This window comes from Marinibaculum pumilum (assembly GCF_042646425.1).
GTDB classification, from domain to species: domain Bacteria; phylum Pseudomonadota; class Alphaproteobacteria; order Ferrovibrionales; family Ferrovibrionaceae; genus Marinibaculum; species Marinibaculum pumilum.
Window position 1 is genome coordinate 98468 of record NZ_JBHRTR010000027.1, and the last position, 57161, is coordinate 155628.

Annotated in this window: 47 protein-coding genes and 1 tRNA gene (1 of these 48 cut by a window edge); 18 read left to right on the plus strand and 30 right to left on the minus strand. The window is 71.7% G+C overall.

Annotated elements, in window-relative coordinates; genetic code table 11:
* Positions 1-175 precede the first annotated feature (175 nt).
* The 9 genes from ACFOGJ_RS12440 (at position 176) to ACFOGJ_RS12480 (ending at position 17322) form a co-directional block, all read left to right on the plus strand.
* Complete coding sequence (locus tag ACFOGJ_RS12440; protein ID WP_379900784.1) at positions 176-2692, plus strand: PAS domain-containing sensor histidine kinase; 2517 nt, start codon at positions 176-178, stop codon at positions 2690-2692.
* Between the two features lie 59 nt (positions 2693-2751).
* Complete coding sequence (tsaE, locus tag ACFOGJ_RS12445) at positions 2752-3393, plus strand: tRNA (adenosine(37)-N6)-threonylcarbamoyltransferase complex ATPase subunit type 1 TsaE (RefSeq protein WP_379900786.1); 642 nt, start codon at positions 2752-2754, stop codon at positions 3391-3393.
* Positions 3386-4459, plus strand: a complete 1074-nt coding sequence (locus ACFOGJ_RS12450) for an aminoglycoside phosphotransferase family protein (protein ID WP_379900788.1) — start codon at positions 3386-3388, stop codon at positions 4457-4459. Before tsaE ends, ACFOGJ_RS12450 begins: the two co-directional genes overlap by 8 nt.
* A complete protein-coding gene (locus ACFOGJ_RS12455) occupies positions 4456-5274 on the plus strand; it encodes a nucleotidyltransferase family protein (protein ID WP_379900790.1) in 819 nt (272 codons plus the stop codon). Before ACFOGJ_RS12450 ends, ACFOGJ_RS12455 begins: the two co-directional genes overlap by 4 nt.
* Positions 5275-5284: 10 nt before the next feature.
* Complete coding sequence (gene addB / locus ACFOGJ_RS12460) at positions 5285-8317, plus strand: double-strand break repair protein AddB (RefSeq protein ID WP_379900792.1); 3033 nt, start codon at positions 5285-5287, stop codon at positions 8315-8317.
* The gene (addA, locus tag ACFOGJ_RS12465; protein ID WP_379900794.1) at positions 8314-11823 is read left to right on the plus strand and encodes a double-strand break repair helicase AddA; all 3510 of its coding nucleotides are present in this window, start codon (positions 8314-8316) and stop codon (positions 11821-11823) included. Before addB ends, addA begins: the two co-directional genes overlap by 4 nt.
* 247 nt (positions 11824-12070) lie before the next feature.
* Complete coding sequence (gene trxA, locus ACFOGJ_RS12470) at positions 12071-12418, plus strand: thioredoxin TrxA (RefSeq protein WP_379900796.1); 348 nt, start codon at positions 12071-12073, stop codon at positions 12416-12418.
* Between the two features lie 130 nt (positions 12419-12548).
* Positions 12549-14204: a helix-turn-helix domain-containing protein gene (locus ACFOGJ_RS12475; protein ID WP_379900798.1), complete on the plus strand. Its 1656-nt coding sequence runs from the start codon at positions 12549-12551 to the stop codon at positions 14202-14204.
* A 172-nt stretch (positions 14205-14376) separates the two neighbouring features.
* Entirely contained in the window at positions 14377-17322 is a 2946-nt protein-coding gene (locus ACFOGJ_RS12480) for a tetratricopeptide repeat protein (RefSeq protein ID WP_379900800.1), read from the plus strand.
* On the opposite strand, the gene ACFOGJ_RS12485 is transcribed toward ACFOGJ_RS12480, so the two are convergent.
* The 14 genes from ACFOGJ_RS12485 to ACFOGJ_RS12550 form a co-directional block, all read right to left on the minus strand.
* Complete coding sequence (locus ACFOGJ_RS12485; protein WP_379900802.1) at positions 17247-18617, minus strand: bifunctional folylpolyglutamate synthase/dihydrofolate synthase; 1371 nt, start codon at positions 18615-18617, stop codon at positions 17247-17249. The genes ACFOGJ_RS12480 and ACFOGJ_RS12485 overlap by 76 nt on opposite strands.
* On the minus strand, positions 18614-19819 hold the full coding sequence (accD, locus tag ACFOGJ_RS12490; RefSeq protein WP_379900804.1) for an acetyl-CoA carboxylase, carboxyltransferase subunit beta: 1206 nt from the start codon (positions 19817-19819) through the stop codon (positions 18614-18616). Before accD ends, ACFOGJ_RS12485 begins: the two co-directional genes overlap by 4 nt.
* The gene (trpA, locus tag ACFOGJ_RS12495; protein WP_379900806.1) at positions 19816-20676 is read right to left on the minus strand and encodes a tryptophan synthase subunit alpha; all 861 of its coding nucleotides are present in this window, start codon (positions 20674-20676) and stop codon (positions 19816-19818) included. The genes accD and trpA overlap by 4 nt, the downstream gene beginning before the upstream one ends.
* Entirely contained in the window at positions 20673-21923 is a 1251-nt protein-coding gene (trpB, locus tag ACFOGJ_RS12500; RefSeq protein ID WP_379900808.1) for a tryptophan synthase subunit beta, read from the minus strand. The genes trpA and trpB overlap by 4 nt, the downstream gene beginning before the upstream one ends.
* Positions 21924-22047: 124 nt before the next feature.
* Complete coding sequence (locus ACFOGJ_RS12505; RefSeq protein ID WP_379900810.1) at positions 22048-22692, minus strand: phosphoribosylanthranilate isomerase; 645 nt, start codon at positions 22690-22692, stop codon at positions 22048-22050.
* A complete protein-coding gene (gene pyrF / locus ACFOGJ_RS12510; protein ID WP_379900812.1) occupies positions 22689-23390 on the minus strand; it encodes an orotidine-5'-phosphate decarboxylase in 702 nt (233 codons plus the stop codon). Before pyrF ends, ACFOGJ_RS12505 begins: the two co-directional genes overlap by 4 nt.
* A 76-nt stretch (positions 23391-23466) precedes the next feature.
* Positions 23467-24789 carry an HlyD family type I secretion periplasmic adaptor subunit gene (locus tag ACFOGJ_RS12515; protein WP_379900814.1) on the minus strand — a complete coding sequence of 441 codons (1323 nt, stop codon included), beginning with the start codon at positions 24787-24789 and terminating at the stop codon, positions 23467-23469.
* Positions 24786-26540 carry an ATP-binding cassette domain-containing protein gene (locus ACFOGJ_RS12520; RefSeq protein ID WP_379900816.1) on the minus strand — a complete coding sequence of 585 codons (1755 nt, stop codon included), beginning with the start codon at positions 26538-26540 and terminating at the stop codon, positions 24786-24788. The genes ACFOGJ_RS12515 and ACFOGJ_RS12520 overlap by 4 nt, the downstream gene beginning before the upstream one ends.
* 24 nt (positions 26541-26564) lie before the next feature.
* Entirely contained in the window at positions 26565-30182 is a 3618-nt protein-coding gene (locus ACFOGJ_RS12525) for a hypothetical protein (protein ID WP_379900818.1), read from the minus strand.
* A 184-nt stretch (positions 30183-30366) separates the two neighbouring features.
* On the minus strand, positions 30367-31380 hold the full coding sequence (locus tag ACFOGJ_RS12530; protein ID WP_379900820.1) for an ornithine cyclodeaminase family protein: 1014 nt from the start codon (positions 31378-31380) through the stop codon (positions 30367-30369).
* A 132-nt stretch (positions 31381-31512) separates the two neighbouring features.
* Positions 31513-31926 carry a lipopolysaccharide assembly protein LapA domain-containing protein gene (locus ACFOGJ_RS12535; RefSeq protein WP_379900822.1) on the minus strand — a complete coding sequence of 138 codons (414 nt, stop codon included), beginning with the start codon at positions 31924-31926 and terminating at the stop codon, positions 31513-31515.
* Positions 31927-32052: 126 nt separating this feature from the next.
* On the minus strand, positions 32053-32373 hold the full coding sequence (locus ACFOGJ_RS12540) for an integration host factor subunit beta (protein ID WP_379900824.1): 321 nt from the start codon (positions 32371-32373) through the stop codon (positions 32053-32055).
* 240 nt (positions 32374-32613) lie between these two features.
* Positions 32614-33579 (minus strand): signal peptide peptidase SppA, encoded by a 966-nt coding sequence (gene sppA / locus ACFOGJ_RS12545; RefSeq protein WP_379900826.1) that lies wholly within the window; start codon positions 33577-33579, stop codon positions 32614-32616.
* A gap of 30 nt (positions 33580-33609) precedes the next feature.
* Positions 33610-33813: a zinc-finger domain-containing protein gene (locus tag ACFOGJ_RS12550; RefSeq protein WP_379900828.1), complete on the minus strand. Its 204-nt coding sequence runs from the start codon at positions 33811-33813 to the stop codon at positions 33610-33612.
* A gap of 161 nt (positions 33814-33974) precedes the next feature.
* Between ACFOGJ_RS12550 and ACFOGJ_RS12555 the strand changes: the two genes are divergently transcribed.
* Complete coding sequence (locus tag ACFOGJ_RS12555) at positions 33975-35003, plus strand: ABC transporter ATP-binding protein (RefSeq protein ID WP_379900830.1); 1029 nt, start codon at positions 33975-33977, stop codon at positions 35001-35003.
* Between the two features lie 424 nt (positions 35004-35427).
* On the opposite strand, the gene ACFOGJ_RS12560 is transcribed toward ACFOGJ_RS12555, so the two are convergent.
* From ACFOGJ_RS12560 to ACFOGJ_RS12585, 6 genes are all read right to left on the minus strand, one after another.
* Positions 35428-35775 carry a hypothetical protein gene (locus tag ACFOGJ_RS12560; protein WP_379900832.1) on the minus strand — a complete coding sequence of 116 codons (348 nt, stop codon included), beginning with the start codon at positions 35773-35775 and terminating at the stop codon, positions 35428-35430.
* A gap of 35 nt (positions 35776-35810) precedes the next feature.
* Positions 35811-36665, minus strand: a complete 855-nt coding sequence (locus tag ACFOGJ_RS12565; RefSeq protein ID WP_379900834.1) for an ABC transporter permease — start codon at positions 36663-36665, stop codon at positions 35811-35813.
* A gap of 10 nt (positions 36666-36675) precedes the next feature.
* Entirely contained in the window at positions 36676-37953 is a 1278-nt protein-coding gene (locus ACFOGJ_RS12570; RefSeq protein WP_379900836.1) for an ABC transporter permease, read from the minus strand.
* A gap of 86 nt (positions 37954-38039) precedes the next feature.
* The gene (locus ACFOGJ_RS12575; RefSeq protein ID WP_379900838.1) at positions 38040-39158 is read right to left on the minus strand and encodes an ABC transporter substrate-binding protein; all 1119 of its coding nucleotides are present in this window, start codon (positions 39156-39158) and stop codon (positions 38040-38042) included.
* 119 nt (positions 39159-39277) lie between these two features.
* On the minus strand, positions 39278-40387 hold the full coding sequence (locus ACFOGJ_RS12580) for an ABC transporter ATP-binding protein (protein ID WP_379900840.1): 1110 nt from the start codon (positions 40385-40387) through the stop codon (positions 39278-39280).
* 148 nt (positions 40388-40535) lie between these two features.
* Positions 40536-41261: an alpha/beta hydrolase gene (locus ACFOGJ_RS12585; RefSeq protein ID WP_379900842.1), complete on the minus strand. Its 726-nt coding sequence runs from the start codon at positions 41259-41261 to the stop codon at positions 40536-40538.
* 163 nt (positions 41262-41424) lie between these two features.
* Between ACFOGJ_RS12585 and ACFOGJ_RS12590 the strand changes: the two genes are divergently transcribed.
* Together ACFOGJ_RS12590 and ACFOGJ_RS12595 are read left to right on the plus strand one after the other, a co-directional pair.
* The gene (locus tag ACFOGJ_RS12590) at positions 41425-42450 is read left to right on the plus strand and encodes a helix-turn-helix domain-containing protein (RefSeq protein ID WP_379900844.1); all 1026 of its coding nucleotides are present in this window, start codon (positions 41425-41427) and stop codon (positions 42448-42450) included.
* A gap of 102 nt (positions 42451-42552) precedes the next feature.
* A tRNA-Arg gene (locus tag ACFOGJ_RS12595) sits at positions 42553-42629 on the plus strand.
* Between the two features lie 83 nt (positions 42630-42712).
* Here the strand turns inward: ACFOGJ_RS12595 and ACFOGJ_RS12600 are convergent.
* On the minus strand, positions 42713-43639 hold the full coding sequence (locus ACFOGJ_RS12600; protein WP_379900846.1) for an AraC family transcriptional regulator: 927 nt from the start codon (positions 43637-43639) through the stop codon (positions 42713-42715).
* A gap of 123 nt (positions 43640-43762) precedes the next feature.
* On the opposite strand from ACFOGJ_RS12600, the gene ACFOGJ_RS12605 reads away from it, so the two are divergent.
* Positions 43763-44713, plus strand: a complete 951-nt coding sequence (locus ACFOGJ_RS12605; RefSeq protein ID WP_379900848.1) for a zinc-binding alcohol dehydrogenase family protein — start codon at positions 43763-43765, stop codon at positions 44711-44713.
* Between the two features lie 222 nt (positions 44714-44935).
* Here ACFOGJ_RS12605 and ACFOGJ_RS12610 read toward each other — a convergent pair whose 3' ends face one another.
* The 4 genes from ACFOGJ_RS12610 to ACFOGJ_RS12625 all read right to left on the minus strand — a co-directional run bounded on the left by ACFOGJ_RS12610 (position 44936) and on the right by ACFOGJ_RS12625 (position 48626).
* Entirely contained in the window at positions 44936-46444 is a 1509-nt protein-coding gene (locus ACFOGJ_RS12610; protein ID WP_379900850.1) for a GMC family oxidoreductase, read from the minus strand.
* 234 nt (positions 46445-46678) lie between these two features.
* Positions 46679-47476 carry an alpha/beta fold hydrolase gene (locus ACFOGJ_RS12615; RefSeq protein ID WP_379900852.1) on the minus strand — a complete coding sequence of 266 codons (798 nt, stop codon included), beginning with the start codon at positions 47474-47476 and terminating at the stop codon, positions 46679-46681.
* A 56-nt stretch (positions 47477-47532) separates the two neighbouring features.
* A complete protein-coding gene (locus tag ACFOGJ_RS12620; RefSeq protein ID WP_379900854.1) occupies positions 47533-48312 on the minus strand; it encodes an SDR family oxidoreductase in 780 nt (259 codons plus the stop codon).
* Entirely contained in the window at positions 48309-48626 is a 318-nt protein-coding gene (locus ACFOGJ_RS12625; protein ID WP_379900856.1) for a nuclear transport factor 2 family protein, read from the minus strand. Before ACFOGJ_RS12625 ends, ACFOGJ_RS12620 begins: the two co-directional genes overlap by 4 nt.
* A 119-nt stretch (positions 48627-48745) precedes the next feature.
* On the opposite strand from ACFOGJ_RS12625, the gene ACFOGJ_RS12630 reads away from it, so the two are divergent.
* From ACFOGJ_RS12630 to ACFOGJ_RS12640, 3 genes are all read left to right on the plus strand, one after another.
* Positions 48746-49651 carry a LysR family transcriptional regulator gene (locus ACFOGJ_RS12630; protein WP_379900858.1) on the plus strand — a complete coding sequence of 302 codons (906 nt, stop codon included), beginning with the start codon at positions 48746-48748 and terminating at the stop codon, positions 49649-49651.
* Between the two features lie 109 nt (positions 49652-49760).
* On the plus strand, positions 49761-50153 hold the full coding sequence (locus ACFOGJ_RS12635; RefSeq protein WP_379900860.1) for a dihydrofolate reductase family protein: 393 nt from the start codon (positions 49761-49763) through the stop codon (positions 50151-50153).
* 70 nt (positions 50154-50223) lie between these two features.
* Positions 50224-51039 (plus strand): alpha/beta fold hydrolase, encoded by an 816-nt coding sequence (locus tag ACFOGJ_RS12640; protein ID WP_379900862.1) that lies wholly within the window; start codon positions 50224-50226, stop codon positions 51037-51039.
* A 91-nt stretch (positions 51040-51130) separates the two neighbouring features.
* On the opposite strand, the gene ACFOGJ_RS12645 is transcribed toward ACFOGJ_RS12640, so the two are convergent.
* Both ACFOGJ_RS12645 and ACFOGJ_RS12650 read right to left on the minus strand, forming a co-directional pair.
* On the minus strand, positions 51131-51514 hold the full coding sequence (locus ACFOGJ_RS12645; protein WP_379900863.1) for a hypothetical protein: 384 nt from the start codon (positions 51512-51514) through the stop codon (positions 51131-51133).
* 103 nt (positions 51515-51617) lie between these two features.
* On the minus strand, positions 51618-52316 hold the full coding sequence (locus ACFOGJ_RS12650) for a pirin family protein (protein WP_379900866.1): 699 nt from the start codon (positions 52314-52316) through the stop codon (positions 51618-51620).
* Positions 52317-52436: 120 nt separating this feature from the next.
* Between ACFOGJ_RS12650 and ACFOGJ_RS12655 the strand changes: the two genes are divergently transcribed.
* Positions 52437-53366, plus strand: a complete 930-nt coding sequence (locus ACFOGJ_RS12655; protein WP_379900868.1) for a LysR family transcriptional regulator — start codon at positions 52437-52439, stop codon at positions 53364-53366.
* Positions 53367-53555: 189 nt separating this feature from the next.
* Positions 53556-53774: a hypothetical protein gene (locus ACFOGJ_RS12660; protein WP_379900871.1), complete on the plus strand. Its 219-nt coding sequence runs from the start codon at positions 53556-53558 to the stop codon at positions 53772-53774.
* A 98-nt stretch (positions 53775-53872) separates the two neighbouring features.
* Here the strand turns inward: ACFOGJ_RS12660 and ACFOGJ_RS12665 are convergent, their stop codons facing one another.
* The 3 genes from ACFOGJ_RS12665 to ACFOGJ_RS12675 all read right to left on the minus strand — a co-directional run.
* Positions 53873-54382: a DUF1801 domain-containing protein gene (locus ACFOGJ_RS12665; protein WP_379900874.1), complete on the minus strand. Its 510-nt coding sequence runs from the start codon at positions 54380-54382 to the stop codon at positions 53873-53875.
* 158 nt (positions 54383-54540) lie between these two features.
* Positions 54541-57000: an ATP-binding protein gene (locus ACFOGJ_RS12670; protein ID WP_379900877.1), complete on the minus strand. Its 2460-nt coding sequence runs from the start codon at positions 56998-57000 to the stop codon at positions 54541-54543.
* A 33-nt stretch (positions 57001-57033) separates the two neighbouring features.
* Positions 57034-57161 carry the end of a response regulator transcription factor gene (locus ACFOGJ_RS12675; protein WP_379900879.1) on the minus strand. It continues 586 nt past the right edge of the window, so 128 of the gene's 714 nt are visible here — the last part of the coding sequence; its start codon lies beyond the right edge, outside the window; it ends in the stop codon at positions 57034-57036.

Consider the following 57161-nt stretch of genomic DNA (forward strand, 5'->3'; position numbering starts at 1 on the left):
TTCGTTTGCCGGCCCTTTTCGTTTGACTGCCGCCGTACGTTTCGCCGCCGCGGCGCTTCGCGCTATCCTGTCGGCGGCAGAGGCAGGGGCAAGCGACCGGAATGCGGCAGGGCCAGTGCAGTACGTGAACGCCAGTGAGTCCCGCCGGCGACCGCCCGTCCGGGCCGGCCGGAACATGGCCTGCCTGACCCTGTGCGGCGCGCTGTTCGCGCTGCCGGGTCGCGCGGTCGCCCAGACCGCCCAGCAGAACGCCATCGGCGGGGGCCCCGAACTGCCCGACCTGATCGGCTGGATGCCCGTGGCCGGCTGGGCCGCCGCGGTGCTGGCCCTTGGCGCCGCGCTGGTCCTGGCGCTGCAGCTGGCCCGCAGCCGCGCGACCGAGGCGGCGCTGACCATCGCCGCCGACCAGGAGGCCGAAGCCGCGGACCGCCTGCGGGCGATCCTGGCAAGCTGCGCTCAGGGCTGGCTGACCCTGTCGAAGGGGCGGATGGCCGCCGCACCCGGCACCGCTGCGATGTTCGACCTGTCGGAAATCTCCGCTCTCGACGACATTGCCACGGCGCTCACGCCGGCAGGCGCGAAGCGGTTCCTGGAGGCGGTCGAGGCGCTGGCCGGCGAGGGCAAGCCCTTCGACCTCACCCTCGCCCATGCCGGCGGCGAGCGGCTGATCGCCGCCGCCGGCCGGGCCTTGCCGGCATCCTCCGCGCCTGCATCTTCCAGCTCGGGCGGCAGCCTGGTGATCTGGTTCGACGATGTCACCGGGCAGCGGGCCGAGCGGCGGGAGCTGCAGGCACAGACCCGGCGCGCGGAGGCGGAGATCGCCCGCCTGAAGGGGCTGCTGGATGCCGCGCCGACCCCGGTCTGGAGCCGCGACGCCACCGGCCGCCTGGCCTGGTGCAACCGGCGCTATGCGGAGATCGTGGAGCGGGATGCCGCGGAGGTCATCGCCGCCGGGACGGAGCTGGCTTCCGCCCTGGATCCCGAGCAGCCCCGCCGCCTGGCGGCAAGGGCGCGCGAGACCGGCCTGCGGCAGGAGGAAGAGCGCCGTTTCGTGGTCCAGGGCGAGCGTCGCAGCTTCCGGATCGTGGAACAGCCGCCCGGCAATGCCGGGATGCAGGTCGGCCACGCCCTGGACATCACCGCGGAGGCCGAGGCCCGCAACGAGCTGGAGCGGCACATCACGGCCCATGCCTCGGTGCTGGAGATGATGTCCGACGGCATCGCCATCATGGGCCCGGACACCCACCTGACCTTCTACAACCACGCCTTCCGCAGCCTGTGGAGCCTGGACGACGCGTTCCTGGCCGCCGGCCCCACCCTGAACGAGATCCTCGACGAGCTGCGGGCGCATCGCCGCCTGCCGGAGCAGTACGACTGGTCCCGCTATCGCGAGCATATGACCGCGATGTTCACCAACCTGCTGGAGCCGGAGGAGGAGATGCTGTTCCTGCCGGACGGCCGCACCTTCCGCAGGGTGACCTCGCCGCATCCGTTCGGCGGCCTGCTGCTGCTCTACACCGACGTCACCGACCGCATGATGCTGGAGCGCGATCGCAACACCCTGCTGGCCGTGCAGTCCGCCAGCCTGGACAGCCTGTACGAGGGGATCGTCGTGTTCGGTGCCGACGGCCGCGTGAACCTGCACAACGAGGCTTTCGCGCGGATGTGGCAGATCCCCGGCGCGCTGCTGGAGCAGCGGCCGCATTTCAACGACGTGCTGGACGCGATGCAGCTGATGCTGCCCGACCGGCCCGACGGCGCCGACAGCGCGGAAGCGCTGCGGCAGGACCTGCTGGGCTCGTTCAACGACCATTCCGGCCGCCAGGGACAGAGCGTGCGCGAGGATGGCAGCGTGATGGACTATGCCACCGTGCCGCTGCCCGACGGCGCCATGCTGGTGTCCTGCCTGGACGTCACCGCGGCCAAGCGCATCGAGCAGGCGCTGCAGGAACGCAACGCGGCGCTGGAGGAGGCCGACCTGCTGAAGTCGGAATTCGTCGCCAACGTGTCCTACGAGCTGCGCACGCCTCTGAACGCGATCATCGGCTTCAACCAGCTCCTGCAGCAGGAATATTTCGGCCCGATCAACGACAAGCAGCGGGAATATGTCGAGGGCGCGCTGGAGGCCTCACAGACCCTGCTGCAGCTGATCAACGACCTGCTGGACCTGGCAACGATCGAGGCGGGGCAGATGGTGCTGGAGCCGGGCGGCTTCGACATCTGCCGGATGATCGCCGGCATCCACAGCCTGGTGCAGGAAAGACTGCGCCGGCAGTCGCTGCAGATGACCCTGGACACGCCGGACCCGCCCTGCATGGTGGTCGCCGACGAGAAGCGGATGAAACAGGTCCTGTTCAACCTGGTCGGCAATGCCATCAAGTTCACGCCGCCCGGCGGTCATATCGAGATCGGCCTGCGGCGCGAGGGCAACGACATCCGGCTCTGGGTCGGCGATGACGGGATCGGCATCCCGATCGAGGCGCAGGACCGCATCTTCGAGAAGTTCCAGCGCGCCGAAGGCGGCGGCCGCAGTTCCGGCGCCGGCCTCGGCCTGGCCCTGGTACGGTCCTTCGTCGAACTGCATGGCGGCAGCGTCGTCCTGGAGTCGAGCCCCAGCGAGGGCACCCGGGTGACCTGCCGCATCCCCGGCGTCGCGCAGCAGAGCCTGCCGGGCCCGGCAGCGGCCGGGTGACGCCCGGCAGGGCATCGCGACCGTTGCCGGGCCGCGGCCCATTGGCTAGAACCGCCGCCATGACCGCACCCGGACGATCCCTGCCCCCGGACCGCCAGCCCGCTGACCGCCAGCCCACTGACCGGCAGGCCGCTGGCCGCCGGCCCGGCGACCTGGCCGGCGCCCCGGCCCTGCTGGAACGGCATGTCCGCACGCCGGCAGAGACGGCCGCCTTGGGCGCGGCCCTGGCCGCCATTGCCCGGCCGGGCGACCTGTTCTGCCTGCAGGGCGGGCTGGGCAGCGGCAAGACCGTCCTGGCCCGCGGCTTCGTCCGGGCGCTGGCCGGCGCGGGCATCGAGGTGCCGAGCCCGACCTTCAACATCGTCCTGACCTATCCGGCCGCGGCGGCGACACTGTGGCATTTCGACCTGTACCGGGTGGCCGATGCGGACGAGCTGTGGGAACTGGGCCTGGAGGAGGCCTTCGCCGACGGCATCAGCCTGGTGGAATGGCCGGAGCGCCTGGGCGATGCCGCACCGGCACAGGCCTTGTGGCTGGAGCTGCGGCCGGTGACCGGGGCCGCCGGACCGCCGGTCGTCGCGCCGGACAGCATGGATGGGGGCAACACGGGCGGCGACGGCATGGCGGCGGAGCTGAGACAGATCATCGTTCGCGGCGGGGCCGCCTGGGCCGCACGCCTGCGCGAGGCCGGCCTTGTCTGAGGCAATGCCGGCACCGCCGCTGTCGGCGCCCGACCGCATTGCCGCGCGCAACGCGTTCCTGGAACGCGCCGGCTGGGGCGCGGCGGAGATCCGGCCGCTTGCCGGCGATGCGTCCTTCCGCCGCTATGACCGTGTCCGGCAGGGGACCTCCGGTGCGGTGCTGATGGATGCCCCGCCGGATCGCGAGGATATCGCCCCCTTCCTGACCGTGGACAGCCTGCTGCGCAGTGTCGGCCTGTCGGCGCCGGCGGTGCTGGCGGCCGATGCGGAACTGGGTTTCATCCTGCTGGAGGATCTGGGCGATTCGCTTTTCACCCCGCTGGCGCAGGACCGCGAGCGGGAGGCGGAGATCTATGCGGCGGCGGTGGACCTGCTTGCCGCCCTGCACCGCCATACCGCCGCCGGCATGCCCGCCCTGGCGGCGCTGCCGCCGCAGGATCATGCCCTGCTGACCGCAGGCCTGGACACCTTCCTGGACTGGTACTGGCCGGCGGCCTTCGGCCGGGCGGCTTCGGCGGATCTGCGTCGCGACTTCCTGGACCGCTGGGCCCCCCTGCTGGAAACGGTGCGGCCGGGCGACCGGCCGGATCCCGGGCGGGACGTTCTGGTGATGCGCGACTTCCATGCCGACAACCTGATCTGGCTGCCCGAGCGGCCGGGGGTCGCCCGGGTCGGCCTGCTGGATTTCCAGGATGCGGTCCTGGGCCATCCGGCCTATGACCTCGTCTCGCTGCTGGACGATGTGCGGCGGGACGTGACGGCCGACCTGGCGGCGCGGCTGTGCGACCGCTACCTGGCGGCCGCAGGACTTCATGCGCAGGGTCCGGAACGGTCGCGCTTCGAGACCGGATATGCGATCTTCGGCGCGCAGCGGAACATCAGGATCCTGGGGGTCTTCGTGCGGCTCTGGCAACGGGACGGCAAGGCACGCTACCTGGACTATCTGCCGCGCACCTGGGCGATGCTCGATCGCTCCCTGCGGCAGCCCGCCCTGACGCCGGTCGCGGAATGGTTCGCCGCGCATCTGCCGCCCGCGGCGCGGCGCCTGGAAGGCGGCGCATCGTGAGCGGCGGGCCGTGGGAAGCGGCACCGGAGCCGCGGGTCGCGGTGCCGCGGACGGCGATGGTCCTGGCCGCCGGGCTGGGCACCCGGCTGCGACCGCTGACCGATACCTGCCCCAAGCCGCTGATCGAGGTCGGCGACCGCACCCTGCTGGACCGCACCATCGACCGGCTGGCGGAGGCCGGGGTGACCCGCTTCGTCATCAACCTGCACCATCTGGCGGACCAGCTGGAAAGCCATGTCCGCCGCCGCGCCGCAGCCGAGACCGGGCTGGAGTTCCTGCTCTCCGACGAACGCGACCGGCTGCTGGATACCGGCGGCGGAATCCTGCAGGCCCTGCCGCTGCTGGGCGATGCGCCGTTCCTTGCCACCAATGCCGACATGCTCTGGCTGGATGCCAACGGCAATTCGCTGCAGGCCATGGCCGCCTGCTGGGCCATCATCGCCGGCGCGGCCGGTGAAGGCGAGGGACCGGAGGCGCTGCTGTTGCTGCACCCGACCGTCTCCGCCCGCGGCTATACCGGCATGGGCGATTTCACGATGGACGGCGACGGCCGCCTGACCCGGCGCGAGGAACGGGTGGTGGCCCCCTTCCTCTATACCGGCGTCCAGATGCTGGCGCCGCGGCTGTTCGCCGATTGCGCCCCCGGCCCGTTCTCCCTGAACCGCCTATACGACCGGGCGATCGAGCGCGGCAGCCTGTACGGCCTCCGCCACGAGGGGGCCTGGGTCGATGCCGGCCATCCCGACGGCCTGGCCGCCGCGCGGCGCCTGGCCGCCCGCCTGGACCGGCGGGATACCCGCTCCGCCGCGGCCTGACCGGGCCCGGATGACAGAAGGGCCGCAACCCGCCGTCCATTCCTTCCCCCCGGGAGCGCCGTTCGCCGACTGGCTGGCCGCCTTCATCCTGGAGCGCCAGGGCCACGACCCCCTGGCGCTGTCGGACGCGCTGGTCCTGCTGCCCACCCGCCGGGCGGTGCGGGCCCTGCAGGACGCCTTCCTGCGCGCCGCGGACGGCCGCCCGACCCTGCTGCCGCAGATGCGCCCGCTGGGCGACCTGGACGACGACGATCCGGGGCTGACGCCGATCTGGCCGGCGCTGGATGCCGCCCTGCCGCCAGCGATCCCGGCGCTGGACCGCAAGCTGCTGCTGGCCCGCCTGGTGCGGGCGCGTGACGCGGCCGAGGGCAGGGCCCTGCCGGCGGGAACCGCCCTGCGCCTGGCCGATGCCCTGGCGCTGCTGCTGGACGAGGCGGCGATCGAGGAACGCGACCTGGCCGGGCTGGAGGCCCTGGTGCCGGATGCCCTGGCCGGCCACTGGCAGGAGGTCCTGGCCTTCCTGGATATCCTGCGGTCGGCCTGGCCGGCCCTCCTGGAGGAGCGGGGTCAGCTGGACCCGGCCGCACGGCGCAGCGCCGCGCTGCACCGCCTGGCCGCGATCTGGCGCGCCACGCCGCCGCAGCGCCCTGTCTATGCCGCCGGCTCCACGGGCAGCATCCGGGCGACAGCCGACCTGCTGGCCTGCATCGCCCGCCTGCCGCAGGGCGCGGTGATCCTGCCCGGCCTGGACCTGGAAAGCCCCGATGCGGACTGGGAGTCGGTCGGAACGGCACCGACCCATCCGCAGTTCATGCTGCACACCCTGCTGCAGCGGCTCGAGGTGACGCGGGACGCTGTCCGCGAATGGCGGCCGGCCGGTGGCACGGACGTCCATCCCGCCGCCGCGGCGCGTGCGGCGCTGGCGCGGACCGCACTGGCGCCGGCGGACCGCACCGACCTCTGGTCGACGGCCGGCGAGCCGCAGGCTGCCGCCTTCGCCGGTCTGCAGCGCCTGCAGGCCGGCACCGCCGCCGAGGAGGCCGGCGCGATCGCCCTCATGATGCGCGAGGCACTGGAACGTCCGGGCCGCACCGTGGCCCTGGTGACCCCGGATCGGACCCTCGCGCGGCGGGTCGCCGCGGCGCTGGAGCGCTGGGACCTTGCGGTAGACGATTCCGCCGGCGTGCCGCTGGCAGCGACCCCGCCGGCGGTCTTCCTGCGCCTGGTCGCGGCGACCATGGCAGCCGACCTGACCCCTGTGACCCTGCTGTCGGTGCTGAAACATCCCCTCGCCCGGCTGGGACGGGAGCGGCAGGAGCATCTGCGCCTGACCCGCCTGCTGGAACGCCGCGTGCTGCGCGGCGGCCGCCCTTCGCCCGGCCTTGCCGGCCTGCTGGAGGCGGCCGCCCCTGCCGCATCGGCGGATGGCGAGCTCGCCGCCTGGCTGGAGGACCTGGCCGCAGCTGTCCGGACCGGGACCGCCCTGCAGCGCGGCCCCGGCCGCGGCCTGATCACCCCAGCGCTGCTGCTCGACGCCCATCTCGCGCTTGCCGAGGCGCTGGCGGCGGAGGATGGCGCCGCCCTGCGGGAGGCGCTCGCCCCCGAGCCGCAGCCGGCCGGCGCGCAGGCACCCGCGTCGCGGATCTGGGCCGGCGAGGCGGGCAATGCGCTGGCGGCGCTGCTCGCCCAGCTGCGTGCGGGCCTGACGGTGCTGGACGCGATCGCCCCCGGCGACTGGCCGGACCTGCTGGATGCGGTGCTGCAGGGGGAGGTGATCCGCCCCGCCTATGGCCGGCATCCGCGGCTCTTCATCTGGGGGCCGCTGGAGGCGCGCCTGCAATCCGCCGACCTGATGATCCTGGGCGGCCTGAACGAGGGCAGCTGGCCGGCCGCCGCGCAGGAGGATCCCTGGATGAGCCGGCCGATGCGCACCGCCTTCGGCCTGCCGGAACCGGAGCGGCGCATCGGCCAGGCGGCGCACGACTTCCTGCAGGCCTTCGCCAGCGCCGAGGTGGTGCTGAGCCGGGCGGAGAAGGTCGACGGCACCCCCACCGTGCCGTCCCGCTGGCTGCTGCGGCTCTCCGCCCTGCTGGACAGGGTGCCGGCCTGGACGGCCGCCGCGGCGGGTCCCGTGCCGCACTGGCTGCAGGCGCTGGATGCGCCCCGGGCGGTGACCCCCGCCCGGCCGCCGCGTCCCTGCCCGCCGGTGGCGGCCCGGCCGCGGAAGCTCTCCGCCACCCGGGTGGAGACCTGGATCCGCGACCCCTACGCCACCTACGCCCGCTACGTGCTGGGCCTGAAGCCGCTGGACCCCCTGGACCTGGATCCCAGTGCCGCCGACAGGGGCATGGTGATCCACGACGCGATGGAACGGTTCGTCAAGGAGACGATGGACGCCTGGCCGCCCGATCCGGCCGCCCTGCTGGAACGGATCGGCCGGGAGAGCTTCGGCAGCCTTCTCGTGGTGCCGCATGTCGCGGCCTTCTGGTGGCCGCGGTTCCGGCGGCTCGCCGCCTGGTTCCTGGACTTCGAGGCGGAGCGGCGGGCGGCGGGGATCGGCCCGGCGCTGGTGGAGGCGGAGGGCCGCATGCTGATCGACGGGCCGGCCGGGCCGTTCGAGCTGACGGCGCGCGCCGACCGGATCGACGCCGGGCCCGCCGGGACCGACGTGCTGGACTACAAGACCGGGCGGCCGCCCTCGGCGAAGCAGGTGGCCTCCGGCCTCAGCCCGCAGCTGCCGCTGGAAGGGGCGATCCTCGCCGCCGGCGGCTTCCCGGGCCTGCCGGCGGCACCGCCGGTCGCCTATACCTATGTCCGCCTGAGCGGCGGGCGCGAGGCGGGCGCCCGGATCGAGGTCGGCCAGGGAGAGGCGCCGGCGCTGGCCGAGGCGGCGGTGCAGGGCCTGCGCCGGCGCATCGCCGCCTATGACCGGCCGGAGACGCCCTACCTGTCCCGTCCGCGCCCGCAATGGCGGCGGGAACCCGGCGACTACGACCATCTGGCGCGAGCCGCGGAATGGCAGGCGGAGGAGGACGGCGAATGACCGCCCCCCGGACCGGTGCCGTGCGCACCGGTGCGGCGGAGGCCGCCCGGGCCGGCATCGCCGCGCAGCGCAGCGCCGCCGACCCCGCGGCCAGCGCCTGGGTCGCCGCGAATGCCGGTGCCGGCAAGACCCGGGTGCTGACCGACCGGGTGCTGCGCCTGCTCCTGGCCGGGGCGCCGCCCGCGTCGATCCTCTGCCTGACGTTCACCAAGGCGGCGGCGGCGGAGATGGCGAACCGCCTGCACGGCCGGCTGAGCGGCTGGACGATGCTGCCGGAGCCGGCGCTGCAGGCGCAGCTGCGCGACCTGCTGGGCCGGGATCCCGACCCGCAGACCTGCCGCGACGCGCGGCGGCTGTTCGCCGGCACCCTGGACGCGCCGGGCGGCCTGCGCATCCAGACCATCCACGCCTTCTGCGAATCCGTCCTGAAGCGGTTCCCGGTGGAGGCCGGCGTGCCGCCGCATTTCGCCATCGCCGACGACCCGACCGCGCGGGAGATGCTGGCCGCCGCCACCGCCCGGGTACTGGCAGCCGCGCCCGACGACCCGGAACTGGCGCAGGCGCTGGACCTGCTGGCCGACCGGGTCGACGAGGGCGGCTTCGACCGCGCGATCCAGGAGCTGATCGGCAATCGCCGGCTGCTGCGCCGGGTCCTGCACCCCGCCGGCCCGGACGGTGCACAGGCGGCGCTGGACGGCTTCCTCGGCATCACGCGCGCGATCACCGCCGACGCCCTGCGGCAGCAGTTCCTGGACGAGCTGCCGGCGGCGGCGATGCGGGAGGCGGCGGCGGTTCTGGCGCAATGCGGCAAGCGCGACGGCGAGCGTGCCGCGGCGATGCAGGCCTTCCTGTCCCTGCAGGAGGACGAGCGTCCGGCGCAGCTGGAGGCGCTCTGGCTGCAGGTCTTCCTGACCAAGACCCTGACGCCGCGGGCGGAGAGCCATCTGGCGAGCAAGAAGGCGCAGGACCTGTCGCCCGACCTGCTGGACGGGATGCTGGCGGAGCAGGCGCGCTGCACCGCCCTGCTCGACCGGCAGCGGGCGATGGCGGTGGCGGAGGCAAGCGCGGCGATGCTGCATCTCGGCGCTGAGATCCTGGCCCATTACGAGTTGGAGAAGAGCCGCCGCGCCGCCCTGGATTATGACGACCTGATCCTGACCGTGCGCGACCTGCTCGCCGCTCCGGGCCGCGCGCCCTGGGTGCTGTTCAAGCTGGACGGCGGGATCGACCATGTGCTGGTGGACGAGGCACAGGACACCTCGCTGGAGCAGTGGGAGATCGTCACCGCGCTGACCGCCGAGTTCTTCGCCGGCGAAGGCCGCCGGTCGGGCACCGAGCCGCCCCGCACTCTGTTCGCCGTCGGCGACGAAAAGCAGTCGATCTTCGGCTTCCAGGGCGCGGCACCGGCCGCCTTCCAGCACATGCGCCGGCGGCTTGCCGCGCAGGCCGGCGACGGCCAGCGCCCCTGGCGCGATGTCGACCTGGCGCTGTCCTTCCGGACGGTGCCGCTGATCCTGGAGGCGGTCGACGCCGTCTTCGGGCAGGACGCGGCGCGCGAGGGGGTGGCGGAGGGCGATGTCCGCCATGCGCCGTTCCGCATCGGCGAGGGCGGGGTGGTCGAGATCTGGCCGATGACCCGGCCAGCGGCCGGCGATACCGGCGCGTCGGCGGAGGCGGGACCGTCGGAGGAAGAGACACCCTGGGACGCGCCGCTCGATTATGTCCCGGCCGACAGCCCGCCCGCCGTCCTGGCGGGCCATATCGCCGCCACGATCCGCGGCTGGATCGACGGGCAGGAGCTGCTGGAATCGCGTGGCCGGCCGATCGCCGCCGGCGACATCATGATCCTGGTCCGCCGCCGCGACACCCTGTTCCGCGAGATCGTCGCCGCCTGCAAGGCGGAGGGCCTGCCGGTGGCGGGCGAGGACCGGCTGAAGCTGGGCGACAGCCTGGCGGTGCAGGACCTGCTGGCGGTGGCGCGCTTCTGCCTGATGCCGGAGGACGACCTGACCCTGGCCACGGTGCTGCGCGGCCCGCTCTGTGACGTCGACGAGGACAGCCTGATGGCGCTCTGCCTGCCCTGCGAGGGGCGGCCGTGGAACGGCCGGCTGTGGCGGCGGCTGCGGGCGGCGGCGGCGGAACGGCCGGAATGGCAGGCCGCGGTCGACATGCTGACGGCGGCGCTGGCGATCGCCGACTATGTCACGCCGCATGCCTTCTTCGCCCGCCTGCTGGAGCGCGGCGGGCTGGCCCGCCTGCAGGCACGGCTGGGCGCGCAGGCGCGCGAGCCGGTTGAGGAACTCGCCAACCTGGCCCTGGCCTATGGCCGCGCCAATGCGGAGAACCTGCAGGGCTTCCTGGCCTGGTTCGAGGCCGGCGCCGCGGAGATCAAGCGCGACTTGGAGCAGGCCGGCGACGAGATCCGGGTGCTGACCGTCCATGCCGCAAAGGGGCTGGAGGCGCCGATCGTCTTCCTGCCTGACACCGCCGGCCGGCCCGACGGCCGCTTCGACCCGCCGGTGCTCTGGCCCGAAGGGCCGCCGCCGGCCCTGCTCTGGGCGCCGCGGGCGGCCGACGATGACGGTGCCACGGCACAGGAACGGGACCGCCACCGGCAGGGTCAGCTGGCGGAGTATCGCCGCCTTCTTTATGTCGCCATGACCCGGGCGCGCGACCGGCTCTATGTCTGCGGCTGGACCAACCGGCAGGCGCCGGCCGGCTGCTGGTACGACCTGATCGCCGCGGGACTGGAGGCGCTGGACGGCGCCGGGGAGGCGGCGCTGCCCTGGGGGGAGACCGCGCGCCGCTGGCGCAGCCGCCAGGTCGAACCCGCGGCCGGCGAGGCACCGACCGGCGACCGCCGGCCGGAGATGCCCCGCCTGCCGGACTGGGCCCGCCGGCCCGCGCCGGAGGAGCCGGAGCCGCCGCGGCCGCTGGCGCCGTCGCGTCCGGCCGAGCCGCCGGCGGCGATCTCGCCGCGCACCGCACCGGGACGCGAAGCACTGGCGCGTGGCCGGCTGATCCACAGCCTGCTGCAGCTGCTCCCCGACCTGGACCCGGACGACCGCGCCCCTGCCGGCGCCGGCCTTCTGCGGCGGAGCGTTCCCGACATCGATCCGGACCAAGCGCAGGCCCTGCTGGACGAGGTGCTTCGGGTCCTCGACGAGCCACGCTTCGCGCCCGCCTTCGGCCCCGGCAGCCGCGCCGAGGTGGCGCTGGCCGGCCGCACCGGCCGGGCCATCGTCTCCGGACGGATCGATCGCCTGGCGGTCGCCGCCGACCGGGTCCTGGTGATCGACTACAAGACCCAGGAGGTGCCGCCGGACCGGGCTGCGGCGACGCCGGCGCAGCATCTGCGTCAGCTGGCGCTGTACCGCGACCTGCTGCGGCAGATCTACCCCGACCGACCGGTGCACTGCGCGATTCTCTGGACCGCACGGCCGGAGCTGATGGCCCTGCCGGACGGGCTGCTGGATGCCGCCCTGGCGCCCGAGGCGGACGGATAGCGGCCCTGCGCCCCCGGCCCTGCACCCCCCGTCCCTGCACCCCTGGGGCGGGCGCTTGACCGGCGCGCCGGCGGTTCATACATCTGGACGTCATGGCGGCATGCGCAGCGGCATGTCCCACCCATATGCCACCGGCGGCCTTTCCGCCGGCTGTGATCCACACCGCCGGCCGCCCGTCGCCCGCCATCGATCGGGCCGGCGGCGAGCCGGGGCAGTGGGGATCGGGACGGCAGGGGCGGACGCATCGATGACCGCCCGAGACAGCGAGGACCAGATGGCGACGACCAAGATCACCGACGACAGTTTCGAGTCCGACGTCCTGAACGCACCCGGCCCCGTGCTGGTCGACTTCTGGGCGGAATGGTGCGGCCCGTGCAAGCAGATCGGCCCCAGCCTGGAGGAGATCTCCAAGGAGATGGAAGGCCGCCTGACGGTGGCGAAGATCAACATCGACGACAATCCCCGGACGCCGACCCAGTACGGCGTGCGCGGCATTCCCACGATGATGATCTTCAAGGACGGCAAGCCGGCGGCGACCAAGGTGGGCGCCGTGCCGAAGAGCCAGATCGTCAACTGGATCGAAAGCGCGATCTGACCCGCCTGCGGCAGCCCGGCGACACGATGCGCGGCGGCATCCCCCCGGCTTTCGGCCTGGCGGGGATGCCGCCGCAGTCGTTTCCGGTCGCGCCCGGCCGGTCCTGCAGCCGCCCCTCGGATCATCGCCGGTGAAGCTCGACGCCTTCCTGCGGGCAAGCGGGCTCAGCCTGTCCGCCTTCGCGCAGCAGGTCGGCCTCAGCGAGGCCGCCATCAGCCGCTACCTGTCGGGCAAGCGGACGCCGCGCGCGGACGCCATCCGCCGCATCGTGCGGGCGACCCGCGGCCGGGTGCAGCCGGAGGACCTGCTGCCGGTCCTGTCGGCGCAGGATGCCGCCCCGCCCGCCCCGAACCTGCATGACCCGGATCCGCCTGCGGGACCGGCCCCAGCCGGAACAGCGCACACCGGTAGGTCGCGCGCCGACGGCGCCGGGCTGGACGGCATCGACCTGATCCTGCCGGATCTGATGGCGGTGGAGCGCGGCAAGCGGGTCCCCGCCCGGGACCTGCCCGGCATCCGCGCCCGCGGCATCCGACTGCCGGAATCCATGTTCTCCCTCGATGCGATGGGGCGGAACGTGTTCGGCACCGGCATCGTGATGGAGCGCGGCGACGAGGACCGGCCGGTGGTGCCGGTGGACGGCCAGCTGATCCCGGCCCCGTGGAGCGACGGCCGGCGCGCCGTGATGCTGATGACCATGCGGCAGGAGGATGGCAGCCCGCATTTCGCCGATCCCCGCACTGCCCTCACCCGGGTGGCCGACCGGCTGGCCGCCGACGGGCTGGCCGCCAGCTGCGCGGTGGAACTGGAGTTCTACCTGCTGTCGACGGACCGCGACGGCGCGGGCAGGCCGCGACCCGCCGGCCTGCCACGGGCCGTGGCCGAAAGCGCGGCCGGCGAGGAGGCGCTGTCGACCCAGATCCAGGTGGCGGCCCTGCAGCGGCTCGACGCCTTCGATCCGGTGCTGTCGGAGATCGCACGCGGCTGCGATGCGATGGACATGGTGGTGGAATCGCTCTGCGCCGAATACGCGCCCGGACAGTTCGAGGTGAACCTGCGCTATGTCACCGACCCGCTGCGGGCGGCGGACGAGGCGGTGCTGTTCCGTCACCTGGTGCGGCAGACCGCGCGCCGCCACGGCCTGCAGGCCACCTTCATGTCGAAACCCTTCGCCGCGCTGTCGGGCAGCGGTATGCATGTCCATGCCAATCTGGTGGACGGCAGGGGCCGGAACCTCTTCGCCCGCGGCGATGCCGGCGCCAACCGGCCGCTGCTGCAGGCGATCGCCGGCGCGGCGGAGACCATGGCCGAGGGCATGGCCATCTTCGCCGCCACCGCCAATGCCTTCCGCCGCTTCGGCCCGGGTTCCTATGCGCCGGTTTCGCCCAGTTGGGGCATCGACAACCGCACCGTTGCGCTGCGCATCCCCGGCGGGCCGGCGCGGTCCCGACGCATCGAGCACCGGGTCGCCGGCGCGGAAGCCAATCCCTACCTGGTCATCGCCGCGGTCCTGGCGGGCATCCATCACGGCATCGAGGCCCGCCTGGAGCCGCCACCGCAGTCCCGCGGCGACGTCGCCGACGGGCGCCTGGGGCAGGACGGCGCCCCCCTCCTGCCGACGGACTGGCCCTCCGCCCTTGCCGCGCATGACGCGGCGCGGATCCTGCCCGACTATCTGGGCCGCGACTTCTGGCGCCTGTACGGCCATGTCCGCCGGGCGGAGATGATCCGCGCGCAGGCGATGATCCCGGATACCGACTACCAGCTCTATCTCGACGGCATGTGATACCACCGGGGGGCGGGGCCGTACGGCGGGCAGCGCCGATCCGTGACTTCGATGTCACGCCCCCTGCGAAACAGCAACACACGCCGCCGCCGGCCCCGATCTTCCGTCGCCGGAGCGAACCGGGGCCGTATAATCCTGTGATTCGGTTGAGGGTTCGGTTTCGGAATCGATGATGGCAGCGCCAGCCAGCAGGGTCGGGACGGTCAACGTCACGGTTCTGGCCTGTCTCCTGGCTGGCGGTCTGGGCCTGACAGCCGGCGCCCGCGCCCAGGACCCGCCCGAACGGTCGGTCGCCGCGAAAACCTGCCTGGATGCCGATCTTTCCCGCGCCGCACGGCTGTCTGCCTGCGACCGCGCGATCTCCGACGCACCCGCCCCCGATACCAGCGCCGTCGCCCTGTACATGGAGCGGGCCGCCCTGCACCTGTCGGAGCAGGACGTGGCCGCCGCGCTGACGGACTATGACCGGGTGATCGCGGCCCTGCCCGGTTTCGCCCAGGCCTACAACAACCGCGCCCTTGCTCTCGGCATGACCGGCCGCGACCGTGACGCCCTGGCCGATCTGGACCGCGCGGTGGAGCTGGCGCCACGCAATGCCGACTACCTGTTCAATCGCGGCCAGGTACTGCGCCGGCTGGGCGAGCCGGAGCGGGCGATCGCCGATTTCGATGCCGCCCTGGACCTCGCCCCTGACGATGCGTCGATCATGCTGCAGCGGGGCAATGCGCGGCGCGATGCCGGGGCGCTGGACGCGGCCCTCGCCGATTATGCGCGGGCGGAGCAGGCCGGCGCGGATGCGGCACGCATCGCCTACAACCGCGGCCTCGCCTTGGCCCTGACCGGCGCCTATGACGCCGCCTGGCGTTCGCTGACCGCGGCCCTGGAACTGCGGCCGGACCATCCCCGCGCGGCCTACAATCGCGGCATCGTGGAAAGCTATCGCGGCAATCATGCGGAGGCGGTGACCGACCTGACCCGGCACCTGCGCATCCGGCCGGGCAGCGTCGATGCCCTCTATGCCCGCGGCCTGGCCCAGGCCGCGCTGGGCCGCGACGAGGCGGCGGAAGAGGATTTCGACACCGTCATCGCGATCCGCCCGGAGCGGACCGAGGCCTTCTTCCAGCGCGGCCTGGCCCGCCTGCGCCAGGACAAGGCGGATGCCGCCATCGTCGATTTCTACACTGTCCTGCAGCGTCAGCCCGACGATCCGGAAGCCTATCTGCATCGCGGCCTGGCACAGGCCTCCCGCGGGGCACATGAACTGGCGATCGCCGACTACAGCGCGGCCCTGGAACGCCGGCCGGAGATGCACCGCGCGCTGTCCGCACGCGGCGACAGCCTGGCGGCCCGCGGCGAATGGCCGAAGGCGCTGGCCGACTACCGCAAGGCGGTGGCGCTGTCGCCGGCGAACCTGGCGACGGTGCGCCGGCTTGCCCTGGCCGAACTGGAGACCGGCGACCCGCAGCGTGCGCTGGCCCTGCTGCAGCCGGCACTGGCGGACGCGCCCGACAATCCGGACCTGCAGCTGACCCGCGCCACGGCGCGCCTGCGCACTGGCGATGTCGAGGGCGCGCTGGCCGATGCCGAGGCGGTGCTGGCGGCACGCCCGCTGAACCTTCAGGCCCTGCGCCTGCGGGGCGCCGCGCGCAAGCTGCTGGGCGAGCCGGCGGCGGCGGTCGAGGACCTGACCGCCGTCCTCGAGCGCCTGCCCGACGACAGCGATTCCCGCCAGCAGCGAGCCCGCGCCCTGGTGGAGCTGGGCCGCCACGGCGCCGCGGTCGCGGATTATGACAGGCTGCTGAGCGGCCGGCCGGGCGACGCAGAGCTCTACAATGCCCGCGGCCTGGCCCTGGCCGCGGCCGGCGAGCATGCCCGCGCGATCGCGGATTTCGATCAGGCGCTGCAGCTGGATCCCAGCCATGCCGGCGCCTTCAACAACCGGGCCCTGTCGCACTTGCGCACCGGCCAGCTGGACCTGGCGCTGGCCGACTATGACCGCGCGCTCGGGATCGCGCCGGAGGAAACCGGCATCCGCCGCAACCGGGCCCTGGCGCTGGCGGCCCGCGGCGACTACGAGGCCGCCATCGCCGACCTCGACCAGGTAGTTGCCGCCAACCCCGACAACGCCCAGGCCTATCTGAGCCGGGGCGCGATCGCCGCCCGGCTGAACCGGCGGGACGCGGCGATGCGCGACCTCGATCGCGCCATCGCCCTGGCTCCGGACGATGCCCGCGGCTTTGCGGAGCGCGGCCGGCTGCACCTGGCACGGGGCAATGTCGCCGCCGCCCTGTCGGACTTCGACGCCGCCCTGGCCCGAGCCCCGGGCGATGTCGCATTGCGCACCGAGCGGGCGGCCCTGCGCCTTGCCGACCGCGATGCGGCAGGCGCGATCGACGATTACTCGGCGCTGGTCGACGCCGCCCCGACCGATGCCGGCGCGCTGAAACGCCGGGCGCTGGCCCATGCCATGCTCGGGGCCTACGGCGCCGCGGCCCGGGATGCCGGCCGCGCCCTGGACCTCGACCCGATCGACCGCGAGACGCTGATCCAGCGGGCGATCTACCTGTCTGCGCAGGGCGATCACGAGGCGGCGATCGCGGCCCTGGACCGGGCGGTGGCGCTGGACCCGGACGACCCGGTGGCCCTGCTGCGCCGCGGCCAGGCGAAGTTCCTGGCCGGCCGCATGGATCCCGCCGCCACCGACCTGTACCGCGCGCACGAGAAGGCGCCGGAGATCCCGGAAGCGGCGATCTGGCACTATCTGGCCACGGCGCGGGCGGGGCGCTCCGACGGCCGGGTGCTGCTGCAGCGGATCGATGCGCCGGCGGACAGCTGGCAGGCCCCGATCGTCGAGATGCTGCTGGGCCGGCGCACGCCGGGCAGCCTCTACGAGGCCGACGGCCCCACGCCGCCGTCGCCCAACCGGTGGGCCTGCGACCGGGCGTTCTTCGTCGGCCAGCATTTCCTCGCCGAAGGCCAGCCTGACGATGCGCGGCCCTACCTGCAGGATGCGGAAGCCGCCTGCGGCCGGGAGAGCCTGCCCTACCTGGCGGCCGCCGCCGACCTGGAACGGATCGGCACGACCACCGATTCCGCCAGCACCGCGCCGACCAGGTAGAGCGAACCGCAGATCACCACCCTGGCGTCCGGTGTGGTGGCGGCAAGCCGCGTCAGCGCCCCGGCCACCCCGTCGACCGGCTGCGCCGCGGCAAAGCCCTGGGTCAGGGCCGTCCCGGCCAGGTCCTGCGGCGGCCAGCAGCTTTCGCCCGGGATCGGCACGGCCAGAAGGCCGGCGGCCCGGGCGGCAAGCGGCGCCAGATAGGCACCGGCATCCTTGTTCGGCTTCATCCCGACGACCAGCCAGAGCGGCCTGTCGTCGGCCGGCAGTGCCGCCAGCGCCTCCGCCAGCACGACACCGGCTGCCGGATTGTGGCCGCCGTCCAGCCAGACCTCTGCCGCCGGCAGGGCCGGGCAGTCCACCCGCTGCATGCGGCCGGGCCAGACCGCCGCGGCGAGCCCCGCGGCGATCGCCGCGGGCGCGAAACGGGGCAGGTCGCGCGGCACCGCCACCGGGTCGCGCCCGGTATTGTCCAGCCGTCGCGGCCCGCGGCCGAAGGCACGGGCGGCCGCGACGGCGACACCGGCATTGACCGCCTGGTGCGGCCCGGTCAGCGCGGGGAGCGGCAGGGCCAGGCGCGTGCCGTCCACCAGGTCCCGCCAGACCAGACCGTCCGCCTGCCGCGCCACATCCCAGTCGCGCCCGCCGCATTCCGCCTGGATGCCCAGCGCATCCGCCCGGGCGTCGATCACCGTCTGCACTTCCGGCACCTGCGGCGCGCAGACCGCGGCGGCGCCGGGCTTCAGGATCGCCGCCTTCTCCGCCGCGATCCCGGCCAGGTCGCTGCCCAGGAAGTCCTGATGGTCGAGGGAGATCGAGGTCAGCACGGTGACCGTCGGGTCCGGCACGACATTGGTCGCGTCCAGCCGGCCGCCCAGGCCGGTCTCCAGGATCAGCAGGTCGGCCGGCACCTCCGAAAAGGCCAGGAAGGCGGAAGCGGTGGTGGCCTCGAAGAAGGTGATCGGCGCGCCGTCATTGGCCGCTTCCGTCCGCTGCAGCACATCCAGCAGGGCCGCATCGTCGATCGGGGTGCCACGCAGCACGATGCGCTCGTTGAAGCGGACGAGGTGCGGCGAGACATAGGCATGGGCCGCCAGGCCCTGTGCCGCCGCCATCGCGGACAGATTGGCCAGGACCGAGCCCTTGCCGTTGGTGCCGGCGATGTGGATCACGGGCGGCAGCGCCAGATGCGGACGGCCCAGGGCGTCCAGCAGGCGCTCCATGCGCCCCAGCGACAGGTCGATCAGCTTCGGGTGCAGCCGGGTGAAGGCCGCGAGCATCCGGTCGATGCTCACCCCTTGCGGTCTTCCTTCCCGGCGGCCCGGCCGCCATTGGCCTTCGGCGCCTCGCCGCCTTCCGGCGGCCCGCCTTCGGCCGGCCCGTCCTTCGGCGCCGCCTTCTTGGCCCCCGCTGCGGCATCTGCACCGGCCGGCGCCGCGCCGCCCTCTGCCGGCAGCGCCGGGATGTCGAGTTCCGCATCGGCGGGCTGCTTGCGCTCCCCGGCCAGCCCGACCACGGTCATGGCCTCGTCGGCCTCGACCGTCTGCAGGCCGGCCTTCTCCTTCTTGCCCGGTCCGGCGGCCGCCTTGCCTTTCGGCGCGGGCGCCTTGCCGGCCTTTGCCGGTGCGGCTGCATCCTCCGCCGGCCGCTCCGGCTGGCACAGATGGTCGAGCAGCAGCGCCAGCCGCTCCTTCAGGGCGTGGCGATGCACAACCATGTCGACCATGCCGTGGTCCAGCAGGAACTCCGCGCGCTGGAAGCCTTCCGGCAGGTCCTCGCGGATGGTCTGCTGGATCACCCGTGCGCCGGCAAAGCCGATCAGGGCGCCGGGCTCGGCGATGTTCACATCGCCCAGCATCGCGAAAGAGGCGGTGACCCCGCCGGTCGTCGGGTCGGTCAGGACCACCAGATAGGGCAGGCCCGCCTCCCGCACCTGCTGCACGGCCAGCACCGTGCGCGGCATCTGGATCAGCGACAGGATGCTTTCCTGCATGCGGGCGCCGCCCGCCGCCGGAAACACGATCAGCGGCGCGCGGATCGCCACCGCCCGGTCGGCTGCGGTCAGCAGGGCCTGGCCGACGGCCCGGCCCATGGAGCCGGCCATGAAGGCGAAGTTCTGCACCGCCACGATGCAGGTGCGGCCGCCGATCCGGCCCTCCGCCACCACCATCGCCTCCGGCTCGCCGGTATTGTTCCGGGCGTCGCGGATCCGGTCGACATAGCGGCGGGTATCGCGCCACCGCAGGGGATCCTCGGAGAAGGCCGGCAGGTCAAGCTTCCGCCAGCCGCCGTCGTCGAACAGCCCCGCGAACCGCTGCTGCGGTGCCAGCCGCAGATGGTGGCCGCAATTGCCGCAGACGTACTGCTGCTCCTCCAGGTCGTTGTTGTAGAGCAGCGCACCGCAGGAGGTGCATTTCTGCCAGAGATTCTCCGTCGATTCCCGCTTGATCCCCAGGGAGCGGATCTTCGGCAGGACGCTGCGTGTCCACCAGCTCATTCCGCTGCACCCTGCGCCGCTGCGCCCTCGGCCCGTGCGGAGCGCACCGCGCCCGCCAGCTCCCGCACCTTGTCGAGGACCGGGGCGACCGGGTCGCTGCCGGCCTCGAGTGCCTGGCGCACGGCGTCGACCAGCGCGGAGCCCACCACCGCGGCATCGGCGGCCCGGGCCACCGCGGCGGCCTGCGCCGGCTCGCGGATGCCGAAGCCGACCGCGATCGGCAGCTCGGTATGCTGCCGCAGGCGCCGCACGGCGGCCGCCACGGCGCCGTGGTCCGGCGCCCGCGTGCCGGTGATGCCGGCGATCGAGACATAGTAGAGGAAGCCGCTGGTGCGCTGCAGGATCGCCGGCAGCCGCGCCTCGTCGGTGGTCGGCGTGGCCAGGCGGATCGGGTCGATGCCCGCTTCGAAGGCCGGGATGTTGATCATCGCGTCCTCTTCCGTGGGGGTGTCGACGATGATCAGCCCGTCCACCCCGGCCGCGCTGGCATCCCGGACGAAGGCCGGCACGCCATAGCTGAACACGGGATTGGCATAGCCCATCAGGACGATCGGCGTGTCGCCGTCGCCCTCCCGGAAGCGGGCGACCATCTCCAGGGTGCGCTTCAGGCTGGCGCCGGCGGCCAGGGCCCGCAGGTTGGCCGCCTGCACCGCCGGCCCGTCGGCCATCGGATCGGTGAAGGGCATGCCCAGCTCGATGATGTCGGCGCCGGCGCCGGGCAGGCCGCGCAGGATTTCCGCTGAGCGGTCGAGATCGGGATCGCCGGCCGTGACATAGGCGACGAAGCCGGCACGGCCCTCCGCCTTCAGGGCGGCAAAGCGGCGGGCGATCCGGCGGCTGTCGGGAGCGGCGCTCACAGCGCCACCCCCAGGCGCTCCGCCACCGCGAACACGTCCTTGTCGCCGCGGCCGCACATGTTCATCACGATGATCTTCTCGCGGTCCCAGTTCGGCGCCTCGCGCAGCACATGGGCCAGGGCATGGGCCGGCTCCAGGGCCGGGATGATGCCTTCCAGCCGGCTGCAGACCTGGAAGGCGTCCAGGGCCTCCTGGTCGGTGGCCGAGACATACTTCACCCGGCCGATATCGTGCAGCCAGGAATGCTCCGGACCGATCCCGGGATAGTCCAGGCCGGCGGAGATCGAATGCGCCTCCTCGATCTGGCCGTCCTCGTCCTGCAGCAGGTAGGTGATATTGCCGTGCAGGATGCCCGGCCGCCCAGCGGTCAGGGAGGCGGCATGGCGCCCGGTCTCGATCCCCTCGCCCGCCGCCTCGACGGCATGCATCGCGACGGATTCGTCATCCAGGAAGGGATGGAACAGCCCCAGCGCATTCGAGCCGCCGCCGATGCAGGCCACCAGCAGGTCCGGCAGACGGCCCTCGCGCTCCTGCAGCTGGGCCTTCGCCTCCTGCCCGATGATCGACTGGAAGTCGCGCACCAGCTCCGGATAGGGATGCGGCCCGGCGGCAGTGCCGATGATGTAGAAGGTGTCCTCGACATTGGCGACCCAGTCGCGCAACGCCTCGTTCATCGCGTCCTTCAGGGTCTGCGAGCCGGAGGTGACGCCCCGCACCTCTGCACCCAGCAGCCGCATCCGGAACACGTTGGGCTTCTGCCGTTCGATATCCGTGGCGCCCATATAGACCGTGCAGGGCAGGCCGAAGCGTGCCGCCACCGTGGCCGCCGCCACCCCGTGCTGGCCGGCGCCGGTCTCGGCGATGATGCGGGTCTTGCCCATCCGCTTCGCCAGCAGGATCTGGCCCAGGCAGTTGTTGATCTTGTGCGAGCCGGTGTGGTTCAGCTCGTCGCGCTTGAAGAAGATCCGCGGGCCGCGGCCCGGCCCGGCCTGCTCCCGGATATGGTCGGTCAGCCGCTCCGCATAATAGAGCGGGCTGGGCCGGCCGACATAGTCGCGCTGGAAGGCCTCGATCTCCGCCGCGAAGGCGGGGTCGGCCTTTGCCGCCCGGTAGGCCGTCTCCAGCTCCAGGATCAGCGGCATCAGGGTTTCTGCCACGAAACGGCCGCCATAATCGCCGAAGCGGCCGCGTTCGTCCGGTCCCCCGCGAAAGGTGTTCAGGCCTGTGGATGCACTCTGTGCTGTCATGTCCGCCATGCGTTTCGCTTGCCGATGCGGGGTGTATCTCGCATCTCCGGGGCCGAAAGGCAACGGTCCGCCCCTGCCCCCGCCCCTTCCCGGGGCCCGGCCGGTCCGGCCGCGGCGGCCATGCTCAAAGCGCGGCGCAGGCGTCCAGAAAGGCGGCGATCCGGGCTGGATCCTTCACCCCGGGGCTGCGCTCGACGCCTGAGGAGACATCAACCCCGGCCGCGCCGCTGGCTGCGACGGCCGAAGCGACATTTTCCGCCGTCAGGCCGCCGGACAGCAGCCAGGGGCGCCCGAACCGCCGCCCTGCCAGCAGCGGCCAGTCGAACGGTTCCCCGTTACCGCCGGGCAACGCGCCGTCGCGGCTGGGCGGCCAAGCGTCGAACAGCAGATGGTCCACCACCGGCTCGTAGACGGCCGCGCCGTCCAGGTCGGCGGCGTCCTTCACCTTCACCGCCTTCATCACCCTGCGCCCGGTCCGCGCGGCGATCGCTGCCGCCCGTTCCGGGCTTTCCCGGCCGTGCAGCTGCAGGATCTCCACCGGTGTCCGGGCGACCAGCTCGTCCAGCAGCGCATCGTCGGGATCGACCAGGACGGCGACCCGGTCGACCCCGGCCGGCACCCGCGCCATCAGCGCCGCCGCCTTCCCCGCCGGCAGGGAGCGCGGGCTGGGGGGGAAGAAGACGAAGCCGACCATGCCGGCGCCGCCGGCCAGCGCCGCATCCAGCGATGCCGCATCCTTCAGGCCGCAGATCTTCGCCGTCACCTTCATGCGGCCGCGCCGACCTCCGCCAGGATCGCCCGGGCGGTGGCTTCCGGATCCGCGGCCTGGGTGATCGGCCGGCCGATGACCAGGTCGTCGGCGCCGGCGGCGATCGCCCGCGCCGGCGTCATCACCCGCTTCTGGTCGTCCGCAGGGCTGTCCGACAGCCTTATGCCCGGCACCACCAGCCGCGCCCTGGGCGCGGCGGAGCGCAGCTCCGCCACCTCGTGCGGGGCGCAGACGATGCCGCCGCAGCCCGACGCCAGGGCCAGGTCGGCGAGCCGCCGCACCTGCGGCCCGACCTCGCCCACCACGCCGATCTGCAGCAGGTCGCCGGCATCGAGGGAGGTCAGCACCGTCACCGCCAGGATCGTGGCGTCGCCGGGGGATTCGGCAGCGGCGGAGGCGGCCGCCTCCAGCATCGCGCCGCCGCCCGCGGCATGCACCGTCATCACCCGCGGCCGCATCGACCGGCAGGCCGCCCGCACCGCCTGCGCCACGGTGTTGGGGATGTCGTGGTACTTCATGTCCAGGAACAGCGGCACATCGTCGGGGCAGAGCTTCCGCACCGCTGCCGGGCCGTGGGCCGAAAGGAAGGCCGAGCCCAGCTTCACGCCGCAGCCCGCCCGCGCCAGGGCGCCCGCCAGCCGCTCGCCCTCTTCCAGGTCGAGGGTGTCGATGGCGCCATAAATGATGTGCTCGCTCATGGGCGCGGTTATAGCACCCCGTCGCAGGCGAGAAAGGCCCGGCACCGAAAAATCCCGGGCCCGGCCGGACGCCCCCTCAGCCCTCCGTCATGCCGCGCCGCAGGGCGGACCGGAACGGGTCCAGCAGGTAGTCCAGCATGGTGCGCGGCCGGGTGATGATGGCCGCTTCCACCGGCATGCCGGCGCGCAGTTCGGCCTCCGGCCCCAGCGCGGCGGCGGCATCGCCGATGTCGATCTGCACCGTATAGAAGGCGGCGCCGCTCTCCGGGTCGGTCGACCGGTCGGCGCCGACCTCCGTCACCCGGCCGGTCAGCCGGTGCTGCGCCCGCTGCGAGAAGGCGAGCATCTGAAGCTCCGCCTCGGCACCGCCGCGGATCTCGTCGATGTCGGTGGTGGCCACCCGGGCGCGGGCCACCAGGGCCTCGTTCTCCGGCACCACCTGCATCAGGGCATCGCCCGGCGCCACGGTGCCGCCGACGGTATGCACCTGCCGGTCCAGCACATGGCCGGCCACCGGCGCCCGCACCACCAGCCGCTCCATTGCGTCGCTGCGGGCCGCCAGCCGGTGCGCGGTACGGCCCAGGTCGCGCAGCGCCTGCAGCAGGTCGCGTTGCACCGCCTCGGTCCATTCCTGCTCCAGCCGGTCGCGCTCGGCCTCGATCTCCTCGCCTTCCACCCGGGCCTGGGCGATCTGCGCCTCCGCACCGTCCCGTTCCGCCATCAGGTCCAGCACCGTGCGCTCGATCTCCCAGCCGCGCTGCTTCGGCGCGACGCTGCGCTTCACCAGGGCGCGCACGCTGTCGGCCTCCTTCTCCAGGCTGGCGATCTGGCGGTCCAGATAGTCGCGCTGCCGCTCGCTGCCGGCGATCCGGGCGGAAACCGCGTCGACGCGGGCCCGCAGCACCGCCCGCTGGCTGTCGCGCACCGCCCGCCGGCGGTCCAGCGCGGCCAGCTCCGCCGCCCAGAACTGGTCCGCCACCGGGTCGCTGCCGGCGGCGGGAAAGCCCGCCGGCCGCGCCGGTGCGGGGGCATCGTCGCGTGCCGCCTGCAGATGGGCGATGCGGGCGTGCAGGGCCAGACTGTCCTCCTGCAGTTCGCGGTACTCCGCCTCGATATCCGGCGCCCGCAGGGTGACCAGCGGCGCGCCGGCCTCCACCCGGTCGCCGTCGGCAACATGCAGGACCGCCACGATGCCGCCCTCGCGATGCTGCACCGTCCGGCGCTGGCCTGCCGGCGCAAGCTCGCCGCTCGCCACCACCGCGCCGGTCAGCGGCACGCTGGCCAGCAGGCCGACCAGGCCGGCCGCCGCCACCGCCACCGCCAGACCCAGCCGCGCCGCGCGCCGGCGCAGGCCATGCTCCAGCCCCGCCAGGGGCGCCTCTCCGTCCCGTCCGCTCATTCCGCCGCAATCCTCGTCGCCGCCACCTCCGGTGGCGCCAGCTTCGCCCGGCCCGGCTTTGCGGGAACAGCCTTCGGCACGCCTGCCGCCGGCCCCCGGTCCGCGATCCGGCTGGCGCCCCGCATCTCGATCTGCGCGCGGTCGCGCAGCAGCCGGATCTCCGCGCTGGCCTCCAGCGGCACCGAAGCCGGGTCGGCCGCGGCGAACACCAGCACATGGCTGCCCGCCTGCGGCCGCAGCAGCGCCGCCACCCTTGCGGCGGTGCCGGGATCCAGCGCCGCGCAGGGCTCGTCCACAATCAGCAGCACCGGCTGCGCGGCCACCGCACGCACCAGCCCGGCCAGCCGGGCGATGCCGTCCGGCAGGGGGCCGCCCTGGCTGTCGATCTCCGTCTCCCAGCCCTGCGGCAGGCAGCGCACATACTCGGCCAGGCCGATCTGCTGCGCCGCCGCCTCCGCCAGGCCGCGGGCCTCGACATCCTCGCCCGCCAGCGACCAGAGCAGCGGTCCGGGCAGGAACTGCGGCCGCTGGGGTGCGAAGGCGATGCCGCCCGCCGGCAGGCGCGCGGCGGCCTCCGCGGTCAGGCCGCCCAGGCGCACGGCGCCGCCATCGGGCTTCTGCAGGCCGGCCAGGATCCGGCAGACCGCGCTCTTGCCGGATCCGACCGGCCCGCCGACATGGACGATCGCCCCCATCGGCAGGCTGGCATGCAGGCGCAGGGTCCGCCCGCGGGCGGCGAGCGGGTCGCGCAGCACCGCATTGTCCAGGGTCAGGGCGGCAAAGCGGTCCATCGGCGGCAGCGCCGCCGCAGCAGTGCCGGCGGCCTCCGTATCCAGCGACCGGATCTCCGGCTGCCGCAGGCGGCGGACCTCCGGTGCCGCGGCCCGCAGGGTCAGGGCCGCGCGCAGGCCCTGCTCGGTCAGCGACAGGCAGCGCCCCATCAGGATGGTGGCGGCGATGATCGCCCCGGCCGTGACCTGGTCCTGGATCGTCAGCCAGGCAGCGAGGCCGAGGCTGCCGCTCTGCGCCAGCATGCGCACCATGGTGGCACCGCCGCGCAGCGACTGGCCGAGCGCCAGGCGCCCGGTTCCGCCCTCGACCTCCTCCGCCCGCAGGCGGCCATAGCGGGCCAGGGCACGGACCGCCATCGCCCCCTGGCCGGCAAGCGCGGGCATCGCCTGCAGGGCGGACAGCAGGCCCTCCGACCCACGGCCTTCCAGCCGGCCGCTGCCGGTTCGCCCCTCCAGAACGATCAGGCCGGCCAGCAGGACGACGGTGCAGAGGGCCAGCAGGGCCAGCAGCGGGTGAATCGCCCAGAGCGCAATCAGGAACACCAGTAGCCAGGGCGCATCGGCCAGCCGGGTCAGGGTGGTCGGCGCAAGGGCTGCCCGCACCGCCGGCCATCCCGCCGCCGCTGTACCGTCCGGGGCGCCGCCGGCCCCGCCCTGCCGCAGGCGTGCCGCCCCCAGCAGGCTCTCGCAGAGATGGCCCAGCCGCGCCGCCTGCCCGCCGCGCAGGGCATCGAGCAGGGCATAGGCCGCCAGCGCCGCCGCCAGGATCAGGCTGAGCAGCAGCAGGGTCTCGCCATGGCCGGTGCGCAGCACACGGTCGAAGACCTGCATCGAGTAGATCGGTGCCGCCAGCGCCAGCAGGTTGATGCCGGCGCTGACCAGCAGCAGGGCGGCCAGCGGCATCGCCAGCCGGGCCCTGCTGCCGGTCGCACCGGCTGCGCGGGGTTGGTCGGGCACCATGGAACCTGTCCCGCGCATCCCGGGTCAGGCCGCCATGTCGTCCGACTGGTCGCTGCCGGGATCGTCGGCACCGTCCGCCGCATCCCCGGCCGCGTCCGGCCCGGCCTCCGCGAAGGCGAGGCCGGCATCGGCATCCGCCTCCAGGGCGGCGACAGTCAGGGCCGCCTCCGCCTCCGGCGCGTCGAACTCCACGCCGGCATAGTAGATCCAGTGGTAGGGCGAGGTGCTGTCCACATAGCCCTGCACCAGGTCCTCTGCCGGCGGATGCTCGTAGCCGCCATAGACCGACATGTACTGCCGCAGGCTGGTACCGTACTCGTCGGCGCTCTCGATGCCGTTCAGCAGGAACGATGCGGTCGACCAGGCGCCGACCAGGTGCGAGGCGGCCAGCAGGCCGGTGATCGTCACCACGTCGGTATTGGCGTCCGGCCAGGTCACGTTCGGGATCTCCTGGCCCAGCACATCGTCCAGCGAGCTGCCGGCGGCCTGCAGCAGGCCGTCCATCACCTTCAGGTTCATGCCGAAGGCTTCCTGGATCACCGTCTCCTGGATGTCGCTCTTGAAATCCTCGTAGGAGGTGACGCCGTTCTTGCCCGTCCAGGTCCCCAGCCATTCGTTGGTGGAGGCGCCGTTCAGGTAGTAGCTGTCCGCCTCGTAGTAGCCGAGGTCGATCAGCAGCGCCTCGCCGAACTGGTAGCGTCCGGTGAAGCCGTACGAGTTCACGGAGTGGTAGGACATGTCCCGCCAGCCGATCTCGCCCGCCACCCAGGCATGCCAGACATCGTCGCCCACCCAGCCGCGGATCTGCGCCTCGGTGATGTCGCCGGACAGGTAGCGGTCATAGTCGACGCCGGACTCGTAGTTGCCCAGCTCCGTCAGGAAGGCGGCGAAGCTGTTGGCGCCGTCGCTGCCCCCATCGCTGCCCCCGTCGCTGCCGCTGCCCGGGCCCTCGCCGCCTGTATCGGGATCGGGATCCGGCGTGGGTTCCGGGTCGGGTTCGCCGCCGGTGCCGGGCTCCGCCGCCGCCAGGATATCGGCCGCCTTTGCCGCCGAAGCCGGGTCCAGGAAGCTGAAGTTCGACATCGCCAGCTCGTCCAGCCCGACCCCCGCCAGGGTCACCGACTGCTGGTTCGACGGGATCGCGAAGACCGTGCTGCCGCCGCTCTCGCTCAGGGTGAAATGGTCGGGCGCGAACCAGCCGATCGCCAGGCGGTCCGTGGCCGGATCGAAATCGTCGATCACCCGCTGCTCGCCCCAGGCCCAGGTGACGTTGTGCACCTGCGCCTCGCCGGAGCCGGTGTCCGGATTGGGCTCGGGGTCGGGCTCCGGATCGGGCTGGGGATCCGGGTCGGGCTGGGGATCGGGCTGCGCCGCGCCATCCGCTTCATCCAGCACATCGGCCAGATAGGTGCCGGCGCTGGCCGCCTTCCAGGTGAAATTGGCCAGGCCGAGGCTGGCCAGGGACACGCCGAGCAGGGTGTAGCTCTGCTGCATGCCGGGGATCCGCAGTACGGCGTTGCCGTTCTCCTCGGTCAGCTGCAGGTCCTCGCCGTTGAACCAGTCCAGCGCCAGCACGTCGGTCGCCGGGTCGAAGTCGGAGAACGTCCGGTTCTCTGCCCAGGTCCAGGTGATGGCGATGACATTGCCGGCGGGCACGGGCTCGCCGTCGCCGCCGCCATCGCCACCGGTATCGCCGCCGCTGTCGCCACCATCGCCCATGCCGCCGTCATCGCCCATACCGCCATCGTCGCCCATGCCGCCATCGCCATGGTCGCCATGGTCGTGGCCGTTCTCGCTGCCGGGGCTGGTCTGGTGGCCGTCCGTGATCTCGCCCGCCGGCGCTTCCGGGGTCAGCAGCTCCGACCGGCTGACCATGGTCACCTGCTCGACCGTGAAACCGAACACCGTCTCCAGCTGGTCCTCCACGATCTGGTCGTGGTGGAACTCCAGGTTCGCCGGCACCAGGTCCGCCTTCGCGACTCCCGCCAGCAGCAGGCTCTGCCCGGACGGCTGCACCGATAGCAGCAGGCCGTCGTCGGTATCCTCCGCCGTCAGCCGCTCGCGGGTGCCGAAATACAGAAAGCTCAGCTTCATCGTGGCGGGGTCGAAATCCTCCACCACCTCGTGCACGCCGTATTCGTGGCTGCGCACATAGACGGTATCCGCCTCGCGCGGGCCGACACCCAGCTCCCACGACATCACGCCGCCGGCATCCTGGCGCAGATGCTCGTTCTGCACGATGCCCAGATTCTCGATGCTCAGCATGTCGAAGGTGATGCCCTGCAGCACCTGGACCTCCGGTGTCCAGGCCCAGACATTGACGATCGCCACCTCGCCCGACGCGGTCTTGCCCAGGATCGTGTTGTGGACGGAGACGGCGCCGAAATCGATCGTGTCGGTCGCCGGGTCGAAGCCGGTGATGTCGGGACTGCCCGGGTCGACGGCATAGACCGTGCCGGTGCCGATCGCGCCGCCATCGTTTCCGCCGGTATCGCCGCCACCGGTGTCGCCGCCATCGCCCATGCCACCATCACCGCCCATGCCGCCATCGCCATGGTCGCCGTGATCGCCGTGGTCATGACCGTTCTCGCTGCCGGGGCTGGTCTGGTGGCCGTCGGTGATCTCGCCCGCAGGCGCTTCCGGGGTCAGCAGCTCCGACCGGCTGACCATCGTCACCTGCTCGACGGTGAAGCCGAACACGACCTCCAGCTGGTCCTCCACGATCTGGTCGTGATGGAACTCCAGGTTCGCCGGCACCAGGTCCGCCTTCGCGACACCTGCCAGCAGCAGGCTCTGCCCGGACGGCTGCACCGACAGCAGCAGGCCGTCGTCGGTATCCTCCGCCGTCAGCCGCTCGCGGGTGCCGAAATAGAGGAAGCTCAGCTTCATCGTGGCGGGATCGAAATCCTCCACCACCTCGTGCACGCCGTATTCGTGGCTGCGCACATAGACGGTATCCGCCTCGCGCGGGCCGATGCCCAGCTCCCAGGACATCACGCCGCCGGCGTCCTGGCGCAGATGCTCGTTCTGCACGATGCCCAGGTTCTCGATGCTCAGCATGTCGAAGGTGATGCCCTGCAGCACCTGGACCTCCGGTGTCCAGGCCCAGACATTGACGATCGCCACTTCGCCCGACGCGGTCTTGCCCAGGATCGTGTTGTGGACGGAGACGGCGCCGAAATCGATCGTGTCGGTTGCCGGGTCGAAGCCGATGATGTCCGGACTGCCCGGGTCGACGGCATGGACCGTGCCGGTGCCGATCGCGCCGCCATCACTGCCACCGCCATCACTGCCGCCGGTATCGCCGCCTCCGGTGTCGCCGCCGCCCGTATCGCTTCCGCCCGTATCGCCGTCACCGGCATCGCTGCCGCCGTCGGCCGCGGCCAGCGCCTCCGCCAGGACGGTGCCGGCGCTGTCATGCTTCCAGGAGAAATTGTCGATGCTGAGCGCGGAGAGCGGCACCCCGACCAGGGTGTAGCTCTGCAGCATGCCGGGAATCCGCAGCACGGCATTGCCGTCCTCCTCGGTCAGGTCGAGGTCGGCGCCGTTGAACCAGTCGAGTTCGAAGAGATCGGCTGCGGGGTCGAAGTCGGTGATGGTCCGGGTCTCGCCCCAGGACCAGGTGACGGGGATGCTGGCCATAACAGGCTCCTGCCATGTGAACGCATCACGTTCATCTGTAACAGGCCCGCGTCAACAATATGGCAGCGAGGTATCCGAATAGCAATAGATCAAGATGAACGTTAGGCAAATGAAGTGTTCATCCAGCATTCATATAAAAGAAGATAAAATTTGTTTGCCGGCAACAGCGGTTTCCGGTCAGGGTTCAGCGCTCCAGCAGGCCGCGGCGCTCCGCCACCAGGGTCGCGGCGGCCAGGTCCTCCAGCGCGGTGCCCACCGACTTGAACAGGGTGATCTCTTCCGCACCGCCGCGACCCGACGAAACGCCCCGGACAAGGTCGAACAGATCGCCCTGGATATCGGCTTCCGCGATCACGCCATCGGCCAGGCCCTGCACGATCTCGCCCGCCTCTTTCGACGCGCCGGTCCGGGTGTCGACGAAGACCCGCGCCCGCCGCAACGCGGTGTCGTCGGCTTCCCGCATCTGCGGCGTGAAGGCGCCGACCAGGTCGAGATGGGCGCCCGGCCGCAGCCAGTCGCCGTGGATCAGCGGCGCGCGGGACAGGGTGGCACAGCATACCAGGTCGGCGGCGCGGGCAGCGCCTTCCAGATCCTCCGTCGCGGCGGCGTCCAGGCCCTCGGCCGTCAGGCGGGCCGCCAGCGCCGCGGCGCGTTCGGGCCGATGGTTCCAGATCGACACCCGCGCAATCGGCCGCACCGCGGCATGGGCGGCAATCAGGTTGGGCGCCAGGGCGCCGGCGCCGACCATCAGCATCTGCCGGGCGCCGGGCGCCGCCAGATAGTCCGCCGCCAGGGCGGACGCCGCCGCCGTGCGGCGCGCCGTCAGGGCCGCCGCGTCCATCACCGCCAGCGGTCGCCCGGTGGTGCCGTCCAGCAGCAGGTACAGGCCGGCGATCGCCGGCAGGCCGCGGGCGGAATTGCCCGGAACGACGGTGACCACCTTGACGCCGATCGGGCCGTCCGGCCCTGCCTGGACCGCCCCGCCATCGCCCCCGCCGGGGCGATCCGCATCGGGTGCGCCGCTCCAGGCCGGCATCAGCAGAAGGGTGGCGTCGGGCTCACCGCCGGCACCGCGGGGGATGGTGTGGTGATGCCGCAGCGGCACCTCCGCGCCCCGGCGGAAGCCTGCACGCAGGGCCTCGATCAGGTCCGGAAACGGCAGGTCCGCCGCGGTCGCCGCGTCATCCAGGAATTTCATGCCGCAGAATGTCCCGTGCCGAAGGGGGAGGAGGAGATGGCGCCCCGGCGACGGGCTGTCCCGCGCCGCCGCCCTGCCGCGACGCCCGGGCCCAGGGTTGAAGGCGCCGGGCAGAAGGCGCCGGCCCGGAAGTCAGGCCGCGTCGGAGGTGCGCGGCGCGGCGAGGGCCGGGGTCTCCCCCTCCCCGTCCGCCGGACCGGAACCGGCCCGCGCCGCGGCACGGGCCTCGTCCAGCTCGCTTTCCAGTGCCGCGACCTTGCGGCGCAGCGCTTCCTGCTCGTCCCGCGCCTGGGCGGCGTCGGCGCGGGCCTGCCGCGCGCGCCTGCGGCTGCCGCCGCCGGCCATCCATGCCCCGACCCCGCCGAACAGGATGCCCAGAAGCGCTGCCGCCAGCAGCAGCAGGAAGAGCGGCACCTGCCAGGCGCTGCCCAGGCCGATGCTGAAAGTCACCGGATCGCGGTTCACCACCGACAGGGCGATCACGACCACCGCGACCGGCACGAAGATCAGCCAGAATTGCCAGCGCATCGCGTTCCCCGAATTCATCTGGACCAGGATCCCCCCCGCCGCGCACCGGCGCCGGCGGGGGGCAACGGCCCCAGCCTAGGACAGGCCGGCGCCATCGTGAAGCCGCCGTCGTCGCAGGCCCGGCAACAGGCGCATGCGGCCGGATCAGTCGCCGGTGGCGCCACCGCCATGGCCGGCCGATACGTCGTCCCGGTTCAGCCGGTCGCGCAGTTCCTTGCCGGTCTTGAAGAAGGGCACGCTCTTGGAGGCGACGGCCACCGGCTCCCCGGTGCGGGGGTTGCGGCCGACCCGGGCCGGCCGGTGCTTCACGGAGAAGGCGCCGAAGCCGCGCAGCTCGACCCGGTCGCCACGGGCCAATGCGGCGGAGATCTCGTCGAAGATCGTCGAGACGATACGCTCGATGTCGCGCTGGTAGAGGTGCGGGTTGCGCTCGGCCAGCTTCGCGATGAGTTCGGACTTGATCACCGATCCATGCCACACATGCTCAGGGGATCCTCATCAACACCCATGCCGGAACACCCAGGCCGGGACCGCGCCCACCCGGCCACATATGCCGGCACCGACGCCGGAGGAACATGGAACAGGGCTGCAGACTGCCGCCGGCGCGAATCATGCCGACCAGGACACATGCCTACTCGAAACATGTCGGCTGTGAGGAAGAACGAAGCCCGCCCCGAGGAAGCGGCACCGTCGCGCTCCCCCCGTCTATTGCAGCTCAGGGTGCCAAATCGCCACCAGACCGTCAAGCGTAAGTCGTTCAGATAGCAGTGCTTTTCCGCCCAGTGCGGCGATCGCATCGAGCCAGAGCGGCGGCGCCAGGCCCCATTCCCGTTCGACCAGGGGAAGATCCTCCGGCACGTCGCGCTCGGCGGCGAGCCAGGTGCGCGCCTCGCGCTCCGCGCCGATCGTGTCGACCAGGCCGCTGTCCCGCGCCTGGCCGCCGGTGAAGATGCGGCCGTCGGCCAGCGGCCGCACCTCCGCCTCCGTCATCCCGCGCCGCTCCGCGACCAGCCGCACGAACCAGTCCTCGTTCAGCTCGACGATGCGGGTCAGCACCGCACGGCCTTCCGGCGAGATCGGCTTGACGAAGGAGGGCTCGCCCTTCAGCGGCCCGGAGGCGATGATCTCCGGCCGGATGCCGATATCGGCCAGCAGTTCGGAGGCATCGGCGAACTGGAAGATGGCGCCGATCGAGCCGGTGAGGGAGGTCTCCAGCGCATAGATCCGGTCCGCCGCCAGCGCCAGCATGTAGCCGGCGGAGGCGCCGAGCCCGCCGATCACCGCCACCACCGGCTTGCGGGCCGCCACCTCGCGGATCGCGCGGTAGATCGCCTCGCCGCCATAGGCGGAGCCGCCGGGGCTGTCGATATACAGCAGCATCGCGCGGGCGCTGTCGTCCTCGGCGACCTCCTGCAGCACCTCGTGCAGGCTGGGATCGTCGGAGATCACGCCGGAGACGGTGACCCGGGCGACATGGGGCCCGCCCAGATGCGCCCCGCCCAGGCCCGCGGCGCCACCCGGCGCGATCAGCCGCCAGGCAAGGATCACGATGGCGGCCGTGCCGGCGACGATCGCCAGCACGCGCCAGATGTTCAGGCCCCGCCGCAGGCGGCGGCGCTCCAGCGCCGTATCGACCCGCAGGCCGCCGTCCGGCCCTACCGTTTCCGACACGAAATCACGTCCTGCTGTGGCGCCCCGGGATCAGGCGGCGCTGCCCTCCGGCTCCACCGCGGCGGGCGCTTCCACCGCATGGCCGCGCAGCTTGTACCGCCGCCCGCAATAGGGACAGTCGGTATAGTGTGCCGCGCCCATGTTCAGATATACCCGCGGGTGTCCCAGCGCGCTGCCGCCGCCGTCGCAGGCGACGACGTGATCGTCGACGTCGATCGTCTCCAGAGGTTCCATCGCTGCGCAACGCTCCTACATCAGGTCAGGCGCCATCAGACCGCGTCCGGTCCTGTTTGACCGTATCCTGCCGCGAATGATAGCTCCGCCGCCATTCCACACAACCGGGACCGCACCACGGATGCCGGGGTCAATGCCATATTCCGAAGGTCGTCACCAGGATGAATGAAGCCGCGCCCTTTTCCCGCCCCGACCGCAGCCCCGAGCGGGACGGGAACGAAGGGCCGCCCGCCGCGATCTCCGCCCGCGGCCTGCGCAAGGTCTATGCCCCGCATTCCGGCCGCGCCGGCGGCCGGCGCGGCGGCTCCGGCAAGGAGGCGCTGAAGGGAATCGACCTGGACGTGCCGCGCGGCAGCTTCTTCGGCCTGCTGGGACCGAACGGCGCCGGCAAGTCGACCTTCATCAACATCCTGGCCGGGCTGGTGATCAAGACCGAAGGCCGGGTGACGATCTGGGGCCATGACCTGGACCGCGACAACCGCAACGCCCGGGCGTCGATCGGCATCGTGCCGCAGGAGCTGAACATCGACCCGTTCTTCACGCCGGAGGAGGTGCTGGAGTTCCAGGCCGGGCTGTACGGCGTGCCGCAGGCGGAGCGCCGGACGGCAGAGATCCTGGCGGCGATGGCCCTGAGCGACAAGGCGCAGGCCTATGCCCGCACCCTGTCGGGCGGCATGCGCCGGCGGCTGCTGGTCGGCAAGGCGATGGTGCACAGCCCGCCGATCCTGGTGCTGGACGAACCGACCGCCGGAGTCGACGTGGAGCTGCGGCAGCAGCTCTGGGACCATGTGCGGGAGATGAACCGCCAGGGGGTCACCATCGTGCTGACCACCCACTACCTGGAGGAGGCGGAGACCCTCTGCGACCGCATCGCGATCATCAACCAGGGCGAGGTGGTGGCCTGCGACACCACGCCGGCCCTGCTGGCGCGGCTGGACCGGCGCGAGCTGCGCCTGGTGCTGGCCGACGACCTGGCCGCGGTGCCGGCGGCGCTGTCGGACCTGGATGCGGCGCTGCGCAGCCCGCGCGAACTGGTGATCCGCTTCCGCCGCAGCGGCGCCGGGGTGCCCGCCCTGCTGGACCGGGTCCGCGCCGCCGGGCTGGAGGTGCTGGACCTCACCACCGAGGAGGCCGACCTGGAGGACCTGTTCGTGGAACTGACCACAGCGCCGAAGGCCGGGGCCGGCTGAAACGGCGTCGGAACGGTAGAAGCGGTATCGCCACCGCGATCGTCATTCCGTGCTTCACCCGGGATCCATTCCGCGAGCTTTGCTGGATCTGAACGGCCGGCGGAGTGACTTCTCGGGTCAGGCCCTACGCGATTCACATATCTCTTCTCTTCGACGCGCCTCCCTGCTGCCGTCGCCCTCGGGCTCTCCTGCGCGACCGCAGGAGAAATCATACGCCTCCTCCGCGGTGGTTTCTTGATACAAGGGGCATGACGGGACAGGGACGCTGCGCAGCTTCGCCGTCTTGCCACGATCCTCGGCTCGGGGGCCGAGGATGACGGCAAAAAGGTAGGACCGCAGGGCTGATCTGGCCCCGCCGGCGAAATGTGTGAAAGCCGTAGGGTCAGGCCCGGGAACGACGCGCTGCTGACAGAGACGGAACCTGCTACCGCCAGCGCCCTTCCGCCAGCAGGCGCAGCAGCAGGGCGCCGTTGCGGCCGTCGAGCGATTCCATCGCCTCCCAGAAGTTCGGCCGCACCCGCTGCGCCATGTGGGCATAGCCCGCCCGCGCCAGCAGGGCCGCGACGAGGGTGCCCTGGCCGTGGCTCATCGGCAGGCCGCCGCGGCCGAGTTCCTCTGCGGCGATCACCTCTTCCAGGTCGCTGCTGCCGATCGCCGCCTCGATATCCGCCCAGCCGGCGGCCGCCTCCGGCGCCAGGCGCAGCAGGCCGGGCAGCTGCGGTACGGCGGCGCAGACCGCGGCATAGAGGGGGCCGCCCTCGTCCGCCGCCATGTCCGCACCCGGCTTCCCGGCGGGGCCGGCGGCGGTCAGTTCGGCTCGCGGATGCCGCGCATCCGCTCGCTGCGGCGGCGCAGCAGTTCCACCGTGGTCAGCAGCAGGATCGACACCGCCACCAGCACCGTCGCCACCGCCAGGATCGTCGGGCTGATCTGCTCGCGGATGCCGGACCACATCTCCCGCGGGATGGTGCGCTGCTCGACCCCGGCGACGAACAGCACGATGACGATCTCGTCGAACGAGGTGATGAAGGCGAACAGCCCGCCGGAGATCATGCCGGGCAGGATCAGCGGCAGGGTCACCTTGCGGAACACGGTCACCGGCGGCGCGCCGAGGCTGGCGGCCGCGCGGGTCAGGCTGTGGTCGAAGCCTGCCAGGGTGGCGGTCACCGTGATCACCACGAACGGCGTGCCCAGCGCGGCATGGGCCAGGATCACGCCGGGGAAGGTCTGCGCCAGGTTCAGCTTCGAGTAGAAGAAGAACATGCCGGCGGCGGAGATGATCAGCGGCACGATCATCGGCGAGATCAGCACGCCCATGATCAGGCCGCGGAACGGCATGTGCCGCCGCGACAGGCCCAGCGCCGCCAGGGTGCCCAAGGCGGTGGCGATCAGGGTGGCGGAGATGCCGATGATGAAGGAGTTCCGGATCGAGTGCTGCCAGGATTCGGAATCGAAGAATTCCCGGTACCAGCGCAGCGAATAGCCGTCCGGGTCCAGGGTCAGCATCTGGTTGGTGTAGGTGAAGTAGGGCTCGGCGTTGAAGCTGAGCGGGATGATCACGATGATCGGCGCGATCAGGAAGACGAAGATCGCGGCGCAGATCACCCGGTAGGCATAGTACCAGCTGCGCTCCAGCGGTCCGGCATAGCTCGGCAGCGCCATCCCCGTCCCCTCAGTTCAGCCGCAGGCCGTCGGCGCCGACGATGCGGTTGTACAGCCAGTACAGCACCAGCACCCCGGCCAGCAGCATGGTGCCGAGCGCTGCCGCCAGGCCCCAGTTCAGCGAGCTCTGCATGTGGTAGGCGATCAGGTTGGAGATCATCTGCCCGGACTGCCCGCCGACCAGCGCCGGCGTGATGTAGTAGCCGATGGAGATGATGAAGACGAGGACCGCGCCGGCGCCGATGCCGGGCAGGGTCTGCGGCAGGTAGACCTTCCAGAACGCCGTCACCAGGTCGGCGCCCAGCGACCGCGCCGCGCGCATATAGCTGGGCGGGATGGTCTTCATCACGCTGTACAGCGGCAGCACCATGAACGGCAGCAGGATGTGGGTCATCGCGATGATGGTGCCGATCCAGTTGTGCACCATCTGCAGCCGGCCGTCGTCGGACAGCAGGCCGGCGGCGATCAGGATGTCGTTGATCACCCCCTGCTGCTGCAGCAGGACGATCCAGGCCGTGGTGCGCACCAGCAGCGAGGTCCAGAACGGCAGCAGCACCAGGATCATCAGCAGGTTGGAATAGCGCAGCTTCATCGTCGCCAGCAGGTAGGCGATCGGGAAGCCCAGCAGCAGGGTGATCAATGTGATCGCGATGCTGAGCCCCAGGGTGCGCAGGAACAGGTCGATATAGATCTGCTGATAGTCGGGCTGCGCGACCAGCGCGCCGGTCTCGTCGTAGCGCATGTCGACGGCGGAGACGTAGTAGCTGGTGGTCAGCGGGCCGCTCTCGCGCTTGATGATCGACCAGATCTCCGGCTCGCCCCAGCGGTCGTTCAGGTCGATCAGCGCCTGCTTGTAGGGCGCCTCCAGCCGGTCCGCGCGCCGGGCCGCACCGCCGATCAGGCTGCGGGCGCCGCTCATCTCGTAGTTCAGGCGCACCGCCAGCCGGCCGGCGGCGCGGATCTCCTGCGCCGCGGCCAGGTCGGCCACGATCGCGGCATAGGCTTCTTCCCCCGGCAGGCCGTCGCCGTTCCAGCCTTCCAGCGCCTCCACCGTGCGCGGCAGGGTCTGCGCCACCAGCGGGTTGTCGACGCTGCGCCACATCATCTCCGCGATCGGGAAGACGAAGGTGACCAGGATGAAGACCAGCAGCGGCGCGACCAGCAGCAGGGCGTTCAGCCGGCGCCGCCGCTCGGTGCGGCGCAGGCTCACCTTCAGCGGCACGCCGTCGGCGGTGACCAACCGGTCCGCCGCCGTGCCTGTGCCTGAAAGCTGTTCCGCCTGTGCCATGGCCGGTCCGCTGAAAGAGGGAGGGACGGCAGCGGGGCGGGCCGCCGGAGATCGCGCTCCGGGACCCGCCCCGCGAACCGGTCAGCCTATTGCAGCATCCAGCTGGCGAAACGCTCGCGCAGCTGGTCGCCGTAATCCGTCCAGAAGTCGTTGTTCAGGACGATCGGCCGCTTGTAGTTGTCGGGATGGGTCGGCATGTGCGGGCCCATGTCGATGCCCAGGTCGGCATGCTTGCCGACCAGCGCGGAGGAGGAGGCCCGCGCCGGGCCGTAGGAGATGTACTTCGCCTGATCCGCCAGCCGCTGCGTGTCGGTGGCGAAGTGCAGGTATTCCATCACCTCTTCGGTATTCTTGCCGTCGGCCGGCACGACCCAGCCGTCCCATTCCACCAGCTGGCCGTCCCAGATGATGTCGAAGGGCTGGCCCTCGACCTGGGCGGCATTGAACATGCGGCCGTTATAGCCGGTGGCGAAGGCCACCTCCTTGTCGGCCAGCAGCTGCGGCGCCTGGCTGCCCTCGGTCCAGAACACCAGGCTGTCCTTGATGGTGTCCAGCTTCTTGAAGGCGCGGTTCACCCCTTCCGGCGTGGCCAGCACGTCGTAGACCTTGTCGGCCGGCACGCCGTCGGCCAGCAGGGCCCATTCCAGGTTGCCGGCGGGGCGGTCCTGGATCGCGCGGCGGCCGGGATAGTCGGCGGTGTTGAAGAAGTCCTCGACCGTGCCCGGCTGCTTGTCCTTCGGGAACATCTCGGTGTTGTAGGTGATCACCGTGGAATAGACGATCTGCGGGATGAAGCATTCGCCCAGCGACCCCGGCAGGAAGTCCTTGCTTGCCGGCGTGCCGTCCGGCGCCGCCGCCAGCATCTCGTCATGGTCGATCGGCATGATGATGCCTTCGTCGCAGGCGAGCTGCGCGTCGGAGGGCAGCATGTCGACCAGGTCCCAGGTCACGTTGCCGGCCAGGGCCTGGGCGCGCAGCCCGGCCAGCGCGTTGGCGGAGCTGTCGTCGTTGATGATGTTGATATTGGCGTTCTTCTTCATGTAGGGCTCGTGATAGGCGCGCTGCTGGCTGTCGGTGTACGCGCCGCCCCAGGACACGACCGTCAGGTCGGTCTTGTCCTGTGCCACAGCGCCCTGCGGGGCGCCGAAGGCAACGATGCCGGCCGCTGCGCCGATGGCGAGCAGCCCGAATCCCTTGGCAATCATTCTCCGTTCTCCTCTGTTCTTGGTTCGGCCCGTTGCGGGGCCGTCACCGGACAGGGTGGCCCGGCTTCCTTGCGCGCCGGCGCCTATCGCGCCGGTCGCGGACCGCACAGCGGGACGCCTCAGGCGTCCAGCGCACGGCAATCCTCCATGCTCCAGCCGACCCGCACCGTGTCGCCCCGGCGGATGCGGCCGCTGCGGCCGGCATTGGGCACCTTCACGACGAACTGGTCGCTGCCGCAGACATTGACCCGGGTCCGGATATGGTCGCCGAGGTAGATCAGCTCCTCCACCCGGGCGTCGAACTGGTTGGGGTAGCGCTCGCCCTCGGGCTGGATCACCACCCGCTCCGGCCGCAGCGACAGGGTCGAGCGCTCGCCCGCCCCGTTCACGTTGACCTTCAGCGCCTGCACCAGGGAGCCGTCGTCGAGCCGCACCGCGCAGGCATGGCCGTTGGCCGTCTCAACGGTCCCGTAGAGGCGGTTGTTCTCGCCGATGAAGCCGGCGACGAAGGCGTTGGACGGCTCCTCGTAGAGCTGCGGCGGCTCCGCCAGCTGCTGGATGATGCCGTCGTCGAACACGGCGATCCGGTTCGACATGGTCAGCGCCTCGCTCTGGTCGTGCGTCACGTAGACCACGGTCACGCCGAGATTCTCGTGGATATGCTTGATCTCGTACTGCATCTGCTCGCGCAGGTTCTTGTCCAGCGCGCCCAGCGGCTCGTCCATCAGCACCAGCGCCGGCTCGAACACCAGGGCGCGGGCCACCGCGACCCGCTGCTGCTGGCCGCCGGACAGCTGCGCCGGCATCCGCGCGGCGAAGTCCGGCATCTCCACCATCTCCAGCGCGCGCTTCACCCGCGCCTCGATATCGGCGCGGCCCAGCCGGCGCACCTTCAGCGGAAAGGCCAGGTTCTCCGCCACCGTCATGTGCGGGAACAAAGCGTAGTTCTGGAACACCATGCCGATGCCGCGGCGATGCGGCGGCACATTGTCGATGCGCTCGCCGTCCAGGCTGATCGTGCCATGCGTCGCCGCCTCGAAGCCGGCGAGCATCATCAGGCATGTCGTCTTGCCCGACCCGGATGGTCCGAGCAGGGTCAGGAACTCGCCGCGCCTGATGTCGAGGTTGAGGTTCTTCACGACGAGCGTTTCGCCGTCGTAGCTCTTCTGTACGTCACGAAAGCGGACATGCGCGTCGTCGGCGCGCTCCGCCATCCCAGAATCGTCCATCAGCCCCCCGCCGGTTCAGTGCCGACGTGTTGCGTTCTACTCATTCCGGCGAGGGTAGCCGCAGCGCATGCGGGGGGTCAACGCAGGGTCGCCGCGACGGCCCGGGATACCGCAAGCTCAGGTTGCGGCGGCTCCGCCGGCGCTGCTGTCAGTCCCGGCCCGCCAGCATGATCTTCTCCGCCAGCAGCGCCGGGTCGGTGAAGCTCAGCTCATGACTGCCCGGGGTCTGGACCAGGCGGAACAGGCCCAGCTTCTCCGACAGCCGCGGATGCCATGTGGCGCTGTGCGGCAGGGCCGTGTCTTCCGTGCAGTTGATGTAGGACTTCGCCACCGGCATCTCCGCCGGATTCGCTTTCAGCGAAATGGCGTCGGTGAATGTGGCATAGGGATGCGGGTTCAGCCGCTCGTAGGCGCTCTGCGCCAGGTCCGCATCGGCATCGTTGATGAACGCCTCCCGCCAGATCGGGAAGGGCAGCATCACCGAATTGTCGTCGCTCTGGCCGGCGATCTGGTCGAACAGGGTGACATAGTGCGGCGGCACCATGTCGTTCAGCGCCTCGCCGTCGTTGGGCACGAAGGCGTTCCAGTAGACCAGGCGGCGCAGCCGCGCCATCTCGCGGTCGGCCACCCCGGTGATCACCATGCCGCCATAGCTGTGGCCCATCAGGACCACGTCGTTCAGGTCCTTCTCCGCCAGATAGTCGGTGATCGAGGCGATCGCCTCCGCCAGTCCGGTCCGCTTGCTGTCGCCCGGCCGGTTGCCGGCGATCGTCGGGCAATGCACCTCGTGCCCGGCGGCGCGGATCGGCGCCGCCACATCCTCCAGCAGCTCGCCGGTATGCCAGGCGCCATGCACCAGGACGTAGGTTCCCATCTCCGTCTCCCTTCTTCGCGTTTCCCCGCGGCGCCGGTGCCGTGCGTGGGATGGCCAGGCGCCGACCTGCCCCAGACTAGCAGCCGTCGCACCGTTGCGCCTTGACCGCGGGCGCAGGACTATTGACCCGCTGCGCAGGATCGCGGGCAGGGGAGGGACAAGGATGGTGGCCGGAACCGCCGCAGAACCGAAGGTCTGGGACACGCGGGAGGTGTGCGACGCCGAGGCCTTCGCCTATTACCGCGACGGCATCTGCGAGGCGTTCATGACACTGGTGCCGGAGCAGGACCGGCCGCAGGACCGGCCGTTCCGCGCACGGCTGGAGCACAGGCCGCTTACCGGCGGCGCTGCCCTCAACCGGGTCCGCGCCAGCGCCCACCTGGTGCGCCGCACGCGGGCGGAGATCGCCGCCGCCCCCGATGCCTGCTTCTACCTGAACCTGGAGACCCTGGGCGAATGCCGCATCGCGCAGGCGGGCGAGACGGTGACCCTGCGTGCCGGCGATGTCGGCCTGTTCTCCTCCGACGCGCCGTTCGACCTTGCCCATGGCCGGCCGGAACTGGGCGTCGCTTCGTTCTGGGTGCCGCGTACGGCCTTGGAGGACCGGCTGCCCGGCGGGCTCGACGACCGGCCGCACCTGGTCTCCGCCCATCCGGTGCTGGGCCCGCTGCTGCGGGAGACCGCACTGACCCTGGCGGAGGGCGCGGCCCATCTGGACGAGGCCGGCCGCGACCGGCTGTTCGCCATGCTGCTGGACCTGACCGCGATGGCCCTGGCCGACCCGGCCGGTGCAGGGGGCGGGGCCGGTGCGGGGGCCGGGGCGACGGGCCTGCGCGGCGACGGCCGCCGCGCCCGCCGCGACGCCCTGCATCTGGCCATCTGCCGCCACCTGGACCGGCATCTGGCCGATCCCGGCCTGTGCCTGGACCGGGTCGCCGCCGCCTTCGCCCTGTCGCGTCGCAGCCTGCAGGCGCTGTTCGCGGAGCGGGGCAGCAGCTTCAGCGCAGAACTGCAGCACCGCCGCCTGACCGCGGCCGCCGCCGCGCTGCGGGCGCCGGCCAGCGCACATCTGCCAATCGCCCATATCGCCCTGGCGGCAGGGTTCGCCGACCCGGCCCCGTTCAGCCGCGCCTTCAAGGCCCGCTACGGCACCACCCCCGGCGGCTGGCGCCGCGGCGAGGGCGGCTGACGGCGGCACCGAACCCGAAGATGCTGCGGATGGACGAACAGGCCACCCCGTGCTACACACCCGCTCCCGATCCGGGCCGCCCACGCCGCGGCCCGCACATGGGCGCCCGTAGCTCAGCTGGATAGAGCGCTGCCCTCCGAAGGCAGAGGTCACACGTTCGAATCGTGTCGGGCGCGCCATTCTTTTTGAGAGCATGAACTGCTCCTGCGCAGCAGTGTCACAGCCGCATCAGGCGATGCGGGACGCATGTGACCAGCAATCTTCAACCGTCAGCGATTCCTGCAGATGCTCTGGCGTATCGCCTCGGCGAGACCCCCATGGTGCGCCTGAACGCGGTGTTGAATGCATGCTCGGATGTGTAGCCGACGGTGGCGGCGACCTGCGCCACCGTATCGCGGCTGTGCAGAAGCCTCTCCGCGGCAAGCATCATCCGCCAGCGTGTGAGATATGCCATCGGTGTCACCCCTACACGTTCCGGAAACCGCTGGGCGAACGTGGACCGCGACATGCCGACCTGCCGTGCCAATTCCTGCAATGTCCAGGGAAAGGACGGATCGCGATGCATCGCAGCGATTCCCTTGCTCATTTGCGGGTCGGCCAGCGCCGCGAGCCATCCCGTTTCACCCTGAGAGCAATCGTCCAGATAGATGCGGAGCGCCTGCACCAGCATCATGTGGGAGAGATGCTGCGCGACCAGCGACGATCCCGGCCGCGCCTCCCTGAATTCCTGCATCATGAGTTCTATGCACCATCTCAGCTGCGCCTGCTCGCCTGATGTCTGCACCTGAATGAGAGGCGGAAGCGTCCGCAGCAGCAATTCGGCATGGCGTCCACTCACGTCGAAGCGACTGCCGACCAGAAAGACCTCCCCGCCGCCATTGTACGTGACGACTTCCCCGCTCCGGTTCGCGTCGAGCACCTCGCTCGCACGACGAGGCTCCGCCGCCGGGTCATTGCCGATGCAGACCTCCCGCCCGCTCGGCAGCACGAAGCATTCGCCGGCGTCCAGCCGAACCGGGGCGATGCCGCCACCCAGCGAGAGCCAGCAGCTGCCCTTGAGCACGGCATAGCATTTGATGCGGCCCGCCAGGTCATCCAGGGTCAGCGCCCAGTTGCCGCCAGCATCGAACCCCGCGGTTATGTAGCTCCGCGGTTTGAGCAGAGAGAGAACCTCTGAGAGTGGATCCATAAGGCACCCGGACGATCACGAACAAAATTCGGATCATTAGGTATAGATGGTCTACCGCGCCAGATCTATCACAGTCCGTGGAACGGCTTCGATCCGAGGCCGGAACGATCTGCGGGGATAAAGATGAAAGCAGCAGTTGTAAGGACGTTCGATGCAGCGCCGGAATTCGGCGATTTCGAGGAACCGGTCGCAAGCGAGAATGAAACGGTCGTCACCGTCGGAGCCGCTCCATTGAGCCCGATCGTCCGGGCATTGGCGGCAGGCAAGCATTATGCAAGCCATGGCGCCGCCGGTTTCGTGGCGGGAGTCGATGGCGTCGGTACCGACTCATTCGGCCGCCGCGTCTATTTCCTGTTTCCAAAAGCGCCCTTCGGCTCCATGGCCCAGAAGGCCCTCGTATCGAACAGCATGCTCGTCCCTGTGCCGGACGAACTCGCCGACGAGCAGGCCGCCGCAATCGCCACTGCAGGACTGGCGTCGTGGGTCGCGCTGACGCGCCGGGCGAGACTCCGGAACGGGGAAACCGTGCTTGTCACGGGCGCCAACGGGGCCGCGGGTCGTATGGCCCTACAGACTGCACGCCATCTGGGGGCCAGCAAGACGATCGCAGTCGCACGCACACACGCCAAGCTCCAGGGGCTCGATGCCGACGTGAAAATCGCCCTTAACGACAATGCCGACGCAGACCTGCGCGCCCGGTTCGACGAAGGAGTCGATATTGTCCTGGACTTCGTCTGGGGGGATCCGGCCTGTCGCATTCTAAAGGCCGCCGCCAGCAATCGCGGTACTCCTGTTGGCGCACCGCGATTGCGCTACGTCCAACTTGGAACCCTGGCGGGCGACGAAATTCCGCTGCGCGGCGACATGCTGCGTGGTTCTGGCTTGGAGCTGTTGGGCAGCGGTATCGGCAGCGTTTCCGTCGAGGACTTGCTGACGGGCGCCGGCGAATTGCTGGCTGCCTCCCCGGCAGCCGGTTTCGCACCGACGTTCCAAAGCCTGCCGCTCGACAGGCTGGCCGATGCCTGGAACGGGGATCCTGGGGTCAGATACATCCTTCAGCCGGGTCAGCATTGAGCAACCACGCAAAGAAGGCCGAGAGACATCCCTGGACCGCCAAGTCGGTCAGGGATGCAAGCTCAGGATCGCCGCGCGACCCGCGCCCGCGTGATCGGGTTGGCGAACGCAGCGACAACGTCCTGGATTGCCGGCCATTCCGGCCGTCCGGACAGCCGGGCGAAAACGACGGCAGAGGTATGGCAAGCTCTGCGCGGGCGGTCTCCCGCCCGCGCACAGGGGTCAGAGGCCGTGTGCCGCGCGGATCAACTCCGCGGCCCGCTCGCCGATGACGGCACAGGGGGCCTGGGTGTTTCCAGTCGTCACCCGCGGCATGATCGAGGCGTCGGCCAGCCGCAGCGCGTCGATGCCGTGAACCCGGAGGCTGCCGTCCACGACCGACATGTCGTCGCGGCCCATCCGGGCCGTGCAGCTCTGGTGCCAGTAGGTGACGGCCGCGTCCCGGATATAGCGGTCGCGGTCCTCGCCGTTCACCGGGCCCGGCATGACCTCGCCGCGAACGAAGGGCCGGAAGGCCGGGGCATTGCCCAGCTCGCGGCACAGCTCCACGCAGGCCGCCGCCGTGGTCGCGTCCCCGGCGTCGGACAGGAAGCCGGCATCGATCGCCAGCGGCGCGGCGGGATCGGCGCTCTGCAGGCGCAGCCGCCCGCGGCTTTCGGGGCGGGCCAGGCCCGCAAACATCGTCCAGCCATGTGCCGGCACGCCACGCGCCGCCGTCCGCTCGCTCGGCACCGGGAACTCCACCTGGCAGAACAGCAGGTCCGGCACCTCCAGCCCGGGCCGGCTCTTCCAGTACAATGTCGCCTCGCTGCCGCTGTTGCGGGGCGGCAGCGGCGCCGACAACTCCCAGGTGCAGCCGAAGGAGACATGGTCCTGCAGGTTCCGCCCGACGCCGGGCAGGTTGCGGACGACGGGGATGCCGACCCTCTCCAGCTCGGCCTGGTCGCCGATACCCGAATGCATCAGCACCTTCGGCGTCTGTATCGCGCCGAGCGACAGCACCACCTCCGTACCTGCGCCGATCACCATCGGCCGGCCGTCGTAAACGACCTCCACCCCCGTCGCGCGCCGGCCCTGGAAGACGACCCGTCGCACGAGCGCCCCGGTGAGAACGGTCAGGTTCGGCCGGTCCAGCCAGGGCCGGACATAGGCGCGATAGAGGGAATGACGCCGCCCGTCCCGCACCAGCATGTCGGTGATGGCGGCGCCCCCCGCCCCTTCCATCATGCGCCCGTTCGGATGATCGAAGACCGGGATGCCGTAGTCGCGCGCGGCGTCCAGCAGGGCCAGCGCAAGCGGGCTCGGGTCGGCCGCCGGCTGCACCCAGACCGGCCCGCCCGTGCCGCGGAATGCCGGGTCGGGCGCGCCCTGCCAGTCCTCGATCCGGCGATAGATGTCGAGCACGTTGGCATAGCCCCACTCGGGATCGCCCGACTCTGCGGCGAAGAAGTCCCAGTCGCTGCGATGTCCGCGGGCCCAGACCATGACGTTGATGCTCGAGCCGCCGCCAAGCCCCTTGCCCATCGACATCGGGATCTCGCGCCCGTCGATATGGGGGTTGGGCAGCGCCTGGAAACCCCAGTCGCGATCGCCGCCCAGGTTGGTCGGCCACAGGGCCGGGTCCAGGACCGCCTCGGCTTCGTCGCTGCCGCCGGCCTCGAGCAGCAGGACCTCGGCTGCGGGATTCTCCGCCAGGCGCCGGGGCGACCACCGAGCCGGCGGCGCCGGCACCGCATACGATGAAGTCGTAGCTGGGCCTGAGCGCGGCGGTCAGCCGCCTCTGGTTGTCACCGGCATGCCGGTCGCGCTCCACGCTTTCCGGCTGGTGATTGTCGTTCATGGATACAGCTTTCCTGTCCGGGCGGCCGGGCGGCGCCCTGGGGCACCGCCGGCAACGCCGCGGTTGCGTAGAATGGTGGGTGTCGGTGGCGCCGATCGGCGGGAGTCGGATCGGCGGCGATCCGGTCAGCGGGCGACGGCCCGCGACACGGTGCGCGCAGCCTGGTCGATCACGTCGGCCACGGCCTGCGGCTGGGTGAGGAACGGCACGTGGCTCGCCGCGACCTCGGTGACCCTGGCGCCGATGCGTTCGGCCTGCTGCGTCAGCAGGCGCGGCGCGATGGCGCGGTCCTGGGTCGCGACGATCGCCCAGCTCGGCTTCCTCCGCCAGGCGGCCTGGGTGAGCCGCGCGTCGAAGACCGCCATGTTGATCGGCACCTGGGAGTCGCGCAGGAAGGCCGCGTCCGCATCGGACGTGTCGCCGGCAAAACCGGCCTTGAACAGCTTCGTGTTGACGAAGCCGAAGCCGTCGCGGCCCGGTTCGATGACGAATTCCGGCGGCGGCGGGATCTCGGCGAACTGGTCGCCCGTGCTTTCGCCGACATCGGGGGCGAGGGCCGAGACATAGACCAGGCCGGCCACCCGCGGATCGACACCGGCCTCGGTGATCACCGCGCCGCCATAGGAATGGCCGACCAGGATGGTCGGGCCTTCCTGACGGGCCAGGACGCGGCGGGTGGCCTTCACGTCGTCCTCGAACGAGGTCAGCGGGTTCTGCACGACGGCGACCCGGTAGCCACGCGCGGTCAGGTCGTCATAGACGCCGCGCCAGCCCGAGCCGTCGGCGAAGGCGCCGTGAACGAGCACGACATTGCGGACGACCTGATCGTCGGGGATGCGGTCGCCGGGCTCGGCCTGCGCGCCGCCGGCGACGGCGAGAACCGCCATGGCCGCGGCGATCGTGCTGCGGAAGGGAGTGGTCATGATTCAATCCATCCGGTGCTGGAATTCGGTTGCGTTGCCGGTCGCAGGGATCGTCCTCAGGCGGTGGGAATCGTGCCGCCGTCGATGACGACCTCGGCGCCGGTGATGGTCGCGGCGCGGTCGGAGGCGAGGAACGCGACGAGGTTGGCCACTTCCTCTGGCGACGACGGCCGGCCGATCGGAATGCCGCCAAGCGCGTCCATGATGATGCGTTGGCCGCCTTCCAGGTCGGTGCCGGCCTCCCTGGCCAGCCGCTCCGCCAGCTGCACGGAGGCCTCGGTCCGGATCCAGCCCGGGGCCACGCGCACCACCCGCACCCCTTTGGGGGAAACCTCCTTGGAGAGGCTCTTGCTGTAGGTGGACAGCGCCGCCTTCGCGGCGGCGTAGGCGGTCGTCGCCTCCGGCAGCGGCAGGCTGGCCTGGATCGAGGTCACATGGATGACGGTGCCGCGCCCGCGCGCGACCATGGCGGGCAGCAGCGCCCGGTCCAGCCGAACGGCGGACATCAGGTTGAGGTCGAGCTCCGCCGCCCATTCGGCATCGCCGAGGGCCGCGAAGCCGCCGGGCGGGGCCGTCGAGCCGCCGAGCATGTGGACGAGGATGTCGATCTCGCCCAGGCGGTCGCGCGCCGCGGCGGCGAGGTCGGCACAGCCCTGCGCCGTCGTCAGGTCGGCGGCGACGAACATCGCCGCGGGCATGTCCGCCGGGCGCGACCGTGCCGTGGTCAGCACCTGCGCCCCGAGCTGCCGGAACAGCGCAACGGTCGCCGCACCCGTCCCCCTTGTGCCGGAGGTGACCAGCGCCCGCTTTCCCTGAAGCTGGAGAAAGTCGCTCATGCGCCGATCTCCAGCGCGGCGATCCGCCCGTCGTGGAGCCGGAACGCGAAGCTGAGCATGGCCGGGCTGCCGGGAAACCGTCCGGTGACCCGGCCGAGGACGATAGTCGTGCCGCCCTCCTCCGCGATCTCGCAGGGTTTGGAGCTGTGGCCGTAGGCCGCCTTGGCCGCCTGCCACCAGGCGGCGATGGCGTCGCGGCCGGCATGCGCCTTTCCTTCGTCCCTGACGGTGGCGTCCGGGGCGAAGGCGTCCGCGGGGAATGCGCCCTCGGCGGTCCGGTCTGCGTCGAAAAAGGCTTGGACAGGTGCTGGCATATTCATTTCCGTCTCCTGGGTTGAGTGCGTCCACTGCCAGCGATCTAAGCGTTGAAGGGAATCCCGATAAGTGGGACAAATCGGTATGTGTCATCACGAAAAACGGGATTAACAGCGGAATGTACCGGACCGGCCTCAACGATCTCGACGCCGTCGTCGCCGTCGCCCGCGAGGGATCGTTCCGCGGCGCGGCCCTGGCGCTGGGCATGTCGACCACGGCCCTGAGCAATGCCGTGGCGAAGCTGGAATCGGGCCTTGGGGTGCGCCTGTTCAACAGGACGACGCGCAGCGTCTCGCTGTCGGAGGCGGGCCGCGCCTTCGTCGAGCAGATCGCCCCGGCCCTGCAGGACATCCATGGCGCCATGGACGGCGCCCGTTCGCGGCAGGCGAAGCCGTCCGGGACCCTGCGCATCAACGCCTTCGCGGCAGGTGCGCGGGAGTTCATCTCGCCGCTGGTGTTCGCGTTCCTGCGCCGCCATCCCGAGGTGCATGTCGACCTGGTGACCGAGGGCCGGCTGGTCGACATCGTCGCCGACGGCTTCGACCTCGGTGTGCGCCGGGCGAACCTGGTTCCTGCCGACATGATCGCGGTGCCGCTCGGCCGGCCGCAGCGCCACGCCGTCGTCGGCAGCCCGGACTACATCATGCGACATGGCGAGCCGCGCACGCCGTCCGACCTCGCCGGGCATCGATGCGTCCGCATCCGCACCCCGGATGGCGCGCTGTACAGGTGGCATTTCGAGAAGCGCGGCGAGACGGCCCTGATCGACGTGACCGGCCCGATCACCCTGGACGAGGCCAGCCTTGCCCGCGCCGCGGTCCTGGAAGGTGTCGGCCTCGGCTTCTTCCTGGAGCAGGACGTGCGTGAGGATATAGCAGCCGGCCGCCTCAGGCGCGTGCTCGACGACTGGACGCCACCGCTTGGCGATCTCTGCCTCTACTATCCCGGCCGGCGCAATCCCTCCGCCGCCCTCAAGGCGTTCACCGGACTGGCCCGCGACCTCGCCAGGAAGGCGCGAACTTAGGGCGCGGGCCATGGCAAGCCGCGCGGAAGGAAGGGACGATGGCCAGGCGCGTGTTCGGCATGAACCAGTCGCTGGACGGCTATGGCGACCAGACGGCTATGGCGACCATATGGCCTTCGGTCCCGAATCCGCACTTTTCCACCGCTTCGTAGCGGAGGCCCGGGGGCCCGTCCGGCAGGCCTTCGCCGCGACGTGGCGGCGGCAGCCGAAGCGGGTGGTCTCCCGCTTCTTGACGTCGGTGGGCCCCAGCGCCACCCTCGTCGCGGGCGACCTCGGGGATGGGGTCCGCGCGCTGAAGGCCGGCTATGACGGCGAGATCGAGATCGCCGGCCCGGACCTGGACGGACCGCCCGGCCTGATCAACGAGTACCGGATCTACCTGCATCCGGTCGCACTGGGCCGGGGCAAGCCCCGCTTCACGGCGCCCGTGCCGCCGCTTCGCCCGGTGAGCCGTGAACGGATCGGCGGCGCGGTGGTCAGGCTCAGCTGCGTTCCGGCCTGATGCCGCAACAGGGCCGGCGGGCGATGCCGGGCCGGCACGCCGCCGGCGATCCCGGCAAGGGAGCACCGTCATGGGCGCGTGGGCGCTGGACGACAGTTTCGAGACCCGGGCGGGCAGCGTCGCTGCCGGTCGCACCGGCGACGGTCCCGACCTGGTGCTGGCGCATGGCTGGCCCTGGTCCTCCTTCTCCTGGCATCGGATCATCCCCGACCTGGCGCAGCGTTTCCGCGTGCACTGGTACGACATGCCCGGCTACGGGCGCTCGGCGAAAAGCGCCGGGCAGCGCACCTCGCTCGACGTGCAGGGCGAGGTGTTCGCCGAGATGCTGGACCATTGGGGGTTGTCGCGGCCGCGGGTGGTGGCGCATGACTTCGGCGGCGCCACGACGCTCCGGGCGCATCTGCTGCATAGCTGCGACTACGAAAAGCTGGTGCTGATGAACGTCGTCGCCATGCGGCCCTGGGGGTCGGATTTCTTCGACCATATGGGCCGGCATGTCGACGCCTTCCGCGGCCTGCCGCCGCATATCCACCGGGCGCTGGTGGAAGCCTATATCCGCGGCGCACTGGTGAACGAAATCCCGCAACCGGATTTTGACGGTCTCGCCGCCCCCTGGCTGGGCGGAGAAGGTGTCGACAGCTTCTACCGGCAGTTCGCCCAGGCCGACGAGCGCTACACCGCAGAGGTCGAACCGCTCTACGGCCATCTCCGCTGCCCGGTGCGGATCCTCTGGGGCGCGGAGGATCCCTGGATCCCGCTGGCGCGCGGGCAGGCGCTGCACGCGCTCATGCCAGAGGCTGGTTTCTCGACCCTGCCCCGGGTCGGTCACCTGCCGCAGCTGGAGGCGCCGGCGGCAGTGGTGGAGGTACTGCTCCGGTTCCTCTGACAGCGGAGCGCTGGAGGAAAGCGTCCAGGACGGCGGCCGCCTTGCTCCGACAGGCCGACGATCTTGTCCGCGGCCTTCCGCGGACCGGATCTCAGGACCGGCGCGCGACCCGCGGCAGGCCGAAGGCATCGAAGCGCCGCTCCGCCTCCGTCGGCGGCAGGTCCGGCCAAGTGTAGTAGCCGGGGCCCGGCCGGCGGTCGGCGGCGACCCCCGGCCATGCTGCGAGGGCGGACAGGGCACCCGCCTCCGCGCTGCCGATGCGGACCACCACCCTGTGCCGGCTTTCGGCCGCCTGCCCGGCGGTCGCTTCGGTCCGTCCCGGCCGCCCTGCCCTGACGCTGCCGGCCGGGTCGGCGGAAATCGCCGTCCAGCCCTGCCAGCCCAGCGCCTCGAACACCGCCTCCGCGCCATGCCGGCGCACCGGGCCGGTGGTAGCCGTCCATTCGCGGTCGCGCAGGTACCAGATATCCGCCATCGCTCCTCTCCGGCCGGCCGCGCAGCCGCACCCTGCGGCAGCGCCGGCACGGCGCGTCGTCGTCGCAGTCAACGACGACGCGCCGCTTGGCGTTCCAGTCCTGTCAGGCGGTATCGACCAGGATCAGTTCGCTGTCCTCCAGCGCGGTCACGGTGACCGTCTCCTGGTCGCGGATCGCCGCGCCGTCGCGGGCCCGGACCTCCACCTCGCCGAGCCGCACCGCGCCGGTCGCCGGCACCAGATAGGCGTGGCGGCCGGCACCGAGCGGATAGTCCAGGCTCTCGCCCGCGCGCAGGCTGGCTCCCACCACACGGGCATCGCTGCGGATCGGCAGCGCATCGCCATCATCGGCAAAGCCGCTGGCCAGGGTGACGAAGCGGCCGGCACGGTCGCCCTTCGGGAAGGGACGGGCGCCCCAGTCCGGGCTGCCGCCGCTTCTGGTCGGCAGGATCCAGATCTGGAAGATCTGCGTGACCTCGTCCTCCAGATTGTATTCGGAATGCACGATGCCGGTGCCGGCGCTCATCACCTGCACGTCGCCGGCCTCTGTGCGGCCCTTGTTGCCCAGATTGTCCTCGTGGCTGATCGCGCCCTGCCGGACATAGGTCACGATCTCCATGTCGCGGTGGGGATGCGGGGGAAAGCCGCTCTGCGGCGCGATGGTATCGTCGTTCCAGACCCGCAGACCGCCCCAGCCCATCCGGGCATCGTCATGATAGCCGGCGAACGAGAAATGATGCTTCGCGTCCAGCCAGCCATGGTTCTCGCCGCCCAGGCTGTCGAAGCTGCGCAGTTCGATCATGGCCGTCTCTCCTTCCGAAATGGGTGCCGCCATCGCTTTGGCGCTTGCCGGACAGATAGGCCCTGGGCGAATCTCAATAAACAGAAACAATCGAACAACACCGGTGAAAGAATTTTATCAATGAGTCTGCCCGACCTGACCGCCTGGGCGATCTTCGCCAAGGTGGCGGAAACCGGCTCCTTCGCCCGCGCGGCGGAAGCGCTGCAGCTTTCCAAGCCCACCGTGTCAAAGGCGATCGGCCGGCTGGAGGCGCGGCTGGGCGTGCCGCTGCTGCACCGCACCTCGCGCCGGCTCTCGCTGACCGAGAGCGGGCGCGGCGTCCTGGACCGGGCGCGCCGCATCCTGGCCGACGGCGAGGCGGCGGAGGCGGAGGCCGCGGCGCAGGCCGAGGTGCCGCAGGGCCGGGTGCGGCTGGCTCTGCCGATGTCGTTCGGCCTGCACCATGTCGCGCCGCTGCTGCCGGAGCTGCTGGACCGGCATCCCGCCCTGGCGGTGGAGATGGTGCTGAGCGACGCGGAGACGGACCTGGTGGCGGAGGGCGTCGATGTCGCGCTGCGGATCGCCAGCCTGGCGGATTCCGCGATCCGGGCGCGGCGGCTCTGCGCGGTGCGGCGGCCGCTGGTCGCCGCCCCGGCCTACCTGGAACGGGCCGGCCGGCCGCGCCATCCGCGCGACCTGGAGGGGCTGGCGGCGCTGACCTACACCAACCTGCGGCCGCCGGACCTGTGGCGCCTGCAGCACGATACCGAGGGGAGCCATGCCGTGACGCTTTCCGGCCGGCTGGCGGCGAACAATGCCGATGCCCTGATGCCCGCCCTGCTGGCCGGCGGCGGGATCGCCGCGCAGCCGGAATTCCTGGTCTGGCAGGAGCTGCGCGACGGCCGCCTGGAAGAGGTGCTGCCCGGCTGGCGCCTGCCCGACATCGCGCTGCACCTGCTGACCCCGCCGGGACGCAGCCGTCCGGCCCGGGTCCGGGTGGTGATCGACCATCTGGCACAGCGTCTCGCCCGGGCCCCCTGGGCCCGGAGCGGCCGGCCGCACGCGGCCTGACCCCGCGCCTGGCTGCGCTCCGTACTGCCGGCGGCCCGGTGCGGCGCAATGACGGATTGCGCCGCGCCGGACGGCCGGCCTATCCAACCGCCTGTTCCCGGGGCAGCCAGCCGCGCCCCTCCAGAAATCCCGTCGGCCGGGCCGCCCGCAGCAGGACGGGCCCGGCCTCCCGTCCAGAGAGGATCGCCGATGGCGAAGCGGATCTTCTTCGTCTGCCAGCCGCAGTTCAGCCTCCAGTCGGTGCGCTGCCTCTATTCCGAGCGGCGTCGCGACAGCCTTCGCGGCGACCCGCCGCGCTGTCCCACCCATGGGGCACCGCTGCTGCATGAGCCGCGCTACGACGGGATGGCGGAGGCCGAGGCCCGGGCCGCCCACCGCAAGGCCGAAACCGAGGCCGGGCGGGTCTGACCCGGCCGGAGCCCGATCCCGGCTGCCGATTCCGGGATCGCCGCTGTCGCCCGGATCAACGGTCGCGGGTCACCGGCCGGCCGAGGGGGCGATTCCGCTCAGGCCGACGGCCCACCCGGAAGCCCGCCCCGCTCTCCGGCGCGACGCCTGTTCCGGCGCCCGCCCCGCCGCCGGTCCAGGTGGTAGGTCAGGGCCATCGCGATGCAGCGGCGCAGTTCCGCTTCCGGCAGGCCCCCGTCGCGCGGGACCAGCACGGCGTGGCCGCCTTCGAAAGAGAGGGTGCCGCCGGGCAGCTGCCGGAAATCCGCGACCAGGGTGGTGCGGCAGTGGAACAGCAGGGCGCCGCGCTCCGGCCGTGCCGGCTTGCAGCCGATGCGCAGGGTGCTGCCCGCGCCGTTGGCGGCGGTGAGGTAGGCCGGCTCTCCCCATTTCAGGGTTTCGGTGAGCGGCCCGGCGACCGGGGTCGCGGCAGCGGTTTCCAGGATCAGCGCCCGCAGCGCAAGCAGCCGGGGCCGGACCTCCGCCGGGTAGCCCGCAAACACGGCCGCGACATCCTGCGGCATGTCCGGCGGCAGGGCGCCGTCCTGCCAGTCGGCGGCGTGTGCCATGACTCCGGCGCTGGCACCCATCGATCGCTTCCATTCCCGGCCGGTACCCCGCGCCCAAGACCCGATTGCGCCGCCCCTTGCCGCGCCAGGCCAGGACCCAGCCCCAGACAGGCTCCGCGCACCAGGCCGGCTCCCTCCCTCAGACCAGGGGTGCGGCTTCAGCCCGGCGTTCCGCGGTGCCAGTCGCGCAGGGCGTCGATGGCGCGGGCCGCAGCGTGGCGGATCGTGGCCCGATCGACACCCCCCTCGCCGCCGCGCAGCCGCTGCTCGGCGTCGCTGCACTGCCGGGCCAGTTCGATCAGGCCGACTGCGCCGGCGCTGCCGGCCAGGCTGTGCAGCGCATCGGCCAGGGGCTCGCCCGGCGCCGCACCGTCGATCGCGGCCAGCTGGCCGTCGACCCGGCCGAGGAAGCCGTCGATGATCCGCTGTACGGTGCCGCGGTCGGTCTGGTCGACGGCGGCGCCGAGGATGCCGGCATCGAACACCGGCAGCTCCGCCGCCGCGGCCCGCCGCGGCACCGGTTGGTGCCCGCCCTCTGCGCCGGAAAGGCGCAGGGTGTGGCGCGCCACGGCCTGCCGCAGGTCGCGCGGTCGGAACGGCTTCGCGAGATGGCCGTCGAAGCCGGCGCGATCGAGCGCCGCGATGGTTTCCGGCGTGATGCTGGCAGAGACCGCCACCAGCGGCAGCCGCGCGGCGGGTCCGGGCAGCGCCCGGATCCGCTCCGCCGTGGCAAAGCCGTCCATGCCCGGCATCCGAAGGTCCAGCAGAACCACGTCGAAGGCCGCAGCGGCGATGGCCGAGAGCGCGGCCTCGCCGCCGGTCACGGTGCGCACCTCGGCACCGGGCCGTTCCAGTGCCCGTGCCGCCACCAGGCGGTTCTCCTGGTTGTCGTCGACCACCAGGACCCGCACCCCGTCCAGCGCGCGCGCCGGGTCGGCAGCCGGGCCATCGCCGTCCGGCGGCCGGTCGCCCTGCAGGCATTCCAGCAGGCGCCGGCGGCCGACCGGATAGGTCTCCACCTGCACGCCCGGGCCGGCAAGCCGGTCATAGTCGGCGAAGCCGCCGCCCAGCGGCACGAGCAGCACCACCCGCCCGGCGATCGCCTGCGCCCGGCGGCACCAGTCCTGCGCCGCCGCGCGGCTGTCGCCGCCCAGCGGCAGAACGACGAGGGCGACCCGGCGCGCCGCCGCGCCGGCCGCATGGGCGGGATCTGCTCGGGCCGCATCGGGCCCGGCGGCATCAGAAACGTCCGGATCGTCGATCAGCCGGAGTTCGGCGCCGGCATGGACCAGGGTCGCGGCCAGGGCCTGCCGGGTGCGCGACGGCGGCCCGAGCAGGGTCATTTCCGTGTCGCATTCGAGGACCGGCGGGCTGCCGGCCTCCGTCGCCGGCAGAGCGAGGCGGAAGGCGCTGCCCTCGCCGGCGCGGCTGCGCAGGGTGATGCGCCCGCCCATCCGCTCCGCCAGCTGGCGCGAGATGGTCAGCCCCAGCCCGGTGCCGCCGGCCTCCCCCTGGTCGGCGCCGACCTGGGTGAAGCGCTCGAAGATCCGGCCATGATCGGCGGGGTCGATGCCGACGCCGGTATCGACCACGTCGAAGACCAGCTCGCGGCCGCCATCGCCGGCGACCAGGTCGACATCGACATGCACCCATCCCGCCTCGGTATAGCGCACGGCATTGCCGATCAGGTTCAGCAGGATCTGGCGCACCCGCGCCGGGTCGATGCGCGCCTGCGCCGGGACGCCGGGGCCGATCGTGCTGGCGATGTCGAGGCCCTTGCGGTGGGCCAGCGGCGCGACGGACTGCACCACCTCCTCCACGATATCCTCGACCGATGCCGGCACCGGTTGGATACGGATCCGTCCCGCCTCGATCCGGGACAGGTCCAGGATATCCTCGACGATGCCCAGAAGCGCCTTCGACGAGGTGGCGATGGCGCCCAGATAGCCCCTGTCGCTGCCGCCGCGCTCCGCCTCGATCATCAGGTCGGCCATGTTGATGACCGCGTTGAGCGGTGTCCGGATCTCGTGGCTCATCATCGACAGGAAGCGGCCCTTGGCCTCGTTCGCCTCCTCCGCGCGCCGCATCGCGGCGACCAGCTGGTCGTTCTTCGCGGCGAGGTCGGCGGTACGGGCGGCGACCCGATCCTCCAGCTCGCGGTTCAGCAGTGCGAGCTCGGCCTGGGTCCGCTCACGGCGCGTGACTTCCTCCGCCAGTGCCTGGTTGCGACGCTCCAAGTCACCGGTGCTGGGCAATGCCAGGACCCGGGGGATCAGCGGCCAGAGGGCGACCGCCGTGGCGACGGAGACCAGGGCCGTCACCACCTTCACCACCGCCTCGATGCCGTAGCTGCCGACCCATAGTGTCCAGATCCCCAGCAGGTGGGTCAGGCCGCAGCAGACGATGAAGGCGCCGAACAGGAACAGGACCCAGCGGAACTGGAACTCGCGCCGGCGCAGGGCAAACACCATCAGCACGGCCGGGATGGAGAAGTAGCTCGCCGCGATCAGGGCGTCCGAACCGGCATGCGCCCAGAACAGCAGCGGGTCCCAGAGCAGGCAATAGCCGTGCGGCATGTAGCCGTTGTCGAAGAGATGGTCCCAGATTGCACCCTGCATGTGCTGCTCCTGCGCAGATGCCGCGAAACCGCCCTAGAGGGATCTGGCGATCAGCCGATAGCCGTAGCCGTGCACGGTCTCGATCAGCGGCGCATTGTTGCCCAGATGCTCATGCAGCTTCAGCCGGGTCCGGTAGACCACCTTGTCCACCGCCCGGTCGG

Bases quoted from the DNA above. Each gene is read 5' to 3' on its own strand.
- ACFOGJ_RS12525 (WP_379900818.1), bottom strand. From the start codon at position 30,182: ATGGCCAGCATCCCCGTCACCTGGTCCTGGGGCGAGACCCGGACCATC.
- ACFOGJ_RS12630 (WP_379900858.1), top strand. From the start codon at position 48,746: ATGTACCGGACCGGCCTCAACGATCTCGACGCCGTCGTCGCCGTCGCC.
- ACFOGJ_RS12535 (WP_379900822.1), bottom strand. From the start codon at position 31,926: ATGAATTCGGGGAACGCGATGCGCTGGCAATTCTGGCTGATCTTCGTG.
- ACFOGJ_RS12530 (WP_379900820.1), bottom strand. From the start codon at position 31,380: ATGAAATTCCTGGATGACGCGGCGACCGCGGCGGACCTGCCGTTTCCG.
- ACFOGJ_RS12640 (WP_379900862.1), top strand. From the start codon at position 50,224: ATGGGCGCGTGGGCGCTGGACGACAGTTTCGAGACCCGGGCGGGCAGC.
- ACFOGJ_RS12645 (WP_379900863.1), bottom strand. From the start codon at position 51,514: ATGGCGGATATCTGGTACCTGCGCGACCGCGAATGGACGGCTACCACC.
- accD (WP_379900804.1), bottom strand. From the start codon at position 19,819: ATGAGCTGGTGGACACGCAGCGTCCTGCCGAAGATCCGCTCCCTGGGG.
- ACFOGJ_RS12665 (WP_379900874.1), bottom strand. From the start codon at position 54,382: ATGGCACACGCCGCCGACTGGCAGGACGGCGCCCTGCCGCCGGACATG.
- ACFOGJ_RS12625 (WP_379900856.1), bottom strand. From the start codon at position 48,626: ATGCCAGCACCTGTCCAAGCCTTTTTCGACGCAGACCGGACCGCCGAG.
- pyrF (WP_379900812.1), bottom strand. From the start codon at position 23,390: ATGAGCGAGCACATCATTTATGGCGCCATCGACACCCTCGACCTGGAA.
- ACFOGJ_RS12520 (WP_379900816.1), bottom strand. From the start codon at position 26,540: ATGGTGCCCGACCAACCCCGCGCAGCCGGTGCGACCGGCAGCAGGGCC.
- ACFOGJ_RS12590 (WP_379900844.1), top strand. From the start codon at position 41,425: ATGGTGGCCGGAACCGCCGCAGAACCGAAGGTCTGGGACACGCGGGAG.
- ACFOGJ_RS12655 (WP_379900868.1), top strand. From the start codon at position 52,437: ATGAGTCTGCCCGACCTGACCGCCTGGGCGATCTTCGCCAAGGTGGCG.
- ACFOGJ_RS12515 (WP_379900814.1), bottom strand. From the start codon at position 24,789: ATGAGCGGACGGGACGGAGAGGCGCCCCTGGCGGGGCTGGAGCATGGC.
- ACFOGJ_RS12660 (WP_379900871.1), top strand. From the start codon at position 53,556: ATGGCGAAGCGGATCTTCTTCGTCTGCCAGCCGCAGTTCAGCCTCCAG.
- ACFOGJ_RS12505 (WP_379900810.1), bottom strand. From the start codon at position 22,692: ATGAAGGTGACGGCGAAGATCTGCGGCCTGAAGGATGCGGCATCGCTG.
- ACFOGJ_RS12580 (WP_379900840.1), bottom strand. From the start codon at position 40,387: ATGGACGATTCTGGGATGGCGGAGCGCGCCGACGACGCGCATGTCCGC.
- ACFOGJ_RS12575 (WP_379900838.1), bottom strand. From the start codon at position 39,158: ATGATTGCCAAGGGATTCGGGCTGCTCGCCATCGGCGCAGCGGCCGGC.
- ACFOGJ_RS12555 (WP_379900830.1), top strand. From the start codon at position 33,975: ATGAATGAAGCCGCGCCCTTTTCCCGCCCCGACCGCAGCCCCGAGCGG.
- addB (WP_379900792.1), top strand. From the start codon at position 5,285: ATGACAGAAGGGCCGCAACCCGCCGTCCATTCCTTCCCCCCGGGAGCG.
- ACFOGJ_RS12605 (WP_379900848.1), top strand. From the start codon at position 43,763: ATGAAAGCAGCAGTTGTAAGGACGTTCGATGCAGCGCCGGAATTCGGC.
- ACFOGJ_RS12585 (WP_379900842.1), bottom strand. From the start codon at position 41,261: ATGGGAACCTACGTCCTGGTGCATGGCGCCTGGCATACCGGCGAGCTG.
- ACFOGJ_RS12600 (WP_379900846.1), bottom strand. From the start codon at position 43,639: ATGGATCCACTCTCAGAGGTTCTCTCTCTGCTCAAACCGCGGAGCTAC.
- ACFOGJ_RS12615 (WP_379900852.1), bottom strand. From the start codon at position 47,476: ATGACCACTCCCTTCCGCAGCACGATCGCCGCGGCCATGGCGGTTCTC.
- addA (WP_379900794.1), top strand. From the start codon at position 8,314: ATGACCGCCCCCCGGACCGGTGCCGTGCGCACCGGTGCGGCGGAGGCC.
- ACFOGJ_RS12560 (WP_379900832.1), bottom strand. From the start codon at position 35,775: ATGGCGGCGGACGAGGGCGGCCCCCTCTATGCCGCGGTCTGCGCCGCC.
- tsaE (WP_379900786.1), top strand. From the start codon at position 2,752: ATGACCGCACCCGGACGATCCCTGCCCCCGGACCGCCAGCCCGCTGAC.
- ACFOGJ_RS12635 (WP_379900860.1), top strand. From the start codon at position 49,761: ATGGCCTTCGGTCCCGAATCCGCACTTTTCCACCGCTTCGTAGCGGAG.
- ACFOGJ_RS12670 (WP_379900877.1), bottom strand. From the start codon at position 57,000: ATGCAGGGTGCAATCTGGGACCATCTCTTCGACAACGGCTACATGCCG.
- ACFOGJ_RS12650 (WP_379900866.1), bottom strand. From the start codon at position 52,316: ATGATCGAACTGCGCAGCTTCGACAGCCTGGGCGGCGAGAACCATGGC.
- ACFOGJ_RS12440 (WP_379900784.1), top strand. From the start codon at position 176: ATGGCCTGCCTGACCCTGTGCGGCGCGCTGTTCGCGCTGCCGGGTCGC.
- trpB (WP_379900808.1), bottom strand. From the start codon at position 21,923: ATGACAGCACAGAGTGCATCCACAGGCCTGAACACCTTTCGCGGGGGA.
- ACFOGJ_RS12570 (WP_379900836.1), bottom strand. From the start codon at position 37,953: ATGGCACAGGCGGAACAGCTTTCAGGCACAGGCACGGCGGCGGACCGG.
- ACFOGJ_RS12620 (WP_379900854.1), bottom strand. From the start codon at position 48,312: ATGAGCGACTTTCTCCAGCTTCAGGGAAAGCGGGCGCTGGTCACCTCC.
- trxA (WP_379900796.1), top strand. From the start codon at position 12,071: ATGACCGCCCGAGACAGCGAGGACCAGATGGCGACGACCAAGATCACC.
- ACFOGJ_RS12550 (WP_379900828.1), bottom strand. From the start codon at position 33,813: ATGGAACCTCTGGAGACGATCGACGTCGACGATCACGTCGTCGCCTGC.
- ACFOGJ_RS12480 (WP_379900800.1), top strand. From the start codon at position 14,377: ATGGCAGCGCCAGCCAGCAGGGTCGGGACGGTCAACGTCACGGTTCTG.
- ACFOGJ_RS12565 (WP_379900834.1), bottom strand. From the start codon at position 36,665: ATGGCGCTGCCGAGCTATGCCGGACCGCTGGAGCGCAGCTGGTACTAT.